This is a genomic window from Streptomyces sp. NPDC003077, assembly GCF_040611095.1.
GTDB lineage: Bacteria > Actinomycetota > Actinomycetes > Streptomycetales > Streptomycetaceae > Streptomyces.
Window position 1 is genome coordinate 1 of record NZ_JBEXNM010000063.1, and the last position, 54,106, is coordinate 54,106.

At 72.2% G+C, this 54,106-nt stretch carries 43 protein-coding genes and 1 pseudogene; 15 read left to right on the plus strand and 29 right to left on the minus strand.

Going from position 1 to position 54,106, the window contains the following annotated elements:
• Positions 1-175 precede the first annotated feature (175 nt).
• The 4 genes and pseudogenes from alaS to tatA all read right to left on the minus strand — a co-directional run.
• Positions 176-2,833: an alanine--tRNA ligase gene (gene alaS / locus ABZX96_RS30275; RefSeq protein ID WP_355550535.1), complete on the minus strand. Its 2,658-nt coding sequence runs from the start codon at positions 2,831-2,833 to the stop codon at positions 176-178.
• A 543-nt stretch (positions 2,834-3,376) separates the two neighbouring features.
• A complete protein-coding gene (locus tag ABZX96_RS30280) occupies positions 3,377-4,399 on the minus strand; it encodes a hypothetical protein (RefSeq protein ID WP_355550537.1) in 1,023 nt (340 codons plus the stop codon).
• 152 nt (positions 4,400-4,551) lie between these two features.
• Positions 4,552-5,130, minus strand: coding sequence for a TerD family protein (locus tag ABZX96_RS30285; RefSeq protein ID WP_355550539.1), 579 nt, complete (start codon positions 5,128-5,130; stop codon positions 4,552-4,554).
• 540 nt (positions 5,131-5,670) lie between these two features.
• Positions 5,671-5,901: pseudogene (gene tatA, locus ABZX96_RS30290) on the minus strand (Sec-independent protein translocase subunit TatA); the annotation flags it as partial.
• Positions 5,902-6,068: 167 nt separating this feature from the next.
• On the opposite strand from tatA, the gene ABZX96_RS30295 reads away from it, so the two are divergent.
• A complete protein-coding gene (locus ABZX96_RS30295) occupies positions 6,069-7,772 on the plus strand; it encodes an LCP family protein (RefSeq protein ID WP_355550541.1) in 1,704 nt (567 codons plus the stop codon).
• Positions 7,773-7,948: 176 nt separating this feature from the next.
• Here ABZX96_RS30295 and ABZX96_RS30300 read toward each other — a convergent pair whose 3' ends face one another.
• Both ABZX96_RS30300 and ABZX96_RS30305 read right to left on the minus strand, forming a co-directional pair.
• Positions 7,949-8,494, minus strand: coding sequence for an NUDIX domain-containing protein (locus ABZX96_RS30300; RefSeq protein WP_355550543.1), 546 nt, complete (start codon positions 8,492-8,494; stop codon positions 7,949-7,951).
• A 207-nt stretch (positions 8,495-8,701) separates the two neighbouring features.
• Entirely contained in the window at positions 8,702-9,331 is a 630-nt protein-coding gene (locus ABZX96_RS30305; RefSeq protein WP_355550545.1) for a hypothetical protein, read from the minus strand.
• Positions 9,332-9,396: 65 nt separating this feature from the next.
• Between ABZX96_RS30305 and ABZX96_RS30310 the strand changes: the two genes are divergently transcribed.
• On the plus strand, positions 9,397-9,615 hold the full coding sequence (locus tag ABZX96_RS30310; RefSeq protein ID WP_355550547.1) for a winged helix-turn-helix domain-containing protein: 219 nt from the start codon (positions 9,397-9,399) through the stop codon (positions 9,613-9,615).
• 205 nt (positions 9,616-9,820) lie between these two features.
• Positions 9,821-10,030: a GntR family transcriptional regulator gene (locus ABZX96_RS30315; RefSeq protein WP_355550611.1), complete on the plus strand. Its 210-nt coding sequence runs from the start codon at positions 9,821-9,823 to the stop codon at positions 10,028-10,030.
• 23 nt (positions 10,031-10,053) lie between these two features.
• On the opposite strand, the gene ABZX96_RS30320 is transcribed toward ABZX96_RS30315, so the two are convergent.
• The 4 genes from ABZX96_RS30320 to ABZX96_RS30335 all read right to left on the minus strand — a co-directional run bounded on the left by ABZX96_RS30320 (position 10,054) and on the right by ABZX96_RS30335 (position 15,435).
• Positions 10,054-12,969, minus strand: coding sequence for an HAD-IC family P-type ATPase (locus ABZX96_RS30320; RefSeq protein WP_355550613.1), 2,916 nt, complete (start codon positions 12,967-12,969; stop codon positions 10,054-10,056).
• Between the two features lie 106 nt (positions 12,970-13,075).
• Positions 13,076-13,435: a metalloregulator ArsR/SmtB family transcription factor gene (locus ABZX96_RS30325; RefSeq protein ID WP_355550548.1), complete on the minus strand. Its 360-nt coding sequence runs from the start codon at positions 13,433-13,435 to the stop codon at positions 13,076-13,078.
• Positions 13,436-13,963: 528 nt separating this feature from the next.
• A complete protein-coding gene (locus ABZX96_RS30330) occupies positions 13,964-14,539 on the minus strand; it encodes a TerD family protein (protein ID WP_355550550.1) in 576 nt (191 codons plus the stop codon).
• Positions 14,540-14,850: 311 nt separating this feature from the next.
• Positions 14,851-15,435 carry a TerD family protein gene (locus ABZX96_RS30335; RefSeq protein WP_355550551.1) on the minus strand — a complete coding sequence of 195 codons (585 nt, stop codon included), beginning with the start codon at positions 15,433-15,435 and terminating at the stop codon, positions 14,851-14,853.
• Between the two features lie 391 nt (positions 15,436-15,826).
• Between ABZX96_RS30335 and ABZX96_RS30340 the strand changes: the two genes are divergently transcribed.
• Complete coding sequence (locus ABZX96_RS30340) at positions 15,827-16,093, plus strand: GlsB/YeaQ/YmgE family stress response membrane protein (RefSeq protein WP_355550553.1); 267 nt, start codon at positions 15,827-15,829, stop codon at positions 16,091-16,093.
• A 129-nt stretch (positions 16,094-16,222) separates the two neighbouring features.
• Here the strand turns inward: ABZX96_RS30340 and ABZX96_RS30345 are convergent, their stop codons facing one another.
• Positions 16,223-17,311 carry a helix-turn-helix domain-containing protein gene (locus tag ABZX96_RS30345; RefSeq protein WP_355550555.1) on the minus strand — a complete coding sequence of 363 codons (1,089 nt, stop codon included), beginning with the start codon at positions 17,309-17,311 and terminating at the stop codon, positions 16,223-16,225.
• 336 nt (positions 17,312-17,647) lie between these two features.
• On the opposite strand from ABZX96_RS30345, the gene ABZX96_RS30350 reads away from it, so the two are divergent.
• Both ABZX96_RS30350 and pip read left to right on the plus strand, forming a co-directional pair.
• A complete protein-coding gene (locus ABZX96_RS30350) occupies positions 17,648-18,424 on the plus strand; it encodes a DJ-1/PfpI family protein (protein ID WP_355550557.1) in 777 nt (258 codons plus the stop codon).
• 215 nt (positions 18,425-18,639) lie between these two features.
• The gene (gene pip, locus ABZX96_RS30355) at positions 18,640-19,605 is read left to right on the plus strand and encodes a prolyl aminopeptidase (protein WP_355550559.1); all 966 of its coding nucleotides are present in this window, start codon (positions 18,640-18,642) and stop codon (positions 19,603-19,605) included.
• A 300-nt stretch (positions 19,606-19,905) separates the two neighbouring features.
• Here pip and ABZX96_RS30360 read toward each other — a convergent pair whose 3' ends face one another.
• The 5 genes from ABZX96_RS30360 to ABZX96_RS30380 all read right to left on the minus strand — a co-directional run bounded on the left by ABZX96_RS30360 (position 19,906) and on the right by ABZX96_RS30380 (position 23,816).
• The gene (locus ABZX96_RS30360) at positions 19,906-20,973 is read right to left on the minus strand and encodes a protein-L-isoaspartate(D-aspartate) O-methyltransferase (RefSeq protein WP_355550561.1); all 1,068 of its coding nucleotides are present in this window, start codon (positions 20,971-20,973) and stop codon (positions 19,906-19,908) included.
• 70 nt (positions 20,974-21,043) lie between these two features.
• Complete coding sequence (locus tag ABZX96_RS30365) at positions 21,044-21,469, minus strand: lasso peptide biosynthesis B2 protein (protein WP_355550563.1); 426 nt, start codon at positions 21,467-21,469, stop codon at positions 21,044-21,046.
• A complete protein-coding gene (locus ABZX96_RS30370) occupies positions 21,466-21,768 on the minus strand; it encodes a PqqD family protein (protein ID WP_355550565.1) in 303 nt (100 codons plus the stop codon). Before ABZX96_RS30370 ends, ABZX96_RS30365 begins: the two co-directional genes overlap by 4 nt.
• The gene (locus ABZX96_RS30375; protein ID WP_355550567.1) at positions 21,755-23,593 is read right to left on the minus strand and encodes an albusnodin/ikarugamycin family macrolactam cyclase; all 1,839 of its coding nucleotides are present in this window, start codon (positions 23,591-23,593) and stop codon (positions 21,755-21,757) included. Before ABZX96_RS30375 ends, ABZX96_RS30370 begins: the two co-directional genes overlap by 14 nt.
• A gap of 79 nt (positions 23,594-23,672) precedes the next feature.
• Positions 23,673-23,816: a lasso RiPP family leader peptide-containing protein gene (locus ABZX96_RS30380; protein ID WP_355550569.1), complete on the minus strand. Its 144-nt coding sequence runs from the start codon at positions 23,814-23,816 to the stop codon at positions 23,673-23,675.
• A gap of 191 nt (positions 23,817-24,007) precedes the next feature.
• On the opposite strand from ABZX96_RS30380, the gene ABZX96_RS30385 reads away from it, so the two are divergent.
• Positions 24,008-25,381 (plus strand): hypothetical protein, encoded by a 1,374-nt coding sequence (locus ABZX96_RS30385; RefSeq protein ID WP_355550570.1) that lies wholly within the window; start codon positions 24,008-24,010, stop codon positions 25,379-25,381.
• A 164-nt stretch (positions 25,382-25,545) separates the two neighbouring features.
• Here ABZX96_RS30385 and ABZX96_RS30390 read toward each other — a convergent pair whose 3' ends face one another.
• Positions 25,546-26,439 (minus strand): NADP-dependent oxidoreductase, encoded by an 894-nt coding sequence (locus ABZX96_RS30390; protein WP_355550572.1) that lies wholly within the window; start codon positions 26,437-26,439, stop codon positions 25,546-25,548.
• 70 nt (positions 26,440-26,509) lie between these two features.
• Between ABZX96_RS30390 and ABZX96_RS30395 the strand changes: the two genes are divergently transcribed.
• Positions 26,510-27,097 (plus strand): helix-turn-helix domain-containing protein, encoded by a 588-nt coding sequence (locus ABZX96_RS30395; RefSeq protein ID WP_355550574.1) that lies wholly within the window; start codon positions 26,510-26,512, stop codon positions 27,095-27,097.
• A 406-nt stretch (positions 27,098-27,503) separates the two neighbouring features.
• Here ABZX96_RS30395 and ABZX96_RS30400 read toward each other — a convergent pair whose 3' ends face one another.
• Positions 27,504-27,953, minus strand: coding sequence for a nitroreductase family deazaflavin-dependent oxidoreductase (locus ABZX96_RS30400; RefSeq protein ID WP_355550576.1), 450 nt, complete (start codon positions 27,951-27,953; stop codon positions 27,504-27,506).
• A gap of 695 nt (positions 27,954-28,648) precedes the next feature.
• Here ABZX96_RS30400 and ABZX96_RS30405 point away from each other — a divergent pair.
• On the plus strand, positions 28,649-29,077 hold the full coding sequence (locus tag ABZX96_RS30405; protein ID WP_355550578.1) for a protein-tyrosine phosphatase family protein: 429 nt from the start codon (positions 28,649-28,651) through the stop codon (positions 29,075-29,077).
• 212 nt (positions 29,078-29,289) lie between these two features.
• On the opposite strand, the gene ABZX96_RS30410 is transcribed toward ABZX96_RS30405, so the two are convergent.
• The 3 genes from ABZX96_RS30410 to ABZX96_RS30420 all read right to left on the minus strand — a co-directional run bounded on the left by ABZX96_RS30410 (position 29,290) and on the right by ABZX96_RS30420 (position 33,255).
• Positions 29,290-30,906, minus strand: a complete 1,617-nt coding sequence (locus tag ABZX96_RS30410; protein ID WP_355550580.1) for a glycosyltransferase — start codon at positions 30,904-30,906, stop codon at positions 29,290-29,292.
• Between the two features lie 5 nt (positions 30,907-30,911).
• On the minus strand, positions 30,912-31,730 hold the full coding sequence (locus ABZX96_RS30415) for a glycosyltransferase family 2 protein (protein WP_355550582.1): 819 nt from the start codon (positions 31,728-31,730) through the stop codon (positions 30,912-30,914).
• A gap of 268 nt (positions 31,731-31,998) precedes the next feature.
• Positions 31,999-33,255 (minus strand): glycosyltransferase family 2 protein, encoded by a 1,257-nt coding sequence (locus tag ABZX96_RS30420; protein WP_355550583.1) that lies wholly within the window; start codon positions 33,253-33,255, stop codon positions 31,999-32,001.
• Positions 33,256-33,818: 563 nt separating this feature from the next.
• Here ABZX96_RS30420 and ABZX96_RS30425 point away from each other — a divergent pair.
• The 4 genes from ABZX96_RS30425 to ABZX96_RS30440 all read left to right on the plus strand — a co-directional run bounded on the left by ABZX96_RS30425 (position 33,819) and on the right by ABZX96_RS30440 (position 38,032).
• Complete coding sequence (locus ABZX96_RS30425) at positions 33,819-34,490, plus strand: ATP-binding cassette domain-containing protein (RefSeq protein ID WP_355550585.1); 672 nt, start codon at positions 33,819-33,821, stop codon at positions 34,488-34,490.
• Positions 34,487-35,167 (plus strand): hypothetical protein, encoded by a 681-nt coding sequence (locus tag ABZX96_RS30430; RefSeq protein ID WP_355550587.1) that lies wholly within the window; start codon positions 34,487-34,489, stop codon positions 35,165-35,167. The genes ABZX96_RS30425 and ABZX96_RS30430 overlap by 4 nt, the downstream gene beginning before the upstream one ends.
• Positions 35,168-36,398: 1,231 nt before the next feature.
• A complete protein-coding gene (locus ABZX96_RS30435; RefSeq protein WP_355550589.1) occupies positions 36,399-37,217 on the plus strand; it encodes a geranylgeranylglyceryl/heptaprenylglyceryl phosphate synthase in 819 nt (272 codons plus the stop codon).
• On the plus strand, positions 37,214-38,032 hold the full coding sequence (locus ABZX96_RS30440; protein ID WP_355550590.1) for a Moenomycin biosynthesis protein MoeN5: 819 nt from the start codon (positions 37,214-37,216) through the stop codon (positions 38,030-38,032). The genes ABZX96_RS30435 and ABZX96_RS30440 overlap by 4 nt, the downstream gene beginning before the upstream one ends.
• A gap of 144 nt (positions 38,033-38,176) precedes the next feature.
• On the opposite strand, the gene ABZX96_RS30445 is transcribed toward ABZX96_RS30440, so the two are convergent.
• From ABZX96_RS30445 to ABZX96_RS30480, 8 genes are all read right to left on the minus strand, one after another.
• On the minus strand, positions 38,177-39,775 hold the full coding sequence (locus ABZX96_RS30445) for a carbamoyltransferase C-terminal domain-containing protein (protein ID WP_355550592.1): 1,599 nt from the start codon (positions 39,773-39,775) through the stop codon (positions 38,177-38,179).
• Entirely contained in the window at positions 39,775-41,226 is a 1,452-nt protein-coding gene (locus tag ABZX96_RS30450; RefSeq protein ID WP_355550594.1) for a hypothetical protein, read from the minus strand. Before ABZX96_RS30450 ends, ABZX96_RS30445 begins: the two co-directional genes overlap by 1 nt.
• Positions 41,216-42,724, minus strand: a complete 1,509-nt coding sequence (locus tag ABZX96_RS30455; protein ID WP_355550596.1) for a radical SAM protein — start codon at positions 42,722-42,724, stop codon at positions 41,216-41,218. Before ABZX96_RS30455 ends, ABZX96_RS30450 begins: the two co-directional genes overlap by 11 nt.
• Positions 42,725-42,974: 250 nt before the next feature.
• Positions 42,975-44,507: an asparagine synthase-related protein gene (locus ABZX96_RS30460; RefSeq protein WP_355550598.1), complete on the minus strand. Its 1,533-nt coding sequence runs from the start codon at positions 44,505-44,507 to the stop codon at positions 42,975-42,977.
• A 220-nt stretch (positions 44,508-44,727) separates the two neighbouring features.
• Positions 44,728-45,939 (minus strand): Moenomycin biosynthesis protein MoeGT1, encoded by a 1,212-nt coding sequence (locus tag ABZX96_RS30465; protein ID WP_355550600.1) that lies wholly within the window; start codon positions 45,937-45,939, stop codon positions 44,728-44,730.
• Entirely contained in the window at positions 45,929-48,277 is a 2,349-nt protein-coding gene (locus ABZX96_RS30470) for an asparagine synthase-related protein (protein ID WP_355550602.1), read from the minus strand. Before ABZX96_RS30470 ends, ABZX96_RS30465 begins: the two co-directional genes overlap by 11 nt.
• Positions 48,278-48,282: 5 nt before the next feature.
• Entirely contained in the window at positions 48,283-49,320 is a 1,038-nt protein-coding gene (locus ABZX96_RS30475; RefSeq protein ID WP_355550604.1) for an NAD-dependent epimerase/dehydratase family protein, read from the minus strand.
• A 124-nt stretch (positions 49,321-49,444) separates the two neighbouring features.
• On the minus strand, positions 49,445-49,615 hold the full coding sequence (locus ABZX96_RS30480; RefSeq protein ID WP_355550606.1) for a hypothetical protein: 171 nt from the start codon (positions 49,613-49,615) through the stop codon (positions 49,445-49,447).
• A 541-nt stretch (positions 49,616-50,156) separates the two neighbouring features.
• On the opposite strand from ABZX96_RS30480, the gene ABZX96_RS30485 reads away from it, so the two are divergent.
• On the plus strand, positions 50,157-52,157 hold the full coding sequence (locus ABZX96_RS30485) for an ABC transporter ATP-binding protein (protein WP_355550607.1): 2,001 nt from the start codon (positions 50,157-50,159) through the stop codon (positions 52,155-52,157).
• Entirely contained in the window at positions 52,157-54,016 is a 1,860-nt protein-coding gene (locus tag ABZX96_RS30490; RefSeq protein ID WP_355550609.1) for an ABC transporter ATP-binding protein, read from the plus strand. Before ABZX96_RS30485 ends, ABZX96_RS30490 begins: the two co-directional genes overlap by 1 nt.
• Positions 54,017-54,106 lie beyond the last annotated feature (90 nt).

Here is a 54,106-nt window from a genome sequence, read left to right on the forward strand (position 1 = left end):
CGGCCGGTCCGTGGCCGACGTACGGTCCGTGGCCGACGTACGGCCCGGGGGATCGGTGACCGGTACGCGGTCCGGCGGGGCGAGGCCGCCGCTATGGGCAACCTCCCGGAGCCGCTCTCACTCCCGTACGCGGCCCCTTAAGCCCCACGCCTGCGCACCCCCACATGGCGCGGCCTCATCCCTCACCCATCACCCGCCCCGCTTCCTCCCCCGCCACCGCCAGCGCCCGATCGAGGGCTTCGGCATGGCGTCCGCCCGCGCTGGCGACGGGGCCTCGGCCGCCGGAGCCGCCGCCGACGGTGCGGGCGGCGGTGGTGAGGAGCCGGGCCGCCTGGACGCCGGTGTCGTGGAGGGTGGGGGAGACGGCGGCGGCGAGGAGGGCCTTGCCGTCGTGTTCCGTGCCGAGGATGACGGCGGCCGGGCCGTGGGGGAGGCGGCGGACGGTGTCCGTGGCGAGGCCGCGCAGCTCGTCCGGGGCGATGTCGGTGACCCGCTGGACGACGAGCCGGCCCTCGCCCGCGGGCCGGGCCCGGTCGGCGAGGAGGGCGGCCTGGTGGCGCAGTTCCTCGGCGCGCAGGCGGGAGAGCCGTTCCTGCGCCTCCGCCAGGGCGTCCAGGCGCTTGCGCAGGATGCCGGGGGCGTCGGCGGGGCGGGTGCCGAGCAGGCCGGACAGTTCGTGCAGCAGGCGGCGTTCGGTGTCGAGGTTGTGCAGGGCGTCGTGGCCGGTCAGGGCTTCGACGCGGCGGAGGTTGGAGCCGATGGAGGACTCGCCCAGCAGCCGGAAGGTGCCGATCTGGGACCCGTGCGCGACGTGCGTGCCGCCGCACAGCTCGCGCGAGAAGTCGCCGATGTCGACGATGCGGACGGTCTCGCCGTACTTCTCGCCGAAGAGCGCGATGGCGCCCGCGGCCTCCGCCTCGGCGCGGTCCGCGTACCAGGCCCGCACGTGCGGGTCGTCCAGCACATGTCCGTTGACGGCCGTCTCGATACGGGAGAGCTGCTCGGGCGTGAGCGCGGCGAAGTGCGCGAAGTCGAATCGCAGCCGGTCCGGCTCGACCAGGGAGCCCTGCTGGCGGGCGTGGTCGCCGAGGGTGGCCATGACGACGGCGTGCAGGATGTGGGTCGCCGAGTGCGAGCGCGTCAGGCCCTTGCGGCGGTCGGCGTCCACGTGCGCCTCGCCGATGTCCCCGGTACGGATCTCCCCTTGCAGGACGCGCCCGCTGTGGACGCGGAAGCCCTCCAGGCCGTAGCGGGTGTCGGTGATCCGTACGACGGTGCCGTCACCGGTGGTCAGCGTGCCGGTGTCGCCGATCTGGCCGCCGGCCTCGGCGTAGAACGGCGAACGGTCCAGAACGAGTTCCACCTCGGCGCCCTGACCGGCGGAGGCCGCCACGGACCCGCCGGTGAGCAGCCCCATCACCGTGACCTCGGCCGTCAGGTGCTCGTAACCGAGGAACTCCGTCCGCGGCAGACCGGCGGCCACCTCACGGTAGGTGTCCATCTTCCGCAGCGCCTCGGCGGTCTTCGCCTTGCCCCCGGCCTTCGCGCGCTTGCGCTGCTCGTCCAGCAGCGCGGCGAACCGGTCCTCGTCCACCGTCAGCCCGGCGTCCCGCGCCGCCTCCACGGTGAGTTCGAGCGGGAACCCGTACGTGTCCGCCAGCTCGAACGCCGTCTCGCCGGGCAGGGCCCCGGACCGGTCCTGGCGCGTACGGCTGATCGCGGCGTCCAGCAGCCGCGTGCCCTGGGCCAGGGTGCGGCCGAACGACTCCTCCTCGGCGGTGACCACCTGCTCGATCAGCGCCGCCTGCGCCGACAGCTCGGGCCAGACGTCCCCGAGGTGGGTGACCACGCTCGCGGTGACGGCGGGCAGCACCGGACCGTCGATGCCCAGCAGCCGGGCGTGGCGGATGGAGCGGCGCATCAGCCGCCGCAGCACGTAACCGCGGCCGTCCTTGGCGGGCAGCACCCCGTCCGCGATGAGGAAGGCGATCGACCGGGCGTGCTCGGTGACGACCTCGAAGGAGACCTTCTCCTCGCCCTCGCCGGGGTAGTCGCGCTCGGCGAGCTTCTGGACGGTGCCGAGGGTGGGCAGCAGCAGATCGGTGGTGCAGACGTTGGGGACGTCCTGGAGGACGGCGGCGAGCCGGTCCAGTCCCAGCCCCGTGTCGATGCTCTTGTGCGCGAGCTCTCCGACGATCGGGAAGCCGCCCTTCTTGTCGCCCTCACCGCGCACGCTCTGCATGAAGACGAGGTTCCACAGCTCCACGTACCGCTCGCCGTCGACGGCCGGGCCGCCCTCCCGGCCGAAGTCGGGGCCGCGGTCGTAGTTCAGCTCCGAGCTGGGCCCGCAGGGGCCGGGGACGCCCATGGACCAGTAGTTGTCCACCATGCCCAGCCGCTGGATGCGCGAGGCCGGCACGCCCACGCGGCGCCAGATCCGCTCGGCCTCGTCGTCGTCCTCGAAGACGGTGATCCAGAGCCGGTCCTTCTCCAGCCCGTAACCCTGGGTGGCGAGCTCCCAGGCGTAGGCGATGGCGTCTTCCTTGAAGTAGTCGCCGAAGGAGAAGTTGCCCAGCATCTCGAAGAACGTCGCGTGCCGGTTGGTCCGGCCGACGTTCTCGATGTCGCTGGTGCGCGCGCACTTCTGAATGCTGGTGGCGCGCGGGAAGGGCGGGGCGACCTCGCCGAGGAAGTAGGGCTTGAACTGGTTCATCCCGGCGTTCGCCAGCAGCAGCGTCGGATCGTCCGGCACCAGCGGGCTGGACGGGACGGACTGATGGCCCCGGGACGTGAAGAAATCGGTGAACGTCTGGCGGATCTGCGTCGAGCGCATGGCGGCATGGCCTCACGGAAGAGTCGTGGACGGTGGGGTGGATCACACGCCGAGCCGGGCCGAGAACGAGGACTGAGTGGTTCTCAGTTCTCCAGCTCGGCGCAGATAGCTCGCGCCCCCACGGTGTAGACCATGACTCCGTATCCGTTGCTTAGGTGCCCGGGTGTCCAGGTGCGCCCAGGTGCTCACGTACTCATGTCGGCGACACGATCACGTGCTCACGCGATCATGTCGGCGACACGATCATGTGCTCATGTCGGCGACACGGCAGGGCGTCGGCACATCGGGTGTGGCCGCCTGCCGTATCACCTACTGTAACCGGTCGGGGGATGAGATCGCTTGCTTGTGCGAGATCCCTTTGCCTTCGCGCCTGCGAGTGTCTTTGTGCCTGTGAGTGTCTTTGCGCTTGCGGGTGTCTTTGTGCCTGTGAGTGTCTTTGCGCTTGCGGGTGTCTTTGTGTCCGCGAGGTTGCTTGTGTGCCCGCGAGGTCGCTTGTGTGCGTGCGGGGCGCGTTGGGGGTGTCGCGTCCGGGTCGCGTTGGGGTTATCGCGTACGGGGTGCGTCGGGGCCGGTGAAGTCGGGGCTGGCGAAATCCGGGCTGGCGAAGTCGGGGCTGCTGAATTCCGGGCTGCTGCCGAACTCGGGGCGGCCGTATCCCGGGCGGCCGTACTCAGGACTGCCGAACTCGGGGCGGCCGAACTCCGGACGGCCGAAGGCGGGGCCGCTGTATCCGGGGCCGGTGGGCTTGGGGTCGGGGCTGGGAGTGGTGCCGGGGCTGGGCGCGGGGCCGGTCGCTGCGAGCTGCCGGCGCAGGAACGGGAGGATGCCGCGCTCCAGCAGGGCCTGCTGCCAGGTGTCGCGAGCCCGCCGCACGTCAGGGTTCGTGTCGGCGGCTGCGTCGGGGTTCGCGTCGGGGTTCGCGTCAGGGTGGGCGTTCGCCGGAACGGTGGATCCGGCGTCGTCACCCTCCCCACGGCCCCCGCTCTCTTCGTCATCACGGCCCGTGTCGGGAGCACCCGTAATGGCCCCCGTAGTAGCCCCCTGCTGCCCCGTGGACCGGTTGCGCAGGGCCGTCCTCAGCAGCCAGACGACATCGGCCAGCGCGATCACGCCGGCCACCCCGGCCGCCGTGAAGCCCGCGAACACCAACTCGTCCGCGAACTCGGCCTGCGTCCCGACGAGCCGCATCCCGAAGCCGATCAGCAGGAACACGGCCGCGGCGATGGCCGACAGGGTCGGTACGAGGACGGCCAGCGCGGGCACCAGTCCGCTGCCGAAGGCCGGACGGGCCGGATGGGCCGGACGGGCCTCGGGGCTCGCCGGCTCCCGTCGGCCCGCGATTCCCTCAGCCCCCTCCGCCTCCTCCGTCCCTTCTGCCTTCTCCGCCCCCTCCGATTGCGCAAGCATCCGCAGGTAGGCGCGGTACTCGGTGTCCGCCGCGCCGGCGATCGTGGCGCGTTGCCGGAGGGCGCGGGTACGCAGGCGGGCGGGATCGATCGCGCCGCCCGCGCGCCGTACGGCTTCCTGGATCTCCGTGGAATCCAGCGCGCGGTCCACCAGCCCCACGAAAACGTGTCTGTCCTCCGGCCGCAGCTGTGGCCCTTGTGGCCCTAACTGATCGCGTCCCTGCATGGTTGTCCCTCCCTGTCGCTGGGGGCTGTCCGTCCGCCGACATGGCGCCCGCCCCCAAACCCCCCGCCGCCCGTGACGTGGACGGGTCAGCCGATGTTGACGCCGTAGTCGGTCGCGATGCCGGCCAGGCCCGTGGCGTAGCCCTGGCCGATGGCGCGGAACTTCCACTCGCCCTGGCGGCGGTAGAGCGCGCCGAAGACCATCGCGGTCTCCCCGGCGGCGTCGTAGGAGAGTTCGTAACGGCACATTTCCCGGCCGGTGAGGTTGTCCACGACACGTATGTACGCGTCGTGGACCTGGCCGAAGCTCTGGCCGCGGGCCGCCGCCTCGTGGATGGAGACGGTGAAGACGACCTGACCGACCTTGTCGTCCAGTCGGTCGAGATCGATCAGAAGCTGTTCGTCGTCGCCCTCGCCGGCGCCGGTCAGGTTGTCGCCGGTGTGCCGTACGGCGCCGTCGGGGCTGGTGAGATGGTTGTAGAAGACGAAGTGGTCGTCGGAGAGAACCTTCTGGTCCGGGCCGCAGACGATGGCGGACGCGTCCAGGTCGAAGGCCGCGCCGCCGGTCGGCTCGGCGTCCCAGCCCAGGCCGACGGTGACGTCCGCGAGCGGGGTGCCGTCCTGGTTGAGGACGACGTTCTGGCCTTTGCTGAGGCTGACGCCCATGGCTGCTGTCTCTCCTACGGTGCACGAGTACGGAACTGCGGGGTGGAAGGCCGGCGCCTTCGCGTGAGCCGTCGCTCGCTTGGTCCAACGAGGGGCACCCGGTAATGGTTCCCTGATTGCGCAATCCATGAAGTATGTGTCGTGGAGTGGTGCGCTTTGTTGGGCGGTGAGCTTTACGGGGGAGTGGGGCGGGGGCTCGGAGTCGCGCGACGGCTGTGGGCGCGTTCGGGGCGCGGGCGCGGATCAGTCTTTGAGCGGGCCGGAGTTACCGGCTGAGGCGGGGGCGTCTCCGTGCCCGGTCTGGGGCCGGGTGGGAGTGACGCCCCCGGGGACGACACGGATGATGCGCGGTTCGGGGGCCGTCGTCTCTGAGGGTGCCGAGGTCGTCGTCCCTGTAGGTGCTGCGGTTGTCGTTCCTGAGGGTGCTGCGCTCGTCGTTCCTGAGGGTGCTGCGCTCGTCGTCCCTGAGGGCGCTGTGGTCGTCGTTCCTGAGGGTGCTGCGCTCGTCGTCCCCGAGGGTGTCGCGGTCGTCATCCCCGGAGGCGTCGCGGAAGGTTCCGCCTGCGCTGTCGCCCCCTCCGCCTTCACCACCACCGTCGCCGTCGTCGCCTGCTGCTCTTCCTTCATCGTCCGCGTCTCGCTCTTGAGGATGCGCAGCGACTTGCCCAGGGCGCGGGCGGTGTCGGGCAGCTTCTTGGAGCCGAACAGCAGGATCACCACGATTCCGGTGACCAGTAGGTGCCAGGGCTCCAGGCCGTTGCGAAAGAACACGTCTCCCGTCCTCCTCTCGTCAAGGCTTCGGGGATCTCAAGGACCGCCCGCCGCTTCACTTCATCACTTGCTTACTTGCTACATTGCGCAACTGTACAACCATTGATCGGTCCCAACCCGCCTCCTGTCGCGCGGGCCGCATGGACGAGGCGGATGAAGGTGCTCCTATGACGGACAGTCACAAAGCGCGCGGCGAGCGCCGCGCCGGTCGGGCGGGTGGCCGCTCGGATATCCGGGCCGGTGGTCGCTCCGACGATCGGACGGATGGTCGCTCCGGCGATCGGTCCGGTAGCCGCTTCGACGCCCGGGCCGGCGGTCGTTCGGACCCCCCGACCACCGGTGACCGCTCCGACGCCCGGGCCGGTGGCCGCTCCCGCCCCCGCCCCCGGGCCGGTGGCCGGCGGCGCAAGCGGGCGCGGCGCGCGAGGCTCGTCCTGATACTCGGCCTGTCGTTCCTGGTGCTGCTCGTCGCCGGGGCCGGATGGATCTACTTCCGGCTCGACGGCAACATCACCACCTTCGACGCCGACGGGGTGAGCGGCGACCGTCCCGAGGCCGGTGCGGGCGGCAGCAACGTCCTGGTCATCGGCTCCGACTCACGGTCGGGCGGCAATCAGGACCTCGGCGGCGGCGAGGGCGAGGTGGGCCGCTCGGACACCGCCTTCCTGCTGCACGTCTACGCGGACCGCAAGCACGCCGTGGCGGTGTCGCTCCCGCGCGACACCCTGGTGGACATCCCGCCGTGCCGCCTGCCGGACGGCTCCTGGACGAAGCCCCGTACCAGCGCCATGTTCAACTCCGCCTTCTCCGTGGGGGAAACCGCGCACGGCAACCCGGCCTGCACCCAGAACACCGTCGAGAAGCTGACCGGGCTGCGGGTGGACCACACCGTGGTCGTCGATTTCGCCGGGTTCGCGAAGATGACCTCGGCGGTCGGCGGGGTGCCGGTGTGCGTTCCGAAGGACGTGTACGAGGGCGACCTGAACCCCCACCGCGGCTCGCGCGGGAACCTCGTCCTCGGCAAGGGCCCGCAGACCGTCTCCGGCCGGAAGGCCCTGGACTACGTACGGATCCGGCACGGCATCGGCGACGGTTCCGACATCGGCCGCATCAAGCGGCAACAGACCTTCGTCTCCGGCCTGTTCAAGAAGGTCAAGGAGGAGGGCCTGAACCCGACGACCCTGCTGCCGCTGGCGAACGCCGCGACCGAGTCCCTGACGGTCGACCCGGGGCTCGGCTCCGCCGCGAAGCTGCTCGCGTTCGCCATGTCGATGAAGGACATCGACCTCCACGACATCAAGTTCCTCACGCTCCCCTGGCGTTACCAGGGCAACCGGGTCGCCATCGTCCAGCCGGACGCCGATGCGCTGTGGGCGGCGCTGAAGGCCGACCGGACGGTGGACGGCAAGGACGCGGGAGGCCCGTCCAAGGGCGACGGGAACGGCCCGGCTTCCTCGTCCCCCTCCCCGACTCCGCGGGCGACCGTCTCCGGCGCGGGCATCGCCGTCGCCGTCTACAACGGGACGACGGTGCGGGGGCTGGGCGCCCGCGCCACCGACGCGCTCAAGGACGCGGGCTTCACCGTCACCCACACCGCCACCGCCACGACCCAGGACCACACCGGCACCCTCGTCACCTACGGCCCCGGCGAGAAGAATCAGGCCGAGACCGTCGCCCAGCTCTTCCCCGGCAGCCGACTGGAACCGGCCGCAACCGCGGGCGTCGTCATCACGCTGGGACAGTCATACGCGGACGAGCGGCCCGAGACCGGGACCACCCCTTCCGCCACCCCGACCGACCTCCCCGCCCGCCTCGCAGACGCGGCCCGGTCGGCCGATGACGATCCGTGCTCCGATCTGTCGTACGGATAACGGATAAGGGTGCGTTGAGAGCGCCTGGTTGGGCGCGGTGGGGTGGCGCTCGGGGCCGGGAGATCGCGGGCGCCGGATATCACCAGGACTTACGGCTCTATCGCGGTGGCTCACTCTTCGGATTCCCCGTGGGCTGCTGCTCTTGGAAGGCCAGTGATCACAACCACAGACAGGCCCTAACGCCATGTGTAGTTGTCGTCCGTCACGGCTGGGAGTGCGGCGTCGGCGACGGTGGCGTGCGGGGAGGGCAGGGCGGCCAGCGCCGGGCCGAGCCGCGGAGGGAACAACGGGAGATCGATGGTCTTGCGGTAGTCCACCCATTCGATCGTGCCGAGTTCGTGGGTGCCGTCGGGCAACTCGTCGTACTCCCGCACGGCGAGCCGGGCGCGCACATCCGGGGTGAGGTGGAAGCGGTAGATCAGGTGCAGCTTGCGCGGCGGCGGCGTGGGGCCGGGACGGGAGACCCGCTGATCGACGATCCACATCAGGTCGCCGCCGTCGGCTTGGTCGATGTCGAGGGCGAGCTCTTCGGCGAGCTCGCGCCGGAGGGCGCTGGGCAGGGGTTCACCTTCTTCGACGTTGCCGCCGATGGTGGTGTAGTGGGTGGCGTCGGGGCGGTCGCGGCGGATGAGGGCGACGTCGTCGCCACAGAACACCAAGGCGCCGACGCGGATCTTGATGTGGGAGAACGGCGTCGGCGCGGCGTCGGGTGTGGACGTCATGGCGGCAAGTATCGCGGCCGTACCCGCGACGCCGGGCCGGGTTCGCCGCGGTTCCGCCCCTCCTGACACTGTGGCTTCGCCCCTCCCGGCACCATGGTCCGCCCCCTGACACAGCGGTTCCTCGTCCGGGTCGAGCCGCGTCGATCAGCCCGGGTGGCGCGTGCGCGGCCTTCCCGTCGGCCAGGCGGGCCCGGGCGGGGGCAAGGGTCAGTGGACGGGGTGCCAGTGCTCCAGCGCGTCGTCCAACCGAGGCTCCTCGGGGTCGTCCCAGATCAGGCAGCCCCACACCAGGCCGGGCACATCCGGGCCCATGGCATCGGCCGGCCCTTCGGTGAGCGTGCGGTGCACGGCATCGAGGTAAGCGGCGATCGACGGATGGCTCGGCTCGTCACAGGCCAGGTTGTCCGGCATCGACCAGCGGCCGACGCCGTCCGCGCCCACGTAGTGCCCGTACTCGGGGCCTGCCATGTCGCCGCTCAGCCACGGAACCACCGCGGCGCCCCACCCGTCGCCGCGACCGGCCTCGGGCATCCGCACCCTGAGCGCATCCGCCGGGCCGAGCAGCATCCCGCCGGGCAAGAACTCCCCCGAGCCGACCTCGCCCGCTTCCGCACTGGCCTCGATGTCTTGGTGTTCCACACCGCCGCACAGCCGCCAGAGATCGCCCAACTCGGCGGGAAGACCGAAGCCGAGGTGCTGCCTCAGATGGGCGTCGACAGCCTCGATGGTCTGCTCCGGGACGGGCGGCAGCAGGGAGGCGTATGAGACCGGGGCATTCGCCTTCAGCCAGTCCGTGAGGCGGTGCCAGGCCGTCTCCACAGCCCGTTGATCGCTCATCCCGCCAACCTACTGCGTCCTTCGGGTCGGGCTGATGGTGGGCTTCAGAGCGGGATGCCACCGAGTTGCGCGCGTGTCACCCAACCGTTCTGCAGGTCGGGGCCCGGTTGCCCGCCGAACGTGATCTTGCCGAGCAGTACGGCGTGGCGGTCAACACCATTCGCCGGGCTGTTCGCGACCTTCGTGATCAGGGGCTCGTCATCACCGTCCCCGTCAAGGGCACCTTCGTACGAGCCAAGCAGCCGACCGACGACGGCCCCGAAGAGCACGCACCGAACGGCTGAAGGAGCCGCGCACTCGATCGGTGAGGTCGGTACATCTCTACGTTGGGCGTATGAGTGACACGGAAAAGCCGCTGAGCGATCGGGAGAAACCACTGAGCGATACGGAAAAGCCTCAGTCCAAGTTGACCCGAAGCCGCTGTCCAAGCTTGACCCGATGAGTGCCAGGCCGCTCTACGCGCAGTTGGCTGACACGAGCGCATGAAAGATCGCGACCGGGGAACTGGCGCCGGACCGGCCCATCCCCTCGGAGAATCACCTCGCCGACGAGTACGGCGTCGCGCGCCTCACCGCCCGGCGTGCGGCACGGGAACTACGAGAACGGGGGCTCGTCGTCACCGTGCGCGGCAAAGGGTCTTTTGTCGCCGAGCAACCGCCCAGCGATGATCCGCAAGACCGCGTGCCGAACGACGGCTGAGGCGGCCGGACCGGGAGCGGCCGTCAGGACGCGACGGCCGTGCCGGACGCGTGCCGCCGGTCGTAACGGTTCCGGACGATGGCGAGCGCCGCCCCGTACAGGGTGAGGACGGCTGCCAGGAGGCCGTAATACGTCGGCGGCAGGCCCGTCATCCCGAGGACGGGTGCCACGGGGGAGAGCGGCAGCAGCACTCCGACGATGGCGAGTGCGCAGGTGGCGAGGCGGATGGGGCCGGGGGTGCGGCCTTCGGCGCGGCGGCGGCCGGTGCGGAGCAGGAGCATTACGAGCGCTTGGGTGAGGAGGTTCTCGGTGAACCAACCGGCGTGGAAGACCTGTTCCTCCTCGGGGCCGGTGCCGCGCGTGGTCAGCGTCAGGACGGCGAAGGTCGCCAGGTCGGCGGCGGCGTTGAGGAGCCCGAAGAGGGTGAGGAAGCGGAGCAGGCCGCCGGGCCGCAGCAGGACGGGCCTGCGCGCGGCGTCCCGCGGCGGACGGTCGAAGGCCAGGGCGAGCTGGGCCGCGTCGAAGCACAGGTTCTGAACGAGGACCTGCACGGGCAGCATCGGCAGGAAGGACAGCATCAGCCCGGCGGCGAGCATCGCGATCACGTTGCCGAAGTTGGACGAGAGCGTGACGCGCAGGTAGCCCGTGATGTTGGCGGTGCTGCGGCGGCCGGTGACGACGGCCCGGTCGATGGCGGTGAGGTCCTTCGCGGCCAGCACCACGTCGGCCGTCTCGCGGGTCACGTCGACGGCGTACCGCGGGCACATGCTGACGTCGGAGGCGTGCAGCGCGGGCAGATCGTTGACGCCGTCGCCGAGGTAGCCGGTGGTGTGGCCGCCCGCGCGCAGGGCGCCGACGATGCGGGCCTTGTGCTCGGGCGCGCAGCGCGCGAACACCGTCGTGCGCGCGGCCAGCTCCGTCAGTTCGGCGTCGCCGAGCGCGTCGATCCGGTCGGCGGTGACGACGGTGCCCGGGTCCAGTCCCAGGTCGCGGCAGACGCGGGCGGCCGTGCCCGGGTGGTCGCCGGTGAGGACCTTGACGGCGATGCCGCGGCGCGCCAGCCCGTCCAGCGCCTCGGCGGCGGTGGGCGCCGGCGCGTCGCGCAGCCCGACGAACCCCAGGAAGGTCAGCTCGCGCTCGTCGGACGCGGTGTACGAGCCGAGGCGGGCGGGGCGTTCGGCGAGCGCGACGGCGAGCAGCCGCAGGCCGTCGGCCGCCCGTTCCGCGGCACGGTGACGCAGGAGCTCGCGCGCGGCGGCGTCCAACTCCACCTCCCCGCCGCCGGTGCGCATCCGGACGCACCGCTTCAGAACGTCGTCGACGGCGCCCTTCACGACGAGGGTGTGAGGGCCGCCCGCATGCTCCGGATCGCGCACCACGGCGCAGGAACTGCGGCGGACGGGGTCGAAGGGGAGGGCGGCGATGCCTTCGTAGGCGGCGATCCGGTCGTAGGCCGTGCCGGGCTGATCGGCGTCCTGTTGGTTGGCGTCCTGCTGATCGGGGTCCTGTTGGGCGGCGTCCTGTTGGTCGTCACCCTGCCGCGTGCCGTCCTGCCGCTCCCCGTCCTGTCGCGTGCCGTCCTGCTTCTCGACGGCGTCGAGGATGGCCTCGTCCAGCGCGTCGGGGGTCGGCAGATCGACCAGGTGCAGGGTCCACCAGCTGTTGACGGCCGCCCAGTGCAGCACCTGCGGGTCCTCGCGTCCGTCGGCGTCCAGGGAGCACGCGACGACGGGGAGGTCCTGGGTGAGGGTGCCGGTCTTGTCGACGCACAGCACGTCGATCGCGCCGAGGTCGTGCAGCGCCGGCAGCCGTTTGACGATCACCTCGTGGCCCCGCGCGAGCAGGGCCGCGCCCCTGGCCAGCGCGATCGTGACGATCACCGGCAGCATCTCCGGCGTCAGCCCCACGGCCACCGCCACCCCGAACGGCAGCGTCTCCAGCCCCCGCCCGCGCACCGCGGCCCCGGCCATCAGCACCAGGGGCGGAGTGAGCAGCATGAAGCGGATGAGGATCCAGGCGACCCCGTTCATGGAACGGTCGAAGGCCGTGTCCCGGCCCTGCCGTCCCACGCGCCGGTACGTGCCCGAGAACCGGGTGTCCGGGCCGGTGGCGATCACGACCGCGCTCGCGCTGCCGGAGGCGACGCTGCTGCCTTGGAAGCAGAGGTGGGGCTGATCGAACAGGGAGGTGTCGGTGGGGAGCGGTGGAGGGTGGGGGGACGGTGCTTCCGCAGCGGATGGGTTCGGGATGTCCGAGGCCGAGGGGGTTTTCGAAGCGGCTGGACGCGGTGCTTCCGCAGCGGCTGGGTTCGGGGCGTTCGAAACTGACGGTGCTTCCGCAGTGGCTGGACGTGGGGTGCCCGAAGCGGATGGACGCGGGGCGTCCGAAACGGCCGGCGGCGGCGCGTCCAAAGGATGCTTGGCGACCGGTACCGACTCGCCCGTCAGCGCCGCCTGATGCACCGTCAGCCCACCGGCCCGCAGCAAGCGCACGTCCGCCGGGACCATGTCGCCCGGGCCCAGCCGGATGACGTCCCCGGGTACCAACTGGTCGACGGGGATCTCCCGGGAACGCGGTGCCTCGCGGGGTGAAGCGCGCCGCTGCACGGTCACCGTCGTGGCGACGAGTTCCCGCAGCGCGGCCATCGAACGGTCGGCCCGGTACTCCCCGGCGGACCGCAGCACGCAGCTCACCACCACCAAGGCGCCGATGACACACGCCGTGCCCCAGGACGCGACGAGGGCGGATACCACCCCCAGGCACAGCAGCACCGTCGTGAACGGGTCCCGCATGCTGCGCAGCAGCCGCCGGGGCCAGGTCAGCGGCTGCTGCCCCGCCACGGTGTTCTCGCCGTAACGGCCCAGGCGTTCCTCCGCCTCGGCCTCCGTCAGACCGCGCGGCCCGCTGTCCAGACGGCGCAGCGTTTCCAGCACGGTCAGGTGGGCCGTATCGGCGGCGGTGTTCCTCGTCGGCGCGGACTCGGCCGCCTGCGGGCCGCCGGAACGCGGCGCGGCGGTGGGGACGGATACGGGCCCTTCGGCGGTGTCAGGCGCCCAGACCACGTACGTGCCCTGGGGACCGCTCGGGAGCGGTGCGCTCCGAGAGCTGCCCGATCAGCCACTGGACCATGGTCACCACGTCGGGGTTGTCAACCAGATACACCACTCGGCGTCCCTCCCTGCGCGACCGGACCAGACCCGCCAGCTTCAGCTTCCCCAGGTGCTGGCTGATGGCGGGCAACGCCCCGCCGACCCGCTCCGCGAGCCCGCTGACGTCGCTCTCGCCCTGTGCCAGCGCCCACACGATGTGCAGCCGCGCCGGCGAGGCCAGCAGCCCGAACGCCGCGGCGGCCTCGTGCAGAACCTCGGCGGGCGGGTCCTCGAAGTCACCAGCGCTCCTGGCCACCGTTACTCTCCCGTCCACATGGCACGTCACCCTCACTGGGCAAGGGCCCAGTTTAGGGCGTGGTGCACGCGGTGACGGGGCGGTGGGGTGCGCCTTCCCGTCCGGTCGGGCCGGGACGGGCGTCGCCGGGGTGCTGGTCTCGCGGGGTGTGGAGATGTGTTGAGGCCGGGCCTGGGGGCTGTTGCCGGGGGCTCGGTGTCGGGGGCTTGGTGACGGGGGCTTGGTGTCGGGGTGGTGGGGCGGTCTGTCCGTCTTGCTTTCTTGTTTCGTCTTTCGTCGTCGTCGGGTTGTCGTGGTCGGTGGCCGTACGGGCTGACGGCCGCCGGGGGTTCGTCCGTCCGACGGCCGCCGGGCGTTGGTCCGCCCCACGGCCGTCAAGCGTTCGTCCGCCCACACGGCCGCCAGGCGTTCGTCCGCCCGGCGACCGTTCGGCGACCGTTCGGCGACCGTCCGTCCGACAGCCGCCGGGCGGTCGCCCGCCCCACGGCCGTCAGCCGTCACCGGCGCGTGGCGCGCCGGTCGGCCACCTCAGACGTTGACGCCGAAGTCGGCCGCGATGCCGCGCAGGCCGGAGGCGTAGCCCTGGCCCACCGCGCGGAACTTCCACTCGGCGCCGTTGCGGTAGAGCTCGCCGAAGACCATCGCGGTCTCCGTGGAGGCGTCCTCGGTGAGGTCGTAGCGGGCGATCTCGGCGCCGCCGGCCTGGTTGACGACGCGGATGTACGCGTTGCGGACCTGGCCGAAGTTCTGGCCGCGGTTCTCGGCGTCGTGGATCGACACCGGGAACACGATCTTGCTGACGTTGGCGGGCACGGCCGCCAGGTTGACCTTGACGGTCTCGTCGTCGCCCTCGCCCTCGCCGGTGAGGTTGTCACCGGTGTGCTCGACCGAGCCGTCCGGGCTCGTGAGGTTGTTGTAGAAGACGAAGTGCAGGTCGGAGAGGACCTTGCCGTTCTCGTCGCACAGCAGGGCGCTGGCGTCCAGGTCGTAGTCGGCTCCGGTGGTCGTCCGGACGTCCCAGCCGAGGCCGACCAGGACGGCGCTCAGTCCGGGTGCTTCCTTGCTCAGCGAGACGTTGCCGCCCTTGGACAGTGAGACTCCCACGCTTCTCCTCCTGGTGCGCTCCGGCTCCGGTACGGGACTGCGGGCCCATGACGGACCTCGCATCCCGACCTTGAATCTACAGCACTGTAGATATTGGAATCGGCCGGGACCCGGGTGCGGTGCCCGCCAGGGGCCGAGCGCGGTGTTCTCCGTGGTGACCACGGTGTTCTCCGTGGTGACCACGGTGTTCTTCACGGTGACCACGGTGTTCTCCGCAGTGACCACAGTGTTCTTCGCGGTGACTCGGACTCGGAAGGCCGACCCAATGAATAGGACTCAGAAGGCCGACCCGAGAAAGCCCGGCCCGACCGTCACAGGTGCTCGGCGATGGCCGGCATCAGGTCCTGGAAGGTCCGTCCGCTGGCCGGGGAGCCGAGGGCGGCCATCTGCCAGCCGTTCCCGGAGCGGTAGACCTTGGCCATGATCTGCGCGGTGTGGGTGCCGCCGCCGGACAGGGTGTAGCGGGCCAGTTCGTCGCCGGTGCTCTCGTCCACCAGGCGGCAGAACGCGTTCTCCACCTCGACGAACGTCTGACCGGTGAAGGAGTTCACCGTGAAGACGATCTGGTCCACCTGGGACGGCACGTGCTCCAGGTCCACCACGATCGACTCGTCGTCGGCGCCCTGCCCGGCGCCGCCCACGAGGTTGTCGCCGGAGTGGCGCACCGAACCGTCGTCGCTGATCAGGTGCTGGAAGAAGACCACGTCCACCGCCTGCTGCCCGGCGTAGAGCACCGCCGAGGCGTCGAGGTCGATCTCCTTGGGCCCGGTCAGCTTGGCCAGGAACCCGCGCCGCTGCGCCGCCTTCCAGCCGAGGCCCATGCGCACCACTCGCAGGGCACCTCCATCGGACTTCTCCAGGCTGATCCGCTGTCCCTTGGAGAGATTGATGCCCACGGTTTCTCCTCCTCGCCCTTTACCTGCTCATACGAGCCACGCCGTCGGGCGTCGCCAGGGTTTGAAACTACAGCAGTGTAGAAGGCTAGAGAGACAGACTGGGCCGAACAGGCTGGTAAAGGGCGGGGAGCTGTCCGCTATAGGGCGGGGAGCTGTCCGCGTCGAGCCACCTGTGCAACGGGCCCATTCGTGCCCCGCTCCGGGGCCGTTCGTGTCACGTTGCGAGGCTGCTCGTGCCCCGCTTCGGGGCCAACTGGACGGGCCTGGGCTCGAATGCCACGGTGCGCGCCGTTTTCCGCCGAGTGCGGGCCCGCGCACCACCGACCGGAGTGTCCGGCGCTCGCAGCGGGCACGCGTACGGATGACCGCACACACCCCAGATGGAGGCGACATGGAGATTTCGGGCGTCATCAGCGCCATCGTGATCGGCATCGTCATCGGCGTACTCGGCAGGCTCGTCGTTCCGGGCCGGCAGCACATCGGCATCCTGTGGACGATCCTGGTCGGCATCGCGGCAGCGTTCGTCGGCTCCGGCATCGCGGCGGCGGTCGGCGTGGCCGACACCAAGGGCGTCGACTGGATCGAGTGGCTGATTCAGATCGGTTTGGCCGCCGTCGGTGTCACCCTGCTCGACCGCGCCCGGGCGTCCCGCCATTGAGCGCGGCCGTCTCCGTGGAGGGAGATCGGTATCTGCGGGATCGGTATCCGGGGGATCGGTATCCGCGGGATCGGTATCCGCGTCCGAAGCTCGGTTCTGACGGGGGATGACGTGCCCGGCCCGTCGCCTTCAGTCGGCGCGGAAGGCCTTGCGGTACGCGGTCGGGCTGGTGTCCAGGCGCTGACGGAAGTGCGTCCGTAGCGACACCGCCGAGCCGAAGCCGCAGATGCCGGCGATGTTCTCGACCGGCAGGTCGGTGGTCTCCAGGAGCTGGCGGGCCCGTTCGATCCTGGCCCACAACAGCCATTGCAGCGGTGTGGCCCCGGTCCGGGCCTTGAACCGACGGTGGAGGTGCCGCACGCTCATCCCCGCGCGCCGGGCGATGGCCGTGAGGGTCAGGGGGCGGTGCAGGTTGCGCTGGAGCCAGTCCAACGTGGTGTGGAGGGGATCCGGCTGCTCGGCGCCGGGGTGGTGGAGGACCTGCGCCATGCCGCCGTCCCGGCGCTGCGGCACGACCAGGGCACGCGCCGCGCCGGCCGCGACCGCCGCGCCGTGGTCGCGGCTGATGATGTGCAGACACAGGTCGAGACCGGCCGCCACACCGGCGGACGTCAGCATCTGACCGTTGTCCACGAACAGGATGCCCGGATCCACCGTCACTTCCGGGTACTCCCGCGCCAGCCGCTCCGCCGCCCGCCAGTGCGTCGTCGACGTGCTCCCGTCCAGCAACCCCGCCTCGGCGAGCAGGAAAGCGCCGGTGCAGATGGACGCGATCCGGATGCCCCGGGCGGCGGCCGTCCGGAGCACCGCGCACACCTCCTCGTTACGCGCGTGGGCACCGGCTTCGAGGCCCGGAACGACGATCGTGTCCGCCGTCAGGGCCGCTTGCAGCGGATGCGGCGGCGTCAGCTCGAAGCACCGCACCCCGGCAGCCGTGACGGCGACCGTGTCGTCGCCGCAGACCCGCACCTCGTAAGGCGACGAGCCATCGGGCAGGCGGGCGATGGCGAACGCCTGGCAGGCCATGGTCAGGTCGAAGCCGACGACGCCCTTCGGGGCCAGGACGGAGACGGTGTGCCTGCGGAGGGCTGACCGGTTTCCGGTGGTTGTGCGGGTGCCCGTGGCCGTGGCCGTGCGCGTGCCCGTGGCCGTGCCCGTGGCCGTTCTCGTGGTCGGCCGTCGGTCGGCGAACGGGCGTCCGTCACCGTCCCCTGTCACCGACGGTCCCTCGCCCTGCCACCGACCGTGTGCCTGCCACCGTGTGCCTGCCACCGACCGTGTGCATGGCAGGAACCTATCGGACCTGGTCATCCGCGCTGCTGTCAGGTCCTGCCAACGGTTGCGAGGCTGAATACGCGCTGTTCGGGGGGCTGTTGCCCGTACGGAGCAGCGGCACCGGTGCGGGCCTACCCGCCTCATGGCAGCCGCCCGCACCACAAAACCCACACCCCCGTACCGACTCCGTACGGACCTCAGACCGACCTCGCACGGACCTCGTACGAAACCCGGACCGACCTCGTACGAAACCCCCGTACCGACAACAGGAGACACACAGTGGAACGCAGGGACTTCCTCCGCAGTGCGACCGCGGGCACCGCCACACTGGCGGCGGCCGGCACGCTGACCGCGACCACCGCACAGGCCGCTACCACCGCCGCCGAACGCACCGCCGCCGAACGCACCGCGACGGCCGCTGCCGCGTCGCGGCGGAAGGGGCCGTGGCGCGTACACATCGTCATGTTCGACGGCGTCGAGGAGCTGGACTTCGCCGCCCCCTACGAGATCTTCTCCGCCGCGGGCATGCACAGCCCGCACGGGGTCGAGGTCCGCTACGTCACGGCGGGCGCGCCCGGGACGGTGCGCGGTGCCTACGGCACCAGCGTCCGGGTGGACCACGGCTGGGCGCCGCACCAGGCGGACGTGATCGTCGTGCCGGGCGGGGGTTACCGGCGCCGGAACGGCCCCGGCGTCTGGGCCGAGATCGACCGTGGCGTGCTGCCCCGGGCGCTGGCCGCCGCGCCGCGCCGCGGGCTGACGATCAGTTCGCTGTGCACGGGGGCGATCCTGCTGTCCGCCGCCGGGCTGACCAAGGGACGCCCCTGTACGACCCACCATGGGGCCAAGGACGAGCTGCGGGCGCGGGGCGGCGTCGTCAAGGACGCCCGGGTGGTGGACGACGGCGATCTCGTCACGGCGGGCGGCATCAGCTCGGGGCTGGAGCTGGGGCTCTGGCTGGTCAGACGCGAACTGGGGGCGGACGCGGCGATCGGGGTGGAGACGATGACGGAGTACGAGGCGCGCGGGACGGTGTGGACGTCGGCGATGTCGTAGACCGAGCGGGGGCCTGAGGGTACGGAGGAACGGGGTGGGGCCTGGCGGTGCTTTCCGGAGCACGAGGCGGGGCAGGCGACTGCCCGTGGAGCAACCAGCCCCACCACCTGCCCGCCGATAAACGAACGCACTCGCGCGAAATGCCGGTAACCTCACGAGTTCGCCCGCGACGACCGCCCTTACGCCGGGGCTCGTTCCCTCAGGAGGATGCCGCCATGGCTCAGCCCTTCCCGCCCGTCGAGCCGTACGCGCAGGGCCTCCTCGACGTCGGTGACGGCAACCGGATCTATTGGGAGACCAGCGGCAACCCGGAGGGGAAGCCGGCCCTGTGCGTGCACGGCGGCCCCGGGGGCGGCGGAAGGCGGGGCAGCCGCTCGACGTTCGATCCCGAGGTCTACCGGATCGTCCTGTTCGACCAGCGCGGCTGTGGCGAGAGCCTGCCGCACGCCTCCGACCCGGCCGTCAGCCTGGAACACAACACCACCGAGCACCTGATAGCCGACATGGAGCGGCTGCGCGAACACCTCGGCATCGAGCGCTGGCTCCTGTACGGCGGCTCCTGGGGATCGACGCTGATCCTCGCCTACGCGGAGCGCTACCCGGAGCGGGTCTCGGAGATCGTCATCGTCGGCGTCACCCTGACCAGGTCCGAGGACACCGACTGGCTCTACCACGGCGTCGGGCGCCTGCTGCCCGGCCCGTGGGAGGCCTTCCGGGACGCGCTGCCGGAGGCCGACCGGGGCGGCAATCTCGTGGCCGCCTACAACCGGTTGCTGAACAGCCCGGACCGGGCCGTCCGAGAGAAGGCGGCACGCGACTGGGCCACGTGGGAGGACGCCGTCATCGCCCACGAGACATTGGGCAAGCCGGGCAACTACAGCGACCGGTCCGACGAGTCGTTGATGGCCTTCGTCCGTATCTGCGCCCACTACTTCGCGCACGACGCCTGGCTGGAGGACAACCAGATCCTGCGCGACGCCCACCGCCTGGCCGGCATCCCGGCGGTGCTGATCCACGGCCGACTCGACCTGGGCGCCCCGCTCCAGGCCCCCTGGCAACTGGCCAAGGCGTGGCCCGACGCCGAACTGAAGGTCATCGACGACTCGGGCCACACGGGCAGCCCCGCCATGCGGGACGCGGTCCTGGAGGCGGTCGCCCGCTTCGGGAAGAACGGGGGGTGACGGGCTGATCGGGGGATCGCCGGCCGTCGCCCGTCACCCGCTTACTGTCACCTGCGACGCTTTCGCAGCCTGCGGGCGGTTCCGGCCGGGCACATGGGCGGTGCGGCAAACGGGGATCGCGGCTGATCGATTCCTACCGGGCGGGTGAGGGGGCGCGGTGCCTCGTAGGTGGCGCGGCGCCACCACAGCGGCCGACAGCGCCTGCGCACCTCGTCCAGGCGAGACGTGATGCGACGTGTGCGACGTGGTGGTGTGCGGCGTGGTGCGACGTGTGCGACGTGGTGCGACCGATGCCTGGGCTCACGCCTCGGGTGGGCTCAGGCGCAGGTCCCAGCCGGTGAGGCCCTGGCCGTGATCGGCGGCGACGAGGCGGGGCAGGAAGGTGCCCGTGGCCGGGCGGCCCGCCTTCTCCCACCCGGTCATCCAGGCGCGCAGGGCCGTGAGGGAGGGGGAGTCGGAGGCATCGGCGAGGATCGTGCCGTCTTGGGTGAGGGCGGCGGCCGAGGTGGGTGTGGAGTGGCCGACGGCCATACGGTCGGGAGCCAGTTGGGCCAGGGTCAGGCCGGGGTCGGCGGTGGCGGCGGCCCAGCACCGCACCGCGCCCCACGAGGGCGACGCGTCCCGGGCCTGCTCGGTGTGGCCGGGGTGGCGTAGGCGTTCCAGGGTGGCTCGGGCGCCGGAGTGGTGCCAGTCGTCCCGCTCGCGCCAGGCGAGAGAGACCCAGGCGTGCTCGGGGGTACGGATCTCCCAATCGATCCAGCGGCCCGGCACCTTCAGGTCGGCTTTGGGCGCGGGCGTGGCGTCGATGTAGTTGCCGCCGGTGAAGCCCTCCACCGTCGGGACGCCGTCGATCACCCGGATATGAGCGAGGACGGACAGGTCGGGCACGGGCGCGATGGGCAGGGTGCTGACGATCCGCCCGTCCGCGGCGCTCTGGTCCACCCACGCTCGGGGCAGCAGGGGCGGGGCGCACCATGCCCCGATGCGGTCGTACGGCCCGGAGCGGGGGTACCCGGCGGTGCCGTCGGCGGTGTGGCAGCGGATGGTGGTCAGGCCGCGCTCGTGGTGGATGAGGTTGGCCCAGCGGGTCAGATAGCCGTCGACGTCCAGGCTCGTGACCTGCCCGGCCGGGCCGACGAGGCGGGCCAGGAGGGCACCGGAGTAGCCGGACCCAGTGCCGATCTCCAGCACGTTCATCCCCTCGGCGACCGCCAGGCTGGAGATGTCGCGCTGGACGAAGACGGGGTTGGTGCGGTGAACGGTGGGCCCGCGCCCGGCGTGGTGGGTGTAGTGCTTCTCGGGCACGGTCTCGGCGGCCTCGGCGACTTCGGGGGCTACCGGGATGTCAACGGCGGATGCGGTGCTCATGTCGACTCCTTCGGGGAGGGCTCGTGGGCTTCAACCGGGGGCGGACGGCGAAGGACACGCCTGGCGGGGCTCAGATCGTCAGGGCAGTGTGGTGGTGCCAACCGGCCACCGTGTACTCGCCGACCGGGCCGTGGCCGGGCAGCGCGGCCCAGGCGTGGTACTCCACCGGGGGTGGGACGAACCGCGCGCCCAGGCACCAGGCCAGGTGCCGGCGCAGCAGTGCGGCGGCCAGGACGCTGGCCAGGCTGGTTTCCAGGCAGGCGAGACGCAGCGGCCAGTGGCGGCCGGTGTGCCGCACCGCCGTGACCAGGTCCTCGGCGCGGTCGGGGGGCAGGGGGCGGCGGCCCAGGCGCCGGGCGAGGCGGACGACGCGGAGGGTGTGCCGGAAGGGCAGCAGCCGCAGCAGGAGCACGGCCAGGAGCAGGCCGAGCCGGGCCGCGCACCGCTCGGTGACCGTCCCGGCCGCCACGGTGGGGCGTGCTTGGACGAGCGTCACGTCGCCTCCCGCGTGGGTCGGTGCCACCGTCGCCGGGGGGCCGCGGTGCCGGTGGCGGCGAGCCCGGCGGTGACCAGGGCGGTGAGGACGGTGGCGATGTCGGCGGCGGCGCGCTCGCGCGACAGGTCGTAGCGCGCGGCGTACTGTTCGGCGGCCTGCTCGGTGGTGCCGCTCGCGCACAGCAGCAGCACGGCGGCTGAGGCGGTCGGCGTCAGGTGCGTCCACCGGCCCGTGCGCTCATTCAGGATGGCGCCGCCCTCGTCGGTGAGAACGGGGCGGGCGTGCTCATGCAGCCGCACGGCGGTTCACCTCCTGCCACCAGGCGGTGGGCCGGAGTTGGGCGTCGAGCTGGCGCAGCCACACCTCGGTTGCGACCGCCAGGTGCAGGGCGCCTTGCGGGACGCGCTGCCCGGCGGCGGCCCGCTGAAGGGCTGCGGAGACCGGCGTGGGGTCGAGGAGGCCGAGGGCGGCCAGGCGGGAGGACGGCCCCAGCAGGGCGCGGAGGGTCGGCGCGTGCACGCGCAGCCCTTCGTAGGAGATGCCGTTGAAGCAGCCTTTCGTGGTGCGGGCGAGGACGAAGTCGGGGAGGGGACCGTGGGGGAAGGCGGCGGCCAGCAGCGGCTTGTACCGGCCCGGGGCGCCGCGTTCCTCTCCGGGGATGGCCAGGCAGGCGCGGACGACCTCGTTGTCCAGGTAGGGGGCGGCCACCTCGACCCCGAACGCCTGCGCCAGGGCCCGCCACCCGGCCAGGTTCGCGCCCAGACGGCGCAGGTCCTGCCGGTCGGTCCACCCGATCAGCGTGCGCGGCGCCGCGTCGAGGCCGCCGGCCGCCTCATCGAGGGCGTCGGCGAGCCGCAGCCGGGCCCGGGCCGTCATCCAGGCGGCTGTGGCCAGCAGCGGTACCCAAGCGGGGGGCCGCCGGGCAGCCGGGTCCCACGCATGGGCCGGGCAGCGCAGTTCGGCGGCGGAGGCCCGCACCGCATCCGGGAGGGTGGTGCGGGCGGCGGGCCAGGCCCGGCGCAGGACGCTCCAGGGCGAGGTGCGGCCGAGCCGGGCGCGGGCCTGGGCATGGGGGAAGGCGGTCCGCCAGGCCCGCGCGCGCAGCAGGTCGGGCAGGTAGTCGACGGCGGACAGCACCGTGTCGCCCCCGGCCCCGGTGAAGTGCACGCCGCCCGGCCCGCGGTCGACGGCGGCGGTCAGCACCGCCCGCTTGATGGCCGCCGTGACCGTGTAGGGGGTGGGGGCGTCGGTGGGCGGCAGGCACTCCAGGTCCTCCAGTCCGCTGTAGTACACGGTGTCCGCGGTGCCGGTGACCACCCGATGGCGCAGGCCCGGCACGGCCGCCACGGTGCGGCGGGCAAAGGCCAGGTCGTCATCGCGCAGGCGCGGATGGGTGAAGGTCGTCGCGGTCACCGGGCCGGCATCGTTCTGGGCGGCCAGGCAGGCCAGGGTGGTGGAGTCCAGCCCCGCCAGATCACAGCTCACCGCACGCTCACCGAGGCGGGAAGCGACGGCCTCCCGGAGCACGGCGGCCACGGCGCTACAGCCCTCCGCCATCGGGACCGGCGGGTACTCCACCGGCTCATACCGCGCAACGGTCGCGCCACCGCCTTCCAGGCGCAGCAGATGTCCCGTGGGCACACGGTGGACACCGCACACCAGCGCCCGGTCGGCCAGGAGGTCGGGCTGCCCGGCGGCCAGGTGCGCGGCGAGCGCGACCTCGTCGACATCGGTGGGGTCTGCGGCGGCCAGTGGTACGGCGGCGCTCGCCCACCACACCCCTTCGCCGCAGGCCCGCCAGAACAGCGGGTGCTGCCCGGTCAGGTCCCCGAGGACTACGGTGAGCGGGCCGTGCGCGGCCAGCATCAGATAGGAGCCGGGCCATTCGGTCAACGCGTGCCACCGGCCCGCGCGCACCGCTCCCAGCGCGGCGGCCAGTTGGGCGTCGGTCGCACCGCACTGGCCGATCACGGCCAGCGCGGCATCGGGCGCGCGAGCCGTCCGTACCCGGTCGGTGGGCCAGCCCACCGACCACGCCGCGCGCCAGCCCGGCACCGGTCGCCCGGCCAAGGGCCGCCGCTGCGGCGTGGACCGGCCCGCCCACCCCGTACACCACCTGAACATCCATCGCTCCCTTCGCTACGCGCCACCGGCAGACGGGTCGGGCCGGGGCGCCGACGGCGCTCCGGCCCGACCACCCAGCTCAGGTCATGTCCGGGGTCTTCTCGTATTCCGTGTCGTCGGCCGTGTCGAAGTTGTTCGAGCCCAGCGTCACCGCCGTGACGTCGCCGGCGTCCAGAACCTCCGGCGCCTCGTAGATGGCCGCCTGCGTGGTGGTCTGCTCCATCTCTCCTCCTTCACTCGCGTCCCCGCCGCCCCTGACGGGCGTGCGGCGGACGGACAGGGCCCCGTCTGTCGGCCCGAAGGCCGGACCGAAGCGGAACGAGTCCCGCCAACGATTCAAGTGGCATAGGGAGTTGGCCGGTACCGTAAGCGGAAGGCGGGGATGTATATCGCGTATACCGAGGCGAGGCGGCCATGCCCACACGCTCCCCTAACACCCACCTCAAAGCCCTCTTGGACGAGCGGAGCCTGCCGTACGACACCGTCGCTCGAACGGTCCGCCGGGTCGCCGCCGAGGCGGGCCAGACGCTGCGCACCAACCGGTCCACTGTCGAACATTGGCTCTGCGGCGCCCAGCCGACCGGCGCCACCCCCCGCTACCTCGCCGAAGCCCTCTCTCGGCTGCTCGGGCGGCTGGTGACAGTCGACGCGCTGGGCCTGGGATCCCCCACCGGCGGGCCGCCAGATGACAGGCTGGGGCTGTCCCTTGGCCCAGACCCCGTCGAGACCTTGACGCTGATCGGAAGGGCTGACGTGAACCGCCGTAGTTTCCTCTCCACCTCCGCCTACTCCGTGGCCGCCGCCGCCCTGCCCCTGGAGAGCCTGCGCGACCACGCCGGTCGTGCCGCCGCCGTCCGCAGTGGCGCCGTTGCCGGACTGGCTGAGGCCGCCGCCGTCCGCGACATGGTCTCGGCCTTCACCGAGCTGGACGAGCGGCACGGTGGCGCGCACGGCCGCTACGCCCTGGCTCAGTACCTCACCTCGGAAGTCGCCCCGCTGTGCCGGGGACGCTTCCGCACTGAGGACGCCCGCGCGGAGGTGCTGTCCGCCGCCGCGTCCGGCGTCCATCTGGCGGGGTGGAAGGCGTACGACGCCGGGGAACAGGGTCTTGCTCAGCGGTACTTCCTCCAGTGCTTCGCGCTGGCTGATGAGTCACGGATTCTCGGACACGAGGCGTTCGTCATGCGCACCATGGCGCACCAGGGGATGCGGATTCATCCGGTGCAGCACTGCCTGGCCCTGGCCGAGACCAGTCTGGCCCGCGTCAAGGGCCGCGTCGCTCCGCCCGTCGAGGCTCTGTTCCGCATCACCCACGCCTACGCGCTGACCAAGAGCGGTGGCCGCCGCCAGGCCGCCGCCGTCATCGACCAGGCACACGCCTGCCTGGAGGCTGACACCGGCGATCCGCCCCCGTTCTGGGCCATGGCCTGGGGGCCGATCGGCCCCACCGTGCACAACCGCACAGCGAAGGCGCTCTCCGCCCTCGGCGATCCGCGGAACGCCGCTCAGTATTACGCTCGTGCCGCCGCCGGCCGCCCCGCCGACACCTATGGCCGCATCATCGCCCTCAACCTCGCCGATCAGGCCAAGAGCGAAGCAGCCCAGGGCTCCATCGAACAGGCGTGCGTCACCTGGCACCGGGCCCTGGACCACATGGACGGCATCGCCTCCGCCCGCATCAGCAAGGTCCTCGCCGGCCTGCGCCGCGACCTCGCCCGCTACCGCACCCGCGGCCCGCGCTGCGTCACCGAAATCGACGAGCGCGCCCGTTCTCTCCTCACTGTCTGAGTGTCGCTCCCGCACCAGGGTCCGCCCGCCTCACGCGATGCTCGCACCAAGTGGGCGACGCAGCACCCGGGTACGGCCAGAGGCGCCCGATGCAGGGCGGGGTGCCTTCGTGTGATCCACCGCTACCGCCGAGGAGTCCGCTTGCCGGGCCGTGTGGCCGGTTTTCAGACGACGATGACCCGGCGTCCGCGGGTGTGGCCGGCTTGGCTGTCGATGTGGGCGGAGGCGGCTTCGGCGAGGGTGTAGGTCTTCTCGATCGGGATGTGGAGTTTGCCTCGGGTTATGAGGTCGACGGCTTCGGCGAGGGCGGCGGGGACGTCGCCGGTCGTGTCGGCGAAGCGGACGCCGAGGGTGGGGGCGCCGAGGTCGGCGATGGTGACGACTTTTCGCGGGTCTCCGGTGAGTTCGACAAGTTCGGGGATGACGCCGGCGCCGGCCAGGTCGAGAGCGGCGTCGATGGGGCCGAGCTGTCGGACGCGGTCGGCCCAGCCGTCGTCGTAGGTGGTGGGGAGGGCGCCCAGGTGGCGTAGGTAGTCCTGGTTGGCGGCGCCGGCGGTGCCGATCACGGTGATGCCGCGGTCGCGGGCGATCTGCAGTACGGCGGAGCCGACGCCGCCGGAGGCGCCGCTGACCAGCAGGGTCTGTCCGGGCCGCACGCCGACCATGCGGATGACGCGCAGCGCGGTTTCCACCACGGACGGGTATCCGGCGGCCTCTTCGAACGTCAGCCCCTCGGGCATGCGGGCCCAGGCCCGCAGCACGGCGAACTCGGCGTAGGTGCTGGAGCCCCTGCCGAAGACGTGGTCGCCGATCCGGACGTCTTCGACGCCCTCGCCGATCTCGTCCACCACCCCGGCGGCGTCCTGGCCGACACCGGCGGGCAGTTGGAGCGGGTGGGCCTTGAGGACCTGGCCTTCGCGGACCCGCCAGTCGGCGGGGTTGACGCCGGCTGCTCGTACGGCGATGCGGATCTGGCCGGGGCCCGGTTGGGGCTTTTCGGCGTCGATGAGGTGCAGGACGTCGGGGCCGCCGAACTCGGAGTAGCTCACTTTCTTCATGCCTCGGACCGTAACACTAACGGTTAGCGTTTTGTAGTCGTTACTGATTCGTATTTGGTAGTGTGCGGGCATGACCGTGCCGCCCGGACGCCGCGAACGCAAGAAGGCCGCGACCCGCCAGAAGATCGCCGACGCCGCTCTGCGGCTCTTCCTGGAGCGCGGGTACGACGCGGTGGGCATCCGCGATGTGGCCGCCGAGGCCGACGTGGCCGTCACCACCCTTTTCGCTCACTTCGCCTCCAAAGAAGCCCTGGTGTTCGAGCAGGACCCGGGCTTCGAACACCGCCTCGCGCAGGCGGTCACCGAGCGCGCGCCGCACGAACCGCTCATCCCCGCGCTGCGCCGCGAGATCGAGGCACTGGTGCGGCACTGCACGGCGGACGGCGCCGCCCCGATCTGGCGCATGGTGGAGACATCGCCCGCCCTGCGGCAGTACGAGGAATCGATGCGGCTGCGGCACGCGGAGTCGCTGGCGGCGGCGATCGCCGCCGAGCTGGGTCTGGGGCCGGACGCGACGGTCTGCCGGACGATCGCGCGGTTCGTGATCGACGCCTATTCGCTGGCCCGGGAAGCGGCCGATCCGGAGGCGGCGCTCGATGAGATCTTCCGGATGATCGAGGCGGCTTGGGCCGCCGCCCGTCCTTCTGCCTCTTCTTGACGGGGCCGTCCGTCCGGTTCTTCGTGAGGTGCTCTGCTTGACGGGCCTTCTCGGTGGGCGGGAGGGGCCGTTTTTACGGGCGGGTCAGGGGCCGGTCGTGGGCCGGGCGGCGGAGTGACGGGTGCTTGACGGGAGTCGGCTGCCTTGACGGGAGTCGGCTGCCTTGCCGGGAGTCGGCTGCTTTGCCGGGGCCGGTGTCTTGCCGGAGCCGAGGCCCTTCCGTGGCCGGCGTCATGGCGTCGACCACGGCGGCGCTCGTGGCGTCGGCGCTTGTTGGGGGCCGTTGGCGGGGCCGTTCCCGTCGGCAGGCCGCGTCAGCTGTGTGGTGTGCGGGGGTGCGGGGGTGACGCGGCCCTGCCGGGTGGGTGGGCCGTCCGGCGTCAGCTGTGTGGCGTGTCGGTCGGCGTCAGTTGTGTGGTGTCTCGGCCGGGGTCAGGAGCAGGATGGGGATCTTGCGTTCGGTCTTCTTCTGGTAGTCGGCGTAGTTGGGGAACGCCGCCACCGCGCGCTCCCACCACACGGCCTTCTCGTCGCCGGTCACCTCGCGCGCGATCATGTCCTGGCGCACCGGGCCGTCCTGGAGTTCCACGCGCGGGTCGGCGAGGAGGTTGTGGTACCAGACCGGGTGCTGGGGGGCGCCGCCCAGCGAGGCGACGACGGCGTACGTGCCCTCGTGCTCCACCCGCATCACCGGGGTCTTGCGGAGCTTGCCGCTCTTGGCGCCCCGGTTGGTCATGATGACGACGGGGAGTCCGCGTATCGTCGTCCCTTGCGTGCCGCCGCTGCTCTCGTACAGCTCGACTTGATCACGTACCCACTGCGTCGGACTCGGCTCGTATGCGCCCACCAGCGGCATGGCGATCATCCTTTCGGCACTCGACCGGAACGGTTCCTGCGAGGGCCCGGCCGCGGTCGGAGGGCGGGACCGTGCCGCCCAACCTACTCAGGGGACCTTCGGATGCCATGGGGCATTCCGGCCGAGCCGGGCTCCGGGGGTGGATATCACCGGGGTGGAGTACCCCGTGGACAGCGCGCCGCCGTCGTCCGCGTGTCCTGACGGGGATGCCCCTGTTCCCTTGCGTCGGCCGACAGACCGAATCCGTTCCAATAACGGCAACAAATGTTGCGTTGTTGCTATTGTTGGCGCAGCCTGCGGGCTGAGGCGATCACCGTGAGCGCCACGAAGGACCTGGGAACGGTTCGACGTGTGACGTGGTGATCGGCTGAGGCGCGGCCGGGCCGAACGGTGCCTTGATGTCGGGTCGTTCCCACCGCGGGGCGGTGGTGGTGAACGACCTGGTGCCGAGCGGTTTTCCGGCCGCGCCGCTGTGCTTTTCAGGGTGGGGCGGGTGTGGTTTTCCGGCCAAGTTGCGAGTGGTTTTCCGTCAAGGTGCGGGTGTGCTTTTTCGGCCGTGTCGGGTCGGGGTGTTTCGGTCGGCGTGTGACAAATGGTCACGCGGGTGCACCGTGAGGATCCTTTCGGTGCAAAGGTGAACGGGAATTGCGCGGAATCCGTCGTGCAGCCGAATGCCCGGGACTAGGCTCGGCTTCATGATCACTGCGTGGGAGCCCGCGATGGCGGGGGTGTTACCGCTGCCCTCGGGACGGCTCGTGCGCGGCCGGGGACTGCGGCAACCGCTTCCGGAGGGGCCCGAGCCCGCCTTCGCGGTGTACTTGCTGGGCCATGCGCCGCCACCGGTCGCCTGGGAAGCCCGCTGGATCCGCTGGCCGGACTTCTGGCTGCCGTCCGACCGGGCCGCCGCGCGTGAGGCGCTGCGCGAGGCCTGGGAGCGTGCCGCGAGCGAGCGCGTCGAGGTCGCTTGTGGTGGTGGTTACGGGAGGACGGGCACGGCGCTGGCCTGCCTCGCGGTGCTGGACGGCGTGCCCAATGACGAGGCCGTCGCCTATGTCCGGAAGCACTACGCGCCGCGCGCCGTGGAGACCCCGTGGCAGCGTCGCTTCGTCGCCCGCTTCCGGTAGCGACACACGCGTATCTGTAGTGGCTCGCACGTATCTGTAGCGGTTCGCAGGTGCCGGGTGTCGATTTCGCAGGTGTCGGGTGTCGATAGCGGTTCACACGTACCTGTAGCGCCCTCTCTCTCGCTCGGAGGTGCCTGTAGGCGGTTCGCAGGTGCCTGTAGTGGCTTCGCAGGTACCTGTAGCGGCTCGCAGGTGCCCATAGCGATTTCGGTTCACAGGTATCTGACGCCCTGTTGGATGCTGCCGGCGAGGAAGCCCGCGAGGCGGGCGGTGTAGCGGATCCAGCGGCGGCGGCGGGCGGGGGAGTGGAGCAGGTCGGGGGTGTGGAGGAGCAGCCAGGACCAGTTGGCGAGGACGACGCGGCCGGCGCGGCGTTCGAAGCCGGCGTTCTGGTAGGCGGCGTACAGCCGGGCGCCCGACTTGCCGTAGTTCCATTTCTGCCGGGCCAGGGCGCTCAGTTCGTCGCGCAGCCGGTAGTGCATGCGGGCGTCGGGGACGTACCGGACCCGGTAGCCGCACAGGTGGGCGCGCCAGGAGAGGTCCATGTCCTCGCCGCCCGCGCGGTAGCGCTCGTCCCAGCCGCCGATCGTGGTCAGTACGTCCTTCCAGGCGGCACAGTTGGCGCCGCGGGCGAAGGGGAGGAAGTCGGGCTGTTGGGTCATGGGCTGCGGTTGCTCGTCGATGTGGGCGGGGGAGAGCACGCTGCTGTCCAGGCTGCCGCCGAGCAGGTCGGCGTGTCGCGCCGCGCGGGCGAGGGCCGCGAGCCAGCCGGGGTCGGCCTGGTCGTCGGCGTCGCAGAAGGCGATGAAGTCGCCGCGGGCGCTCGCCACGCCTCGGTTGCGGGCGCGGCTTTCGCCCGGCTGGTCGGCGGCGTCGATCACGCGCAGTTCGGGCAGCGAGGAGCGGGCATTTTCGGCCACGTCGCGGGTGGCGTCGGTGGAACCGTTGTCGACGACGAGGACTTCCCAGGGCCCGGTGTAGGTCTGGGCGGCCAGCGCGCGCAGTTGGTCCGGGAGGGTGCGGGCGCCGTTGCGGACCGGGATGACGACGGAGATGAGGTTGGGGGTGCTGTGGGGGCGGGGTTCCGGAGGTTCCGGAGGTTCCATGGGGAGGGGTGTGCCTGGGGTGGGGCCGGTCAGGCGGGTGCCGCGTAGGACCTCGGCCCGGGCGGCCGGAGTGGCGTCGATCCGGGGGGTGCCGGTGGCGGCGGTGGTGTTGGCCCGGGGGGTGCCGGTGGTTGCGGTGGTGTTGACCCGGACGGGGCCGGTGGCGGCGGTCCGGGCGGCGTCGGCGTGGTGGCGGATCAGCAGTGCGGGGAGGGTCACGTGGGCCGCGCTGCCCCCGCCGGTCGTCAGGAGGTCGCGGCGTACGGCGTAGCCGCTGGTGACGAGGCCGGGCGGGGCGGGCGGGATGGTGATGCCGTCGACCAGGCCGTCCGGGCGGAGGCGGAGCAGGCCGCATTCCACCAGGCCCGCGCCGGTCGCGGCGGCGTGGGCGAGTTGGCGGAGCCAGTCGGGCAGCGCCTCGTCCCGGCCGTGCAGGAAGGCGACGTGTGGCGTCCGGGCGTCGCGCGCCGCCTCGACGCAGGCCGCGGCGACGGCTTCGGGCACGCGGGGAACGAAGCGCACGCGGGCGTCCGTCCCGTCCGCCGGGCCGATCACGGTGATCCCGGTGGGCGGGAAGCGCACCCGAGCGTCCGTCCCCTCCGCCGGGCCGACGACGGTGATCCCGGCGGGCGGCAGGGACTGGCGCAGGAGGCTGTGCACGGCCGGTTCCCAGTCGCCTTCCGGCGCCGCGACCACGACCTCCAGCGGGGGCGGGGTGGACACGGGCCTCACCCGCCCACGGGGACCGACTCCAGGGTGAAGTCGATGTCGTTGGGCGGGGCGACCAGCAGGGACAGCAGTTCCTCGCGGTCGCGGGCCGCGTGCCGGCGGCGCTCCCGGTCGACCATGGTCCGCGTGTAGGCCTGGCGCTCGGCGGAGCCGAACCCGGTCTTGGGCGCCTGGGTCAGCGAACCCGGCCAGATCCGGTAGCGGTACAGCACCTGGCGCACGCTGCGCAGCCGGTACAGCCGGGCCGCCCGGAGGTGGAAGTCGGTGTCGGCGCCGAGGCGGGCGGTCCCGTCGAAGCCGCCGAGCCGCCGCAGCACGTCGCTGCGCACGACCGTCGACGGGTGCAGCAGGACGGTGGAACGGCCCAGCCGCATCCATAGGTTGCCGTTGCGCGGCATCCGGCGCCGCCCGGTCGCGTGGCCGGACGCGTCGATGAACTCGTACGCGCAGCCCACCAGGTCGGCCCGGCTCCGCTCCAGCAGGGCGAGCTGGTGGCGCAGCCGGCCGGGCAGGCTGATGTCGTCGGCGTCCTGGAAGGCGAGGTACGGGGTGTCCACCCGCTCCAGCACCTTGTTCTTGATGCGCAGGTGGCCGACGTTCTCGGAGGTGCGCAGCACGGTCAGGCGCCGGTCGTCGGCGTACGGGCGCAGCGCGGCCCGCCACGCCTCGTCCGGCGAGTGGTCGTCGACCACGAAGAGCCGCAGGTCGGGGCGGTCCTGGGTGAGGATCGACGCCACCGCCGTGCCGAGGTAGTCCGCGCAGTCGTAATGGGGCAGGACGACGGTGACCGCCGCCTCGGTGCCCGTTGCAGCCCGCACCCGTGCGTCTCCCTTCCCCTGGCCGCCGTGCGGGCGGCCGTTGTGTGTCGTCGGCGTTGTGGTGGTGCTGGGTCTGTTGGGGGTTTTTGTCGGGGTTTCCTTTCGGCGTTCCGGTGCGCCGCCTCCGTCGCCGTCTCCGGGCCACCTTCCGTCACCCCCCGGCCCACCGTCCGTCCGTCACCCCCCAGGCCACCGCCTGTCCGTCACCCCCCCCAGACCACCGCCCGTCAACGTCCCGGTGTGACCGCATCCGCCGGTGCCCCGCGCGTCACCCCACCCCCGTCCGAACGTCCGCGTGCGTCCCCCCACCCCCGTCCGAACGTCCGGGCCTCACCCCGCCCCCGCCCGGACCTGCTTCGGCTGCCGGGCTCTGGAAGTCGCCCTCGTCCCCCCACGCCACCTGCCGCAGCGGACGGCCCGCCAGTCCGCGGACGGCGAGTTCCCCGGCCACCGCGCAGAACCAGGTCAGGTGAACGGCCTTGATCGTCCAGCGCTTCAGGCCGCGCGCCGTGCCGCCGCTGCCGTCCCAGGGGGCCAGTGGCCACAGGCCGTGGAAGAGGATGCGGGTGAGGTAGGTCCGCGAGGTGGCCCACGGGTAGTCGGATGTGCAGGTCACGTGGCTGTAGAGGGAGCGCCGCAGTCGGCGGAGCGTGTCGTGGGTGCGGCTGACGCGGTAGAAGCTGCCCCGGGCGTCGGGCAGTACCTCCAGGTCGTGCAGGGGGTCGGGCGCGTCGGGGTCGAGGAGTTCGAAGAGGACGTGTCCGTCGTCGGCGAGGCGGCGGGCCGGGATGCCGCCGGCCACCACGTCCGTCGCGACGAGCATGCAGGCCGCCGACGGGTACGCGTCCGGGGGGACGGTGACGCCGGAGATCCGGTCCATCGTCCGCGAGGCCGCCGACGGGCGGGACAGGGCGGTCAGTTGCGCGCCGACGGCGCCGGTGTGGCCGCGTTCCCGGAAGCGGGTGACCAGGCGGGGCAGGCAGCCGGGGGCCAGTTGGATGTCGTCGTCGGTCCACAGCCAGCCGGTGTGGCCGAGGTGCCGGGACAGGTGCAGCGCCGCGTTGACGGTGCGCGGCTTGCCGGGGCCCGGCAGCGCGAAGCCGACGGTGTCGGCGGGGGCGAGTTCGGTGAGCCGACGCAGCCGGAGCAGCGCCTCCTCGTACTCGCCGGGGCCGTACTGCATGCCGAGCCACACCGTCAGCGGGAGGTCGGGGTGGGCGGCGCGCACCTCGGCGAGTGCGCCGCGCAGGTGGTGGAACGCGGTCGTGTGCGCCGGCGCGTCGCAGCGGGCGACGTAGCTGGGCAGGAGGACGCCGAGTCCGCCGTGGGGGAGCCGCGAGGCGAGGGTTTCGGCGGCCTGTTCGTACTCCTCGGGTGTTTTCGCGGCCCGTTCGCGTTCTTCGGGTGGGACGGTCTCTCCGGCCCGCACCACCGTCACCGGCCCCCACGGCGCGGGCGCCGGGTCGAAGCCGCGGGCCACGGCGCGCTGCCACCAGGTGCGGTCGTTCTCGGTGCCCCCGCGCATCCGTGTCCCTTCGCCGGACGGTTCGCGTACGGTTGCCAGGTCTTCCGATACCGGGTCTTCCCGTCCCCGAGCTGCCTTTTCACGGTCGTCGGGGATCGTCGGGGGAATTCACGCCCGGCGTGAATGACGTGCGATGCGTGCGATGCACAGAATGCGGCCGATTTCGACGGGCGCAGGTTAACGCGCGCCGTCAAGTGATCACAAGGTTGCCGGGTTCTTCTTCCCGACTGGCCGAAATGCCGGTGTTCCGCTTGCGATGATTCGGTGAATGCCCGCACAGTCGGCGGGGTCGGGCTGGGCGCGTCGCGGTGGCCGAATCCCGGTGGCGCCCGCCGTGACGGGCCGAGCGGGGGACCGGGGACGACCCGAAAAGGCCCGTGTGCGTTTGTGCACATTCCGTAGCGGCGTCACCGGATAGGACCGGATAGGGGCGGCGGAACCGGCTGTGGCAGGCTAACGCCACGGGAAGCGGCGTCCCGACTCCGCGGACCGAAATGCCCGGAACCAGAACGGCTGGCATTCCGCACCATTCGCGGCGGGCAACACCAGGAAAGGTGACATACATGAGGTATTCCGCGAGTGCGGAACAGCAGTTAGCCAGGGCGTCCGGGCCCGCGGGACACGACGTCCTGCTCCAGGCGCGCGGCATCGTCAAGAGCTACGGCCGCCGTCGCGTCCTCAACGGCGTCGACCTGACGGTGCGCGCCGGAGAGGTCGCCGCGATCGTCGGCAGCAACGGGGCCGGCAAGTCCAGCATGCTGAAGATCTGCGCCGGACTGCTCTCCCCGGACGCGGGCCGCGTGATCATCACCGGACGCCTGGGCTACTGCCCGCAGAACGCCGGGGTCATGGGCTTCCTCAAGCCGCGCGAACACTTCACGCTCTTCGGCACCGGACGCGGCATGAGCCGCGGCGAGGCCGACCGCCGGGGCCGCGAACTCGCCGCCGGACTCGACTGGTCCGTGGACCGGGCCACCCTCGCCAAGGACCTCTCGGGCGGCACCCGGCAGAAGCTGAACGTCGTCCTGTCCGCCCTCGGAAACCCCGACGTGCTGCTCCTGGACGAGCCCTACCAGGGCTTCGACCGCGGCTCCTACCTGGACTTCTGGCAGAACGTCTGGCGCTGGCGCGACGAGGGCAAGGCCATCGTCGTCGTCACCCACATGCTCAACCAGCTCGACCAGGTCAACACCGTCCTCGACCTCACCCCCGCCCGCCAGGGGGCCGGCCGATGAACCGTACCCTCCGCATGGCCGAAATGACCCTGCGCGAACTGCTGCGCCGACGCGGCGTGCTGGGCCTGCTGCTGCTCGTCCCCCTGGTCTTCTACCTCGGGCGGCACGACCAGGCGGGCCAGGCCATCCGGTTCGCCAGCCTCGGCGTCGGGTTCGCGGTGAGCACCGCGGCCCTCTTCTCGGCCGTCGGTGGTCGCGAGGTCGAGCCCCGGCTCGCCCTGTCCGGCTTCCGGCCCCGGCACCTGTACCTGGGCCGCACGCTCGCGCTCGTGGCCGCCGGGCTGCTGATTTCCGCGCTGTATACCGTGGTCGTGCTGGTGGACCAGGACGTGGCCCACCCGGCGGCGGTCGCGGTGGAGATGGCCCTGACGTCGGTCGTCGCGGTGCCGCTCGGGCTGCTGCTGGGCCTGGCCGTGCCCCGGGACCTGGAGGGCAGCCTGCTGCTGATCTCCATCATCGGAGCCCAGATGGTGATCGACCCGGCCAAGGACTCCGCCAAGGCGCTGCCCTTCTGGTCGACCCGGGAGATCATCACGTACGCCGTCGACGGGGACGCCAGCGGCTCGTTCGGCTCCGGAGTGACGCACGCCGTGGTGGTGTGCGCGCTGCTGGCGCTGGTGAGCGGCGCCATCGTCTCCTTGCGTTTGCGGCGCCGCGCCCACATGCAATTCGTCTGAATCCGCCGCGAGTTCACGCCAACGCCGAGGGCCGGGACACTCCCGGCCCTCGGCCGTATTCCGCCGCGCGCCGCCTTCGTGCCGCTCCCATTCACCCCTACCTCACGGATAGGAACACGTGTAAGGTTGGGGAATCGCCCTGCCGCCACCGCTTCCGCGCGCCGGCACGGTGGCCCGGCTCGTCGCCTCTCCGCCGAAAGGAGAGTACGTGAACGGTGCGCAGCGATTACCCCTCGGCGATTCCGCCGAACGAGCCCTGCCCGGCGATTGCGTCGGACGTGCCTTGTCCCGCGATTGTGTCGGACGAGCCGTGTCTGCCCTGTCCGGATATCGCGCCGAACGAGACCGGTCCGGCGAATCCGTTGGACGGGCCGTGACCGCCCGATCCGGCGTTTCCGGCGAACGCTCCGTGTCCGACCTGCCCGGCGATTCCGGCGAACGCGCCCTGCCTGCCCGATCCGGCGATTCCGGCGAACGGTCTCCGGCGCGGGCCACGGAATTCCGCCGCTCGGCGCTGACGCGGGCGGCCGGCGGGACGAGTACGGGCTTCGCGGCCCGCGTCCGTTTCCGGCGGCCTTTGCCGCCGCCTTCCCCGGGGAATTGTCCGACGCCCCGGGACGCGCTGCCGCGGCCGGGCCCCGTAAGCCGCTGAAGCCCGCAGCCCGCCCGAGACCACTCCGACGGCCGGGGCCACCGCCCGGAGCACCTCGGGAACGCCGCCACCACCTCACGCGCACCGCGCCCGGCGCACGCGCCGGGTGACGAGGAGGGCGCACGCGCCGGGTGAGGATGGGGGCGTACGCGCCGGGTTGCGAGAACGACGCACACACCGGACGTCCAGAACGACGCACGCGCCCGGACGACGAGAACGACGCACACACCGGACGACGAGAACGACGCACACGCCCGGCGTCGAGAACCACGCACACACCGGACGACGAGAACGACGCACACACCGGACGACGAGAACGACGCACACACCGGACGACGAGAACGACGCACACGCCCGGCGTCGAGAACCACGCGCACACCGCCGCGGGACACCGTTTCTCGCGGCGTACCTGTGGCCTGGCCGGACGGGGAGACAGACCTCCCGTCATCTCCCGCGGACCGCCGTGCTGCCCACCTGAGCCGTGCCGAAGCGGTGACCCCGGCCACAGCCCTGCCACGCCGCGCGGACCAGGCGCGCCGGCGCGGTCCGCCATGACCAGACGACGAGGGGGAACTCCGGGTGAACACGTCACCGCTGCTGGCTCGGCGCACGAAGGCCCCGGCCGCACCACCCCTGCTGAGCCGGGCCGACGTCCTCGCGCGGCTGCGGAACAGCGCTCCCGGGCCGGTGCACATCATCGACCCGTTCAAGGTGCCTCAGGACGAGGCGGTGCGGAAGGCCGAGGCGCTCGACGAACTCGGCTATCCCGCGCTCATCCTGGCGAGCACCGACTACGAGTCCTTCGAGAGCCGTATGGACCCGTACGTGGCGGCGGTCAAGGAGGCCAGCTCGCTGCCGGTGCTGCTGCACTTTCCACCGCGCAAGGGCATCGGCTTCCCGCTGGTCCGCGGCGCCGACGCGATCGTGCTGCCCGCGCTGCTCGGCTCGCGCGACGACTACTACGTGTGGAAGAGCTACCTGGAGACCCTGCTCACCCTGCCCGCCAGGGTGGACCACGAGGACTGGCCGGAGCTGCTGCTGACCGTCGCCCTCACCTTCGGCGAGGACAGCCGCACCGGGGACCTGCTCGGGACCGAGCCGGTGGCCACCTCCACGACGCGGCAGATGGACCAGTACCTCGCGGTCGCCCGCAGTTTCGGGTTCCACATGGTGTACCTGTACTCGCGCAACGCCCAGGTCCCCGTCGAGGTGGTCCGCCACTTCCGCAAGGGGCTGGACGACGGGCAGATCCTGTTCGTCAGTGGCAACGTCCGCCGCCGCGCGCACGTGACCCGCTACCTGGAGGCGGGCGCCGACTTCGTCGGCTTCGCCGGGGCGCTCGAACACCCCGACTGGCGGGACACCCTCGCCGAGCTGACGGGCCGGGGGGCGCCGTGACCACGGTGCTGCCCGAGGACTACACCACGTCGATGCTCGCCACCGAGTCCGCCAACCGCGACCACGTCACCGGCTTCGTCGCCGACAACGGCGGCTCCCCGGAACTCGTCGCCCACACCGCGGCGTTGCGCCTGTACCTGCGCGTGCCGCACTTCCTCACCGAGTGGATCACCGACCCGGAGCTGCGGGCCCGGGTCGCGCGGGCGCTCGTCCTGGACATCGTCGCCATGAAACTGCTCGACGACCTCATGGACGACGACACCGGGCTCAACCGCGTCGAACTCGCCTGCCTGTGCCTGCACCTGCATCTGACAGCGGTGCGCGAGATGTGCGCCCTGGCCGAGGACGCCCGGGACGTGACGGACCTGCTCGAACGCGACTTCGCCATGGTCTGCACGGGCCAGATCCGCACCAAGAGCCGACGCGCGCGGGACCTGGACGAGTGGTACGCCCACGCCAGCACCTACGGCGCCCGCTTCCTCGGCTGCTACGGCACACTCGCCGCCCTGTGCGGCCGGGCCGCCGAGGCCGTGGGCCCCGCCCGGCGGTTCGCCGAGGCGTTCGGCACGATCATCACGATCGCCGACGACCTGACCGACTACGACCGCAACGGCGAGCGGGCCGGCAACCTCGGCCACCTGATACGCACCGGCGCCGTGCCCACGCGGGAGGTGGCGGCACTGCTGGAGCGGTTGCGCACCCAGGCACTCGACGCGGCGCGGGAGCAGCCGGTGGGGGCGGGGCTGGTGCACGTCATCGACCTGTATACCGATGACGTGCGGGAGCGGCTGCTGCCGCGGCATGTGACGGACTGAAGACGCCGTACCGCCGTACCGCCGTATCGCCGTACCGCCGTACCGCCTTACGCCTTACGCCTTACGCCTTAAAAGTGTGCTGACCGCCAGCCCGCCCCCAGTCAGGGACGGGCCGGCGCTCCGCTCACGCCCAAGGCGCTCCGCTCACGTCCGGGCGGTGGCGTCCGGGCGCGCCATCACGTCGTCGAAGACGAACAGGTCGACATCGGCGGATCCGAAGTCGTCCAGGACATCCCGGGCGGTGTGGGCGATGGCCCGGCCCGGACCGTTCAGCGAGGTGTTGATCAGCGCGGGGACGCCCGTCAGCGCCTCGAAGTCGCCGAGCAGTGCGTGGAGGCGGGGCTGGTCGGCGCCCACGGTCTGGATGCGGCACGTTCCGTTGATGTGCCGGGCCTCGGGGGCGGTGCCCTCCGGGAGTGGGTACTCGAACAGCATGTACGGGGACGGGTGTCCGTCCGGATAGAGCCCGGCGAACCGTTCCGAGCGCATCACCGCGCCCAGCGGGCGGTACCACTCGCGCTGCTTGAGTTTCTCGCTCATCCGCTTGCGCATGCCCGGCACCGCCGGGCTGCCCAGCAGCGAGCGGTGCCCGAGGGCCCGCGGTCCCAGTTCGGCCGCGCCCTCCACCGCGGCCACCACGCCGCCCTCCGCCAGCAGCCGGGCGACCGTCGCCCCGTCGTACGGGACGGGCCGCAGCCCGGCCGCGCGCAACGTCTCGTGCGTGGCCGCGGCGGGTTCGCCGAGCCCGTTGCCGTACACGTCGACGGGCTCCGCGCGCTCCCCCAGGACGTAGGTGAGGGCGTAGATCCCGGCCCCCACCAGGTGCCCGGCGTCGCCGCAGGCGGGCGGGATCGCGATGTCCCGGCCGAAGGCGTGCCGCAGCGCCGAGTTGGCGACGATGTTCAGGGCGCAGCCGCCGCCCAGGGCGATCGGGCCCACCCCCTCGTCGGTGCGGAGCACGTACCGGTCCAGCACGGCGTGCACGGCCTCGGTGAACAGTTCCTGGAAGGTGGCGACGACGTGCGCGGCCGTCTCGAACTCCGGGTTGAACTCCGGGCGCCGGGCCAACTCGGCACGTACTCGTTCGGCCAGCTCCAGATCGTGCATGACCTGGGGGTCCACCGCCTGGAGCTGTTCGCGTATGCGCGGGTCGGGCTCACCGTAGCCGCCGAGGGCCATCACCTTGCCGGCCACGCTGGGGCTCTTGCCGAAGCCCAGCAGGTGGCCGATCGCGGTCCAGCCGAAGCCGTTGCCGTACCAGGGCAGCGGGTCCTTGGCGACCCACTCCAGCCGACCGGCGTCCACGCGGAACAGCGAGCTGCGGGTGACCTGCCCGCGGCCCTCGTTGACCAGGACGACGGTGCCGTCCTCGTGCCCCGCGTAGTGCGCGGCGAGCGCGGCGTGCGAGACCTCGTGCGAGACGACCACGCACGCCACGCGCCGCCCCAGCAGGTCGCACACCGTCCGGTGGTGGGGAGCACCGGCATTGATCCGCCGCATCGCCTCGTCCAGATCCGGGATGCGCAGCAGCGCGCTGCGGACGGGGGTGCTGACGGCCACCAGGTCGATCCCGTCGGCATCCACGCACTCCTGCGCGAGGACGTGGTGCAGGGCGATGTCGCTGCGGTGGTCGTGCTTGACGCGGGTGAGCCGCTCGGTCTCGACGGCGAAGACCAGGCGCCCGTCCTCGAAGTAGCCCACGCCCGTGTCGTGGCCGGCGGAGTGGAGGGACAGTACCTTCATCAGCGCTCCTCAGCGGGGGTGACGGTGCGGACGACCGAGTACGGGGCCCACTCGATCCGGCGCAGCGGCCGGCCGGTCAGCCCGCGCAGGTACAGCTCGCCGCCCACGCCGGCGAACCAGAGGAAGTACAGCCACTTGATGGCCGCCTTCTGCGCGCCGCGGCGCCGGCCGAGGGAGGCGTCGAAGCCGGTCAGCGGCCACATCCCGGCGAACAGGACCTCGCGGAAGTAGTGCCGGACCACGGGCAGCGGCCAGTCCGCGAGGTCCACGAGGTGGTTGAGGAGCAGTCGGCGGATCCGGCGCCGGGTCTCGCCCGCGGGCCCGGCCACGTAGTAGTGGCAGCGCGCGTCCGGCACCAGCCGCAGGTGGGCGAGCGGGTCGGGCAGCGCCGGGTCCAGCAGCCGGAAGCAGACGTAGCCGTCGTCGGAGACGTACCGGCCGGGCATGCCGCCGGACACCACGTCGGTGGCGACGAGGATGCAGCAGCCGTGCGGGTAGTTGGTGGCGGGCGCGGCGATGGCCTTCGCGGTGGCCAGCAGCCGCGAGGTCGTGAACTCCTTGGTGTGCGGAATCTTGGTGGCACCCGACGCCCCCCGGCAGCCGGCCGCCAGGAAGTCCCCGACCAGCCGCGCCAGGCAGCCCGGGTCCAGCGTGACGTCGTCGTCGACCCAGCCCACCCCCGCGCAGCCGAGCAGCTCGGCCACCTCGATCGCGGCGTTCAGCGTGCGCGGCTTGCCCGGCCCGGGCAGCGACAGGCCGCAGACGGGCAGGGAGGGCAGCCGGTCCGCCGCCCGCCGCACCAGCGTCCGCAGCCGTCGCAGGGACTCGTCCTCCTCCGCGGCCGAGGACCACTGCATGCCGAGGAACAGCGCGACGGGGGCGGCCGGGTGCTCCTGGATCGTTTCGGCCACGCGGTCGAGGAGGGCGTCGAGCCGTTGCTCCTGCTCGGTGAGGGTGCCTCGGGAGACGAGGGTGGGGGTGATGAGGGCGAGGAGGGGGGTGGCATGAGTGCGGAGGGCGTGCGCGGCGGCCTGGGGGTCGGTGGTCAGTGTTGTTCCGGCTGGGGTGCTGCCGGTCACCGTCGTTCCGTTTCGCGCGTTGCCGGTCACCGTTGTTCCGTCCGGGGCGTCACTGGTCACTGTCGCCCCGTCCGGCAGTACGTGCCGCACCGGTACCGACCATGACGGCGGCGGACGGAATCCGCGCGCCATCGTGGCCCGCACGTGGCGCGTCAGGAAGGGCTCGCCCGCGCGTCGGCGTCTGCGGGCCGGCAGGGGCTCGTTGAGGCGGACGGGCGGCGCCTGGCGCACCGACCCGGCCGGTCCCGGCGACTCCACCGGTCGCACCGGCTTCACCGACCCGGTCGGTTCCGGCGACTCCACCGGCCTCACCGGCTTCACCGACCCCACCGGCCCCTCCATCTCCCGCGTCTCCTGCGTCTCAGAAGTCACGGTCGGTGTTGGAGGTCGAGCGGGCCAGGCTGCGCAGGCCGTCCAGCGTGTTGCGCCACTGACCGGTGCTGATCATGTGGGACAGCAGCGGCTTGGCCATTTCGCGGCGCAGGAAGAACGCCCGGTAGGCGGCCTGGGCGCGGCGCTGCGCGTCCGGCACCAGATAGCCGATCCGGGCGTCGAACTCGCCCCGCACGAACCGGTCCCAGTAGTCGGCCGGGATGCGCCCGGCGGCCACCGACTCGGTGTGCAGCGGGGTGCCCGGCAGCGGGGTCGCGGTGTAGAAGCTCGCGTAGTCCAGGGGGATGCGGCGGGCGAGATCGACGGTGCGGCGGAACTGCTCCGGCGTCTCGTCCAGCCAGCCCACGATGAAGTAGCCGAAGCCCTTGATGCCGGCCTTGTGCGCGGCGGTGACGGCCCGTTCGATCTTGGCGATGTCGCTCTCCTTGCGCATCCGCTGGAGGATCTCCGGGTCCCCGTGCTCGATGCCGAACCGCAGCCGCACGCAGCCCGCCTGGGCCATCGACTCCAGCAGCGGTTCGGGCACCAGGTCGACGCGGGTGGGCGCCTCCCAGCGGACCTTGAGCCCCTGCTCGCGGATGAGCGCGCAGATCTCCCGGACCCGGCCGCGGTGCAGGGTGAACACGTCGTCGTAGAACATGATCTCCTTCACCCCCCACCGGTCCTTGAGTTCCGTCATCTCGCCGACGACGTCCTCCGGGGAGCGGTACATCGACTTCTTGTCGACGGCCTGTTTGAAGCAGAAGCTGCATTTGAAGGGGCAGCCGCGGCTGGAGATCATCGTCGCGAACGGCCGGGGCGCCATGATCGAGTAGTAACGGTCCATCGGCAGCCCGTCGCGGACCGGCCAGCCGACCTCCTCCAGGTTGACCATCGGCGCGGCGCCGCCGTCGTGGTCGCGCGTCACCAGGCCGCGGATGCCCTCCGGCTTCTCGCCCTGCTCCAGCGCCTCGGCCAGCTCCGGCATGATCGTGATGCCCTCGCCGACGCCGACGTAGTCGATGCACTCGTGGAACAGGTTCTCGTGCGCGTAGACCTCGGTGTGCGGGCCGCCGAGGATGACCTTCGCGCCGGTGCTCTTGGCCGCCTCGCACGCCTCGACGGCGCCCGGCAGGCCGGGCGTGGTCGTGCTCACGCCGACCAGGTCGGGCCCGAAGTCGGCGAGGAGCTTGCGCAGCCCCTCGCTGTCGAGGCCGAGGGCGGGGGTGTCGACCTGGATGACGTTGTGGAAGCCGGCCGACTTCAGGGCGGTGTGGATGTAGCCGAGCCCGAGGTGTGGCAGGACGCCCGCCCGCCGCTGGATCTGGCTGATCTGGCGGGTGTTCAGGCACAGGTCGTGGTGGCGAACGAGCGCGATGCGCAGGTTCCGCCGGCGCCAGCGCGGCAGCCCCGAGCGGGCGGGCGCCTCGGCGACGGACGAGCAGCCGCCCGCCGCCGTTGGCAGGCCGGTACTGATGACGGGCAGTGTCTTCCGCATGCTGTCCCTTCCTCGTGGGGGGTCGTGCGGCGTCCTTGGGGCGTTTTTGTGGCGTCCTTGGGGTGGGGCGTCGTTGGGGTGTGGTGGCGCGTCGTTGGGGTGGCGCGTCGGGGAGTGGGGGTTGTGTGCGCGTCCTAATGGCGTTCTCGCGGCGTTCTTGCGGCGTTCTTGCGGTGGTGGCGCGTTGTTGCGACGGCGTCTTTGCGTCGGCGTCAGGGCGTGCGGGTCGTGCGGCGTCCTTGTGGTGGCGTCAGGACGTGTGGGGCATGTGGCGGCCGGGGTCGCCGGTCGTGAGGGATTCCAGTTGCAGCAGGTAGAGGGCGAGCGGCTGGAGTCGGCTGACGCGCCGCGCGGCCCCGGGCCCGCGGCCGGCGGCCAGCAGCCGGGGCAGTACCCGCTCCGGGCCGCGCCACCAGTCGCGCTCCGCGTACAGCCCGTGGGCGAGCAGCCGCACCAGGTACGCCAGCCGGTGCGCGAACAGCACGGCGCCTTGGCGCTGCGGCACCGCCGAGGCGAAGCCGAGCGCGGCGTGCTCGGGGTAGGCGCGGTGCAGGGCCTGGTCGTGGAGGGTGCCGTCGATGAGGAAGCGGTGCGGCACCGAGGAGAGGTGGTCGACGAGGGCGTGGTCGAGGTACGGGGCGTGGATGACGGTGCGGCCGGCGCCCATCGCGTACGGCGCGAGGGCGATGGAACGCCGGGTGCGGTTCCAGAAGAAGAACGAGCCCAGCGGGAAGGCGGCCCCGGCGTGCCGGGCCAGCTCGGTCACCAGGCGGGCGCGGGCCCGCTCGCGGGTCCACAGGCGGCTGGTGCGCGGGCCGAGCAGGTACTCGACGTGCTGCCCGGTGCGCCCGGCCGTCAGCAGCCGGTCGGCCAGGCCGGGCAGGCCGGCGGCGTCGTAGGGGGTGCTCCGGATCAGGTCGATGCTGGGGTTCTGCGCGAGCTCGCCGCCGCCGATCCCGTCGTACGACACAGCGGTGTGCCGACGCAGGTACGCCAGCACGGGCCGGATCCAGGCGCCGTCCAGCGTGCCCATGCCCTGGGCCGGGTTCGCGGCCAGCTCCGCCCGGAACTGCGAGCGCGGCCGGTCCAGCGTGCGGTGCGGCAGGCCGAGCCGCGCGGCCAGCGCCGCCGCCACGCGGGCGTCCGCCCCCGGGTCCGGCGGGAACTTCGTCCCGCTGACGCACAGCCGGGGCGGCGCGCCCTGGCGGCACAGCTCCAGCAGGATGTGCCGCGAGTCCCGGCCTCCGCTCAGCGGCATGACGTAGGGCCCGTCCGGCAGCCGCCGCACGATGGCGGCCCGGAACAGTTCGACGAAGCCGTCGACGGCCTCGTCCGCGGTCATACCGGCGGGACCGGGCACCGGCAGCGACGACTCCAGGCTCAGCCCGTGCCGGTCCCACGTCAGCGTCGCGGCTGGCGGCAGCGCCCGGACGGCCGCGAACGGGGTGTCCTCGCCGAGGAAGAACCCCAGGCGCAGGAAGACGGCCAGCGCGTCGTGATCGAGCGCGGCCGGTTCGCCCACCGGCAGCAGGGCGAGCGGGTCGGGGGACAGGGCGACGGACGAGGCGTCTGCGCGGTAGTAGAGCGGGTACATGCCGTGCCGGTCGTTGCGGACGAGGAGGCGCTCGCCGTCCCACTCCCAGGCGGCGAAGACGCCCTCCGGAAGCGGTCCGTCGCCGAGCCGGTGCCCCCGCCCGCCGAGGGCGTGGCCGAACCGGGCCTCCTTGTCGCCGTCGACCCGCACGCCGTCCGGCCCGGCGACGAGCCGCAGAACGGGTGTCATCGCTGCTCCGGGTGGGGGTGGGCGGGGTTGGCTGTTCGGTGCGATGTGGCGTCTAGGGTCGGGGCGGGGTTGGCGGTCCGGTGGGGCGGGGTGTTCTGGTTCGGGGCGGGCTCGGCGAATCGGCGGGGCGCGGTGTCGTGGCTCGGGGCGGGCTCGGCGAATTGGCGGGACGCGGCTTCCTGGTTCGGGACGGCCCCGGCGACGGGCCGCAGAATGCTTGTCACGGCTGCTCCAGCAGAGGACGGACGGCTTCGGCGATCCGGCCGGACACGGCCTCCTGGTCCAGCACGGACTCGGCGAAGCCGATCGCGGCTTTCTTGTGCAGTGCGATCGCCGAGGGCCGGGCGAGCCAGTCGTCGACGGTGCGGAAGAGGTCCTCGGGCGTGGCGCACGCCCGGCCGAGCTGGTGCTCGTGGATCAGCCCCGGCACCCACTGCTCCATGGGCAGTCCCGACTCCAGCATGAGTACGGGGATGCCGAAGTAGGCCGCCTCCAGAGTGGTGTTCGGCCCGGCCTTCGAGACGAGCAGCCCGTAGGGCGAGCGGGCGGCGCGGTCGATGTAGTCGAAGTACTGGGCCTGGGTGAGCCGGCTGTGGAACCGCCAGTGCGCCAGCCGCGCGGCCCCACTGGCGGCGCGGCGGGCCAGCTCGGGATCGTCGTAACCGACGAACACCAGGTCGGTGTCGGGGTGGTGGGTGGCGATGTGCTGCACCAGCTCCAGGTAGGTGTCCCCGCCGCGGTTGCAGAAGACGATCAGACGGGGCCGCTGGTGATCGTTCTCACCGCCCCAGGGACCGGCCGCGGGCGCGGCGGACTCGTCCGTCATGAAATCGCGCAGGTCATGCTGGGCGACCAGCGGGCCCACCACGCTCACCCGGTCCGCCTCGGCGCCGGTCTCGGCGATCAGGTGTTCCTTGGCCCAGTCGAAGCCGACCAGGGTCAGGTCGGGGTGGCGGCTGCGGTGCAGGGGGAGTTGCAGCAGGCCGGGGTTGGTGACGTGGCTGACGACCCGGGTCTCCAGACCGGCGAGCCGTACGGCGGCCACGCACAGGCGGGCAACGAAGCCCTTCGTGCCCACCACCACGTCGGGCGCGGTGGCGCGCAGGTGCTCGGCGAGCGGTGCCAGTTCGGTGCGTTGGGTGGGCGTGGGGTCGGCCTCGAAGTCGGCGGGGAAACGTTTCTGTAGGCGGTCCATGAGCGCCATGTAGTGCCGGGTGCGGGTCGCCGCGTCCGGGCTGTTCAGCGAGATCTCGCGGATCTCGGCCCCGGCCTCGCCCAGCCAGGGCAGGATCGGCTCCGCCTCCAGCAGGGTCACCTCGGCGTCGACGCCGCCGCGCAGCACTCGGGAGAACCGGGTGGCGGCGAGGTAGTTGCCGAACTCGCCCCAGGTCCGGGGCGACAGCACCTGAATGTGCGAACGGTCACGGTGCACGACGGATCTCCTCGGGGAGGGGGTCGGGGGCGGAGGAGGTTTCGGGGAGGGGAGTGGGGGACGGGGCGGGGAACGGGATGGGGGATGCGTCAGGGGAGGGGAGGGGGGACGCGTCAGGGGACAGGGCGGGGGATGTGTCAGGGAACGGGGCGGGGGACGTGTCAGGGGACAGGGTGGGGGACGCGCCAGAGGACGGAAAAGCGGTTTCCGCGAGCGAGGAAGCCGTCCCGGAGAACGCGGCGCCCGGCGGCGCGACGGACCCCGCGGTCAGGTTCTGGAACCACAGCTGGTACGTCAGCAGCGCCCACAGTCGGCGCGAGGTGTCGCGGCGCCCGCTGAGGTGGTCATCGACGAGTCGGCCCACCGCCCGGGCGTCGAACAGGCCGCCGCGGTCCAGGGCGGGCGCCGAGAGGGTGTCCAGCAGCAGCGGGCGCAGTTCCGCGCGCAGCAGGGCGCCGATCGGGGCGCGGAAGCCCAGCTTGGTGCGCTGGACGATCTCCCGCGGCAGCCAGCCCGCGGCCACCCGGCGCAGCAGGTACTTGCTGGTCAGGCGGCGCAGTTTGAGCGAGGTGGGCAGCGAGTTGCCGTATTCGACCAGGTCCAGGTCGAGGAAGGGCGAGCGGAGTTCGAGGGCGCTGCGCATGCCGCCGCGATCCGTCTTCGTCAAGATCACGTCGCGCAGGAAGTGGGCGACGACGGCGAGCTGGCTGCGCTGCACCCCCGTCAGCCCGGGCTGCCCGTTCAGGAGCCGGGAGATCTCCGCGAACGGGTCGTGCCCGGCCACCTCCGCGCGGACGTCCGGGCGCAGCACCCCGGCCGGTTCGCCGTGGCCGAACGGGGCGGTGGAGAGGTAGAAGCGGTGCTCGGGCGCCGCGCGCAGCCCGCGGGCCAGCAGGCCGAGGGCCGCGCCGACGGGCAGGTTGCCGGTGCGGGCGGGCAGCGCGCGGGCGAGGGCGCGCGCCAGCGCCTCCAGCCGGGGGGCCGGCAGTACCCGCAGCAGGACCTCGATCGCCCGCTCGGCCTGGAAGTACCGGTAGCCGAGCAGCAACTCGTCCGCGCCGTCGCCGGTGAGCACCCCGCGGACGTGTTCCCGGGCGGCCCGGCACACGAGCCGGGTGGGCAGCAAGGAAGGGTCGGCGAGCGGCTCGTCCGCGTTCGCGTACTCGGATTCCACCACCTCCGCCAGGTCGCGCCCGCCGATCCGCACCACGTGGTGCTCGGTGCCGAGGTGGCGGGCGACCGTGCGGGCGTGGTCGCTCTCGTCGAAATCCCGCTGTTCGAAGGCGGCGCTGAAGGTCGGCACCGGGCGGTCCGGGGACATCTCCTGCGCCACGGCGGCCACCGCGCTGGAGTCCAGCCCGCCGCTGAGCAGCACCCCGAGCCGGCGGTCGATGCTGGTGACGCGGCGGGCGACGGCGGCGCGGAACAGTTCCTCGAACCGGGCGGCGGCGTCGCGGCCGTTTGGAGGGGGCGGGGGTGAACCGTTGGCGGACGAGATCGGTGTGGGGCCGATGACGGACGAGTCCGGAGCCGAGCCGTTGGTGGACGAGGCCGAGGTCGAGCCGTTGGCGGACGAGTCTGGACCGGCGGTGGACGAGACCGGTGCGGGGCCGTTGGCGGACGAGATCGAGACCGAGAGCGGGGCTGGGGCCGGGCCGAGGGCGGGCCGCCAGTACTCCGTCTCCTCCAGGGCCCCAGTCCCGGCCGTGAAGGTGACGTGGCTCCCCGGGCGGACCTTGTGCACGCCCGTCACGGCGGAACCGGGTGCGCAGAACGCCTGGAGGGTGAGATACCCGGCCAGCGCCCGGACGTCCGGGGTGCGGGGGACGCCGGGGTGGCGCAGCAGGGCGGTCAGCTCGGAGGCGAAGGCGATCCCGCCGGGCACCCGCGCGTAGTAGAGCGGCTTCTTGCCCATCGGGTCGCGGGCCAGCACCGTCGTGCCCGTGCGCGCGTCGTGCAGGGCGAAGGCGAACATGCCGCGCACCTGCCGCAGCACATTCAGGCCGTGCCGCTCGTACAGTTCCACGAGCACTTCGGTGTCGCTGTCCGTGCGCGGGGCCACGCCCGCCGCGCGCAGCGTGCGGCGCAGCTCGGCGTGGTTGTAGATCTCCCCGTTCAGGACGAGCGCCGTGGCGCCGCTCGCGGAGGTGAACGGCTGGCGGCCCCGGTGCGGATCGGTGAAGGTCAGGGCACAGTGCGCGAAGGTCACGCCCCGGTGGTGGCCCCAGCTGGAACCGTCCGGGCCGCGGTGCGCGACGGCGGCCAGCATCCGTTCCGCCGTGGTGCGGGCCGCGTCCCGCCCGCCGCCGGTGTCGGTGAATCCCACGAAGCCGCACATGGCGGTTACGGCCGGTGGGTGGGTGCCATCCCGGGAACCATCCCGGCGGACGAGGCGGCCTGCTGCGGCGGTGCTCCGGCGAGCGACTGCCGGGTCCACTCGATCTGCGTGGCCAGCCCCGTCCGCAGGTCGGTCCGGGCCCGGAAGCCGAGCCGGTGCCGGGCGCGGCCGACGTCGGCCGTGGTCGCCCGCACGTCACCGATGCGCGCGGGGCCGTACCGGGCGTCGGGTGTGCGGCCGGTCAACTCGCCTACGAGGGCGAGGACTTCGTTGACGGAGACGGCGTGCCCCGTGCCGACGTTCAGGACGCCGCCGTCAGGGGCCCCCGCGGCCAGCAGCAGGGCGCGCACCACGTCGGAGACATGGATGAAGTCGCGGATCTGGGTGCCGTCGCCGTAGACATCGATGGGGTCGCCGCCGAGGGTGGCACGGATGACCCGTGAGATGAACATGTCCGGTCGCTGGCCGGGGCCGTAGACGGTGAAGAAACGCAGGGCGCTCACCGAGAGCGCGGCGTCCCGGCGCGCGGCGAAGGCGAGCGCCAGCCGTTCGGCGGCGAGCTTGGTGACCCCGTAGGGGGACAGCGGGTGCGGGACGTCGTCCTCGCTCATCGCGCCGTTCGCGCCGCCGTAAACGCTGGAGGACGAAGCCACGACCACGCGCGGGACACCGGTGCCGACACAGGCGTCCAACAGGCGCTGAGTGGCCAGCACATTGCACTGGAGATACTCGGGGAAATGCGACCAGGACGGTCGGACCCCGGGTATGGCGGCCAAATGGAAGACCACGGAGGCGTTTTCCAGACAGGCCGTGAGATTGGCGGAAGCGAGATCGCCGCGGACCGCGCGGAGGGGGCCGAGCTCGTCGGACGGCGGAATCTCGCCCTCTTCCCACCCGGGTCTGCGATCAATGCCCACCACGTGTTTTCCGGCCCGTCGCAACGCCTTGACGAGATGGGACCCGATGAATCCCGCCGCACCCGTGACCACCACTTTCGTGGACGTGTCGGCCGTGTCGACCCCGTCGCGTGCGTCATACGGCATGCGAATCCCCCTTGTCGATCCGTAGTACCCGGTATTTCAAGGCGGTGTTCTGTGAATGTGGCCGAGATCGTGCGGTGCGCTCGATGGGCGCACGAAGGCAATGGGGCCAGAAGACCTGCGGAGTCTAACAGTGAGGTGAATCATCGGCAACGGTTACCCGATGGGTGTTGATCGTCGAGAAACGGCGGTCGTTGATCGTGAGGAAACGGCGGATGTCGATCACGAGAAAACGGCTCCCGTTGATCACGAGAAAACGACTCCCGTTGATCACGAGGGAACGGCACTCATCGATCACGGATAAGTGCCTGGGTGATCACAGATAAGCGCCTGGGTGATCACGGGAAAACGCCGGATGATCGCTAGAAAACGGCGGGTTGCATTCCGTATGTGGAGCATTTCTGTATCCGGTGTGGCAGCCCCTCTTTCGTTTCCCGGACCGCGCGGGCATGATTCCCCAACGCGGGTGGGGGACTTTATGCTGAGCATTCCGCCGCCGGGGAGCGGTGTTCGGAGAACGACGCTCCGCTTTCGGCGGACCCTGCCCGGCGAACGGCACTCGGGAGATCGGCACTCGGGAGAACGGCGCTCGGCGCTCGGAAGGCCCTGCCCGGCTAATGGCGCTCGACGAACGGTGAACGGCCCTTGGCGAACCCTGCTCGGCCAACGGCACTCGGAGAACAGCGAACGGCACTCGGGAGAACGGCGCTCGGCGCTCGCAGGGCCCTGCTCGGCGAACGGCACCTGGAGACCGGCCAACGGCACTTGGAAACCAGCGAACAACACCCGGGAGAACAGCGAATTCGGCGAGCATCGCCCGGCGAACGGGGAGGGACGCATTGGCAGGCAGCCCGTTGCGGCAGCTCTCCCTGCTGGTCCGCTACCTGCGCGGGGAACGGCCGGCCGTCCTGCTGCTCGCCCTGCTCGTCCCCCTCGGCATCGGACTCCAGCTGGTGGCGCCGCAGATGCTGCGACGGTTCATCGACGGCGCCCTGTCCGCGTCCCCGTCCGGGGTGCTGCTCGGGATCGCCGTCTGGTACCTGGTGGCGGCCCTGGGGCTGCTCGTGGTGACCATCGGCAGCGACACCGTGGCCGCGCGGCTCGCCTGGCGCGGCACCAACCGGCTGCGCGCCGACCTGGTCGCCCACTGCCTGCGCCGGCCCTCCCGCTTCTACCAGCGGCACCCGCCCGGCGAACTCGTCGCCCGGATCGACGGCGACGTCACCCGGCTCGCCTCCGTCATGTCCGCCCTGGTCCTGGAGGTGCTGGCGCAGATCCTGCTGGTCGTCGGCATCCTCGTCGCCCTCTTCCTGCTCGACTGGCGCCTGGGGCTGGTCTTCGCGCCGTTCGCCGCCGCCACCCTCGTCCTGCTGCGGGGGCTGGTGGGGCGCGCCATGCCCTTCGTCGCCGCGCGTCAGGAGGCCTCCGCCGAACTGCTGGGCTTCCTGGAGGAGCGGCTCGCCGGCGCCGAGGACCTCAGGGTCAATGGCGCGGCCGGCCACACCCTGGACGCGCTGGAGGAACGGCAGAACACGCTCTACCAGAGGGCCCTTCGGGCGGCCCGGGTGTCGGTGAGGTGGCCCGCCACCGTGCAGGGCCTGTCCGCGCTCAGCGTCGTGCTCGCCCTCGTCGTCGGCGTCTGGCTGCACGCCCGCGGCGAGCTGTCCACCGGCACCACCTTCGCGTCCCTGTCGTACGCCATGCTGCTGCGCCGCCCGCTGCTGGCCATCACCACCCGCTTCCAGGACCTGGAGGAGGCGACGGTGGCCGTGCAGCGCATCAGAGAGTTGCTCCGCCAGGACGACGCGCCGCCCACGGGCACCGGCCGACTGCCGTCCGGCCCGCTGGGCGCCCGCTTCGACCGGGTGTGTTTCTGGTACGAGCCCGGCGAACCGGTACTGCGCAACGTCTCCTTCCGGCTGTCCCCGGGCGAGCGGCTGGGGATCGTCGGCCGCACCGGGAGCGGAAAGTCCACCGTCGTGCGGCTGCTGTTCGGCCTGCACCACCCGGTGCGCGGTTCGGCCACGGTTGGCGGCCGGGAGATCCGCGACCTCCAGACCCAGGCCCTGCGCAGCCGCGTCGCCCTGGTCACCCAGGAGGTGCAGGTCTTCCACGCGACGTTGCGCGACAACCTCACGTTCTTCGACCGCTCCGTCGACGACCGCCGGTTGTACGACGCGCTCGACGAGGCCGGGCTCACCGACTGGCGCCGCGAGCTGCCCGACGGCCTGGACACGCTGCTCGGCGCCGGGGCGCGGGGCATGTCCGCGGGCCAGGAACAACTGCTCGCACTGGCCCGCGCGTTCTTACGCGACCCGGCCGTGGTCCTGCTGGACGAGCCGACCGCGCGCCTGGACCCGCACACCGAACGGCTGCTGCAACCCGCCGTCGAACGCCTGCTGCACGGCCGGACCGCCATCGTGGTGCAGCACCGGCCGCACGCCCTGAGCACCGTGGACCGCATCCTCGTCCTCGATGGCGGGGCAGTGGTCGAACACGGCGAACGGACGGCGCTCGCGGCCGATCCGGGGTCGCGCTTCCATGGGCTGCTGAATGGTGATGTCCGCACTGGGGATCCCGGCACCGGGGCTCCCCGCACTGAGGATTCCGGTACGGGGGATCCCCGCACCGGGGATCCCCGCGCTGTGGGCCACCGCATGGTGGATCGATGCATGGTGGATCGCTGCACTGTGGATGCCTGCGCCGCGGACGCTCGCACCACGGATCCTTACACGGTGGGCCCCCGCACCGTGAGCCCGCGCACCGTGGACCCACGCACGGTGAATCCCCACGCTGCGGATTTCGGCACGGTGGACCCCCGCACCATGAAGGAAGGCTGATGACGGTGCCGGGCAGTGGGGCGCGCGCCACCATGGGGCGGCTCGGGGCCGTGCTGCGCGGATCGGCCGGTGCCTACTGGACGCTGACCTGCCTATGGGTGCTGCTGCGGGCCGGCACCCTGGCCGTGGGCTTGCTCTTCCAGCAGCTCTTCGACCAGATCGACGGCGGCGGCGTCTGGTTCCTCATCGTCTGGGTGGCGGCTGTCGAAGCGGCCCGGCTGTGCCTCCAGTTCGGCGTGATGATCAACCGGCTGGAACCGCGGGTCCAGTACCGCACCACGGCCCGGCTGCGACGGGCGCTGCTGCGCTCGGCCCTGCACCGCCCCGGCGCCACCGCGCGCACGGCGCCGGGGGAGGCGCTGCGGGCGGTGGGCGAGGACGTCGACGAGACCGGCTTCTTCGTCGCCTGGTCACCGACCAACCTCGCGCACTGGCTGTTCGTCATCGCCTCCGTCACCGTCATGATGCGCATCGACGCGCTCGTCACCACCGCACTGCTGGCGCTGCTGATCCTGGTCACGGTCGTGACGGGCGCGGTCCACGGCCGCTTCCTGCGCTACCGGCGCGCCACCCGGGCCGCCTCCGCCCAGGTCGCCGGCGCCCTGCGGGAGGCGGTCGGCGCGGTGCGGGCGGTGCAGGCGGCCGGCGCCGAGGAGCACGTGGCCGCGCACATCGGGCGGCTGAACGAGGCGCGGGCCCGGGCCGCGGTGCGCGAGCAACTGTTCGCCGGGGTGCAGGGAACGGTGATCGCCAACGCGACCCCGGTCGGCATCGGCCTGGTGCTCCTGCTGACCTCCTCGCTCGCCGACCGTGATGCCTTCAGCGTCGGCGACCTGGCGCTGTTCGCCTTTTACCTCCAGATCCTCGCCGAGGCGCTCGCCTCGATCGGGATGCTCTCGGTGCGGCTGCAGCGGGTCTCGGTGGCGCTGGAGCGGATCACGGAGTTCCTGGGCGGGCGCCTGCGGGAGTCGGTCACGAGGGAGAAGACGGGGACGAACGGGGGCTTCCGGGTGAGGGAGCCGGCGGGCTCGAAACCGAAGTCTGCGAGTCGGAAACCGAAGTCGGCGGAGCCGCGGCTCGCCGCCGGGCCCTCATCGTCCGTGGCATGCATCGACCGAGGAGCGGCCCCCGCCGGTCCCACACTCCAGGAGCTGACCGCCCACGGTCTGACCGCCCGCTACCCCGGTGCGGAACGCGGCATCGAGGACGTGGACCTGACGGTCGTCCGCGGCAGCGTCACCGTGATCACCGGAGGCGTCGGCGCCGGCAAGACCACGCTGATCCGGGCGCTGCTGGGCCTGCTGCCCCACCAGCACGGCACCGTGTGCTGGAACGGCGAACCGCTCACCGACCCCTCGTCCTTCCTGGTGGCGCCGCGTTGCGGCTACACACCCCAGGCGCCGCGCCTTTTCAGCGGGTCGGTACGGGAGAACGTCCTCCTGGGCGTGCGCGACGAGGACGGCCACCACTTCGCCCGGGCCGCGCACACCGCCGTCCTCGCTCCCGACCTGGCGGCCATGCAGGACGGCGCGGACACCATCGTGGGACCGCGCGGCCTCAGACTGTCCGGCGGCCAGCTCCAACGCGCCGCCCTCGCCCGGATGCTGGCCCGCCGCCCCGAACTGCTGATCCTGGACGACGTCTCCAGTGCCCTGGACCCCGACACCGAGCACCTGCTGTGGACGAGGCTGCTGGACGGCAACGCCACCGTCCTGGCGGTGTCGCACCGCCCCACACTGCTGCGGGCCGCCCGGCACGTGCTCGTCCTCAAGGACGGCCGGGTGGACGCTCAAGGGACGCTGGACGACGTGCTGGCCGCGTCCGCCGAGATGCGGCGCCTGTGGGCGACGGAGCGGTGAGGCCCCCGCCCCTGGCCGCGTCCCACGCCCCCCGGCCCCGCCCCCCCGCGCCCCCCCCCCCCGGAGCCCCCCCCCCCCCCCAAAAGGGGC

Excerpts from the sequence above, each read along its gene's own strand:
- alaS (WP_355550535.1), bottom strand. The coding sequence starts at position 2,833 with ATGCGCTCGACGCAGATCCGCCAGACGTTCACCGATTTCTTCACGTCC.
- ABZX96_RS30285 (WP_355550539.1), bottom strand. The coding sequence starts at position 5,130 with ATGGGCGTCAGCCTCAGCAAAGGCCAGAACGTCGTCCTCAACCAGGAC.
- ABZX96_RS30295 (WP_355550541.1), top strand. The coding sequence starts at position 6,069 with ATGACGGACAGTCACAAAGCGCGCGGCGAGCGCCGCGCCGGTCGGGCG.
- ABZX96_RS30300 (WP_355550543.1), bottom strand. The coding sequence starts at position 8,494 with ATGACGTCCACACCCGACGCCGCGCCGACGCCGTTCTCCCACATCAAG.
- ABZX96_RS30305 (WP_355550545.1), bottom strand. The coding sequence starts at position 9,331 with ATGAGCGATCAACGGGCTGTGGAGACGGCCTGGCACCGCCTCACGGAC.
- ABZX96_RS30340 (WP_355550553.1), top strand. The coding sequence starts at position 15,827 with ATGGAGATTTCGGGCGTCATCAGCGCCATCGTGATCGGCATCGTCATC.
- pip (WP_355550559.1), top strand. The coding sequence starts at position 18,640 with ATGGCTCAGCCCTTCCCGCCCGTCGAGCCGTACGCGCAGGGCCTCCTC.
- ABZX96_RS30360 (WP_355550561.1), bottom strand. The coding sequence starts at position 20,973 with ATGAGCACCGCATCCGCCGTTGACATCCCGGTAGCCCCCGAAGTCGCC.
- ABZX96_RS30375 (WP_355550567.1), bottom strand. The coding sequence starts at position 23,593 with ATGTTCAGGTGGTGTACGGGGTGGGCGGGCCGGTCCACGCCGCAGCGG.
- ABZX96_RS30380 (WP_355550569.1), bottom strand. The coding sequence starts at position 23,816 with ATGGAGCAGACCACCACGCAGGCGGCCATCTACGAGGCGCCGGAGGTT.
- ABZX96_RS30385 (WP_355550570.1), top strand. The coding sequence starts at position 24,008 with ATGCCCACACGCTCCCCTAACACCCACCTCAAAGCCCTCTTGGACGAG.
- ABZX96_RS30390 (WP_355550572.1), bottom strand. The coding sequence starts at position 26,439 with ATGAAGAAAGTGAGCTACTCCGAGTTCGGCGGCCCCGACGTCCTGCAC.
- ABZX96_RS30395 (WP_355550574.1), top strand. The coding sequence starts at position 26,510 with ATGACCGTGCCGCCCGGACGCCGCGAACGCAAGAAGGCCGCGACCCGC.
- ABZX96_RS30400 (WP_355550576.1), bottom strand. The coding sequence starts at position 27,953 with ATGCCGCTGGTGGGCGCATACGAGCCGAGTCCGACGCAGTGGGTACGT.
- ABZX96_RS30405 (WP_355550578.1), top strand. The coding sequence starts at position 28,649 with ATGATCACTGCGTGGGAGCCCGCGATGGCGGGGGTGTTACCGCTGCCC.
- ABZX96_RS30420 (WP_355550583.1), bottom strand. The coding sequence starts at position 33,255 with ATGCGCGGGGGCACCGAGAACGACCGCACCTGGTGGCAGCGCGCCGTG.
- ABZX96_RS30425 (WP_355550585.1), top strand. The coding sequence starts at position 33,819 with ATGAGGTATTCCGCGAGTGCGGAACAGCAGTTAGCCAGGGCGTCCGGG.
- ABZX96_RS30430 (WP_355550587.1), top strand. The coding sequence starts at position 34,487 with ATGAACCGTACCCTCCGCATGGCCGAAATGACCCTGCGCGAACTGCTG.
- ABZX96_RS30445 (WP_355550592.1), bottom strand. The coding sequence starts at position 39,775 with ATGAAGGTACTGTCCCTCCACTCCGCCGGCCACGACACGGGCGTGGGC.
- ABZX96_RS30455 (WP_355550596.1), bottom strand. The coding sequence starts at position 42,724 with ATGCGGAAGACACTGCCCGTCATCAGTACCGGCCTGCCAACGGCGGCG.
- ABZX96_RS30460 (WP_355550598.1), bottom strand. The coding sequence starts at position 44,507 with ATGACACCCGTTCTGCGGCTCGTCGCCGGGCCGGACGGCGTGCGGGTC.
- ABZX96_RS30470 (WP_355550602.1), bottom strand. The coding sequence starts at position 48,277 with ATGTGCGGCTTCGTGGGATTCACCGACACCGGCGGCGGGCGGGACGCG.
- ABZX96_RS30475 (WP_355550604.1), bottom strand. The coding sequence starts at position 49,320 with ATGCCGTATGACGCACGCGACGGGGTCGACACGGCCGACACGTCCACG.
- ABZX96_RS30490 (WP_355550609.1), top strand. The coding sequence starts at position 52,157 with ATGACGGTGCCGGGCAGTGGGGCGCGCGCCACCATGGGGCGGCTCGGG.